Source organism: Parasphingopyxis sp. (genome assembly GCF_052168295.1).
GTDB lineage: Bacteria > Pseudomonadota > Alphaproteobacteria > Sphingomonadales > Sphingomonadaceae > Parasphingopyxis.
In genome coordinates, this window is sequence record NZ_JBQLZN010000080.1 from 55593 (window position 1) to 112255 (window position 56663).

Genomic DNA, 56663 nt, shown 5'->3' on the forward strand with positions numbered 1-56663 from the left:
CCTACAAAAGCTATCGCGGCATGGGCTCGGTAGGCGCAATGGCGCGCGGCTCGGCCGACCGCTATTTCCAGCAGGACGTGACCGAGCAGTTGAAACTCGTACCCGAGGGCATCGAGGGCCAGGTGCCGTTCAAGGGGCCGGCGAAGGACGTCATTCATCAGCTCGTCGGCGGCGTTAAGGCGGCGATGGGCTATACGGGATCGGCGACGATCGAAGCTTTGCAGCGTGCATCCTTCATCCGGATCACCAATGCGGGCCTGCGTGAAAGCCATGTCCATGACGTGTCGATCACGCGCGAAGCTCCCAACTATCCGACGCGCTAAAGCATGACTCCCGCCGCGCGCGTTCAGGCGGCCATCGAGTTGCTCGACCAGATCATCGGTGCGGCGCAGTCGAACGGCCCGGCCGCGGACACGCTGATCAAACGCTATTTCGCTGACCGGCGCTACGCCGGATCGAAGGACAGACGCGCCGTGCGCGAACTGGTTTACACCGCAATCCGGCGATACGGCGCGCCGCCGCATGACGGACGCTCCGCCATGGTTGGCCTTGTGCAGGACGAACCCGAGTTGCGCAGTGCCTTCGATGGATCGCAATACGGACCGGCGCCGATAGCCGAGAACGAGATGGGTGCCCTGCCATTTGGGCTTCCCAATTGGCTGCGCGCGCGATTTGCGGATGTGATGGATAATGCGGATATCGCCAGCCTCTCCGGGCGCGCGCCGCTCGATATCCGCGTATTGCTGGAAAAGACCAGTCGTAAAGCCGTGCTAGACGCTATCGAAGGCGCAGAGGCCGGCAGCTTGAGCCCATCGGCAGTACGGATATCGCAGGGTTTTGCCATCGAGCAGCACGCACTGTGGCGTGACGGATTGGTCGATATTCAGGATGAGGGCAGCCAGTACATCGTCGATTGCTGCGACGCCCGGCCTGGTATGACCGTAATTGACCTGTGCGCGGGCGCAGGGGGCAAAACTCTCGCGCTTCATGATCGGATGGCGGGCGAAGGCCGTCTGATCGCCTGCGACACCGATCGCAAGCGACTGGGGCGTATGGATCCGCGTGCGCGCCGGCTGGGAATCGATGTCATCGAGACGCGGCTGCTCGATCCCGGACGGGAAAGCGACGCGCTGTCCGATCTCGTGGGACAGGCCGATATAGCGCTCGTCGACGCGCCCTGTTCGGGAACCGGCACATGGCGGCGCAATCCGGAGGCGCGCTGGCGGCTGACCGAAAAAGGCATACAGCGTTTCACGGACCTCCAGCGCCACCTGCTCGAAACGGCGGCGCCTCTTGTAAAACCCGGCGGTTTTCTGGTTTATGCCGTCTGTTCGTTGCTGTCTGATGAGGGAGACGGGCAAATCGCTCATTTTCTGCAATCCCGTTCGGATTTCAGCAAGGTGCCGCCTGCTAGTCACAAGGCTGCCGAATCCAAGGCTGGCCTCGTGCTGACACCGGCCCGTCACGGAACGGACGGGTTTTTCTTCGCAAGACTGCAACGGTCATGCTAGAGAACCGCAAGGAAACTGTACCGGAGCTTATCATGCGCTTTTCGCCGCTCGCCATTGCCCTCTCGCTGACTCTCGCAACCGTTTCGAGCACGGTGCACGGGCAACGCAGCGACGACGATATCGACCCGCAGTCGATTGCCTTGGTCGAAGCCGGACGCGCGGCGCTGGCGGAAGGCGATAACGAACGCGCGGCCAATCTCGTCGAAACCGGCCTGGCGGTCGATCCGCGCAATCGCGACGGTTTCATCGCGCTGGCCGAAATCGCCGAAGCGCGCGGTCTGCCTGGCCTCGCCATTCGCTACTATCGCGAGGCGCTGACCATCGATCCGAACGATCTGGCGGCGCTGGAAGGGCAGGGCCAGGTGCTGGTCCGCCGCGGCGCGGTCGAGCGGGCCCAACGTAACCTGACGCGGATCGAGGCGTTGTGCGAAACGCAGTGCGAGGAAGCGACCACGCTTGCCGCAGCAATCGAAGCGGGTCCGCCGGCCGCGCAGATGGCCGCACAGCAAAACAGCGCGCCCGTGCCCGATGCCGAGGAAAACGTTACGCCCCAGTAGCGTCCAGCGCTCGGGCGAGCGCGACATAATCGCCGACCGACAGCGTTTCGGCGCGGCGTTTCGGATCAATTCCCAGTTCCTCAAGCAATTGAACGGCGTTTGACAGGTTTTTGAGACTTTGTCGCAGCATTTTCCGCCGTTGGCCGAAAGCGGCCTGAGTCAGTCGTCCGATCGTATCGGCACTGACGTCCTTCGGTGCTTCGGTTGGCTGGATATGGACGACGGCCGACATCACCTTTGGCGATGGCACGAAGGCGGAGCGATGGACTTTCAGGGCGATCGCCGCCGTCGAGCGCCACTGGGCGAGGACCGACAAGCGGCCATAGGCGCTATCGCCGGGCTGCGCGACGATACGGCGCGCCACTTCCTCTTGGAACATCAGCGTTAGCGACCGCCACCATGGCGGCCAGGACCCGGGCGTCAGCCAGCGGACGAGGAGAGCGGTTCCGATATTGTAGGGCAGGTTGGCGACGATATGCGCGCCGTCCGCGCCGGTTTCGCACTCGTCGATATCCATGGCATCGCCCGAGATTACGGTCAGTCTGTCACCAAAACTGCCAGAGAGTTCGTCGAGCGCCGCAAGACACCGCTCGTCGCGCTCGACGGCGATCACTTCCGCTCCCGCCTCGAGCAACGCGCGCGTCAGGCCGCCGGGCCCTGGTCCCACTTCGTACACGCGCTGTCCGTCTAGATCGCCGGGTATCGCGGCGATCCGCGCCAATAGCTGCGTATCGAGCAGGAAATTCTGCCCCAGAGCCTTGTTCGCTCGAAGCCCGTGCCGGGCGATAACCTCACGCAGCGGCGGTAGCGCCGTCACGCAGCAACGCTGCCTTCGTAAAGAACGCGCTGTTCCGCACAAAAAGCCGCGAGGCCGATCGCGGCAATCGTGGCGCCCGGATTCGCGCGATCCTGGCCGGCGATCTCGAAAGCCGTCCCGTGGTCGGGCGATGTCCGGACGATGGGCAGGCCGAGAGTCAGATTGACGCCTTCGTCGAAATGCAGCGTCTTGAGCGGGATCAGCGCCTGATCGTGATAGAGGCACAAGGCGACATCGTATTTTTCCCGTGCCGCCGCGTGGAACATCGTGTCGGCCGCAAAGGGCCCATGCACGTCGAAACCTTCCTCGCGCAACTGCGCCAGTGCCGGTTCGAGAAAATCGATCTCCTCCCGACCGAGCGCGCCGAACTCCCCGGCATGGGGATTGAGGCCCGCGAAGGCGAGCCGCGGTTTCTCAATACCGAAATTGCGCGTCATGCCCCGCGCAGCCGCCCGCGCCTTGGTGACAATAAGGTCGACGGAGACCACTTCCGGAACGTCGCGCAGCGGAATATGGGTTGTGATCGGCACGACCTTCAGCGTCGGCCCCGCCAGCATCATGGCGGCATTCTCGCGCGACACACCGCAGCGCTCTGCGACAAATTCCGTCTGCCCGGCATGCGAAAAGCCGATATCGTAGAGCTGGCTCTTCGAAACTGGCCCTGTAACGACGGCGCGCGCGGCACCGGAACGGGCGAGACCCACGGCGATTTCGAGCGAATCGAGCGCACAGCGCGCGCTTTCGGCGGTCGCATGGCCGGGCCGGGTGCGTTCGCCATTGTCGACGGCGAGAAGCGGCAGTGCACTTTCGAATACCGGACGCGCCTCGTCAGGCGAACCGATCCGCTTGACCGGCCCGGACCAGACCGCCGCGAGTGCGTTCGGATCGCCGACGGCGAAGAAGGGCGCAAGGCCGTGCTTATCGCGATCGGCCCATGCCTTACCCGTAATCTCCGGACCGATCCCGGCCGGATCGCCGAGCGAGACAGCAATCGGTCTCATGTCGGGGCCCGGCTCAGCGATATTCGATGACCGCGTCGCGACGAAGGTCGCGCAGATAACGGCGCGCCTGCCGGTCGCCACGCTCCTGCTCGAGACGCGCCATCAGCACATCGGCGTCGGGTTCCGCCACTGCGGGGGGGTCGTCGCGGCCGCACAATATGAGCACGCGCACGCCCTCCTGCAGCGAACCGAAAGGATTGGTCGCCTGGCCGACCTGGAGATTGGCCATGCTCTGCTGCAGGACGTCCGGCAGATCGCCCAGGCGGACGCCGTCATTCTGCACGAGCTCACCGCCAAGTTCGGAGGCGATCTCGGGTGCGACACCGCAACCGCCGCCGGCTTGTGTCGCGCGCGCGAGCGCTTCGACCTGCGGCTCGGCGATCTCGCGGGTCGTTCCCGGCGGGAAGGTCAAGGTGATCTGCGAAAGGCTGAGCTGCGCATCGCGCGGATTGCTCATCAGCACCTGGCGCTGATCGATCAGGGCAACGATCGAAAAGCCGCCGGGAATCGGGATTGCCTGGCTGATGCCCCCGACGGGCATCTGGGTGACCACGGCCGCGAGTTCCGGCGGAAGCTGAGCGGGCCGGACCCATCCGAGATCGCCGCCGACCGCTGCCGTCGATGCCTGCGAGAACTGCCGGGCATAGGCCTGGAACGACCCGCCCTGGCCGATCTGCTGGAGGATGCGCTGGGCGCCGGCCAGCACTTCCTGCTCATTGTCGGGACGGGCGGGCAGATAGATTTCGGCGACCCGATATTCGGTCTGGCCGCGATTCTCTTCGAGCGTCTGGATGATCGCCTCGACCTCAGCGTCGCTGACGGCGACAAACGGATTGACGTAGCGCCGCAGCACGCGCCGCCAGGCCAGTTCGCCCTCGATCTGGCGCTTCATCGTCCGGTCCGAGCTGCCTTGGGAGCGCAGGAACGCGGCGAACTCTTCCGGGCTGGCGCCCGAGCGCTGGGCGACCTGTGCGAAAGTCGCATCGATATCTGACTGGGGCACCGTGATGTCGTTGGCGCGCGCTTCCTGGATCTGCAGCGTTTCGTCGATCATGTTGCGCACGATCTGCATGCGCAGCCGCATCCGCTCTTCGTCGCTGATCTGCACCGAGCTGTTTGCCGCGATGAACAGATTGACCCGGTGGTCGACATCCGTGCGCGTGATGATCTCGCCGTTCACGATCGCCGTCGGCGTGCGGATGTTCGGATCGCGCTGGCCGAAAACGGTGAAATTTTCAGGCAATCCCAATTGCTCGGCCGTATTGGCGAGCGGATCAGGCTGTTGCGCGGCTGCCGGCGATGTCATCGCCGCGGCCAAGCCCGCAATGGCCAATAGCTTGATAGTCCGGGCTTTGCGCCCTCGGTTCGGTTTAAGCATAACTGATAAAGAATCCCATCTGTGCCACGATACACGCCCAGCGCGATTGTCGTGTCCATCTACTATGATGTTTCCTGAACGACAGCTTAGCGGCCCAAATTCGTTAAGGCAAAGCGAACGAGGAACGTGTTGCCCCGTCGTGCGTCACCGGTATCGTCGTAATCACGGCGCCAGGTGAAGCCGAATTCGAGCCCCTCATCCTCATAACCGAAGCCGAGACGTGTGCGCACAGGCTCGAAGCCATCCGACTGCGATATCGGGTCTTCCTGGCTGCTTGTGAGATCGACCACAGCGGATCCGAACACGGACCAGTAATTACCGAGCGCCACGCGCGCCGACGTGCGCAGTTCCTCGCGATCGCGCAAATCCTCGACGTTCAGCGTGATATCTCGGTTGAGCCGCAGATAGCCGACCTGCGCATAGGTAGTGCGCGAACCGACCGTGAAGTCGATCTCGTTGCGGCGCAGTTCGAGACTGTCCTTGTCCAGACGGAACCGATGGGTCAGCGCCAGGAACCGCCCATAACGCACCTCTGTACGGCCGACGAAATCGGAAAACCGTTCGGCAAGTCCGGTGCCGTTCGGAAACAGGGTCCGCTCGTTATTTAGCCGATAGCTTTGCGCGAGGCTGCTGCGCAGTGAGAAACGCGGGAGATCAAGCGCATATTCGCCACCATAGGTTACGCGCGCGCCGTCCTCGAAACGGTCATAACCGGGAAAACGGTTGAGCGAAAAGACGTTGGCGACTTCGAGTTCGATCGACCGGGAATCCTCGTTCGGTACTTCGAGATTCGATAGCGGCGGCGTCACCACGAACTGCACGCGCGGCGTGATCCGCTGAACACCGCCAAAAACTTCGCCGACGAATGGCCAGGCTATGTCCGCGGCCAGCGCGCTTATGCCACGGAACTGCCAGCCTTCCTCACCGCGATAGAGACCGGTCAGCGTGTCCGCATTCTCGTCCGAATGATAGACATCGCCACGCACGAGTGCCGTCAGCGTCACCTGCTGCCCCATCGTGGTAATGCGGCTGAGGTTCCATTCGGCGCTCGCAAAGGCGCGCTGCGTATCCTGCCCCTCGGTGCGCACGATCCCCATCGTATTGGCCTGAAGATTGATCGTACCGCCGAGAACATCCTCGTTCATCCGCAGCCGATAATCGATCACGGGAATCGCGAAAGGCTGCTGCCCGGCGTCGGACGTCACGCGCAAATCCTGCACGGCCCATCCCGCGATCGAGAAATAGCTGTCCCGCCCGACCCGTTCGGCAGCGATGGTCGAACGCAGCCGGTCGTCGCGCGAAATGTCGTAGCGCCGGAGAAACGTATCGTCGGTTGTCAGTCGCCCCGAACCGCTGACGCTCCAATAGGGCGTGAACTGGAAGCGGCCATTCGCCTCGATATAGCCGCGAACATCCTCGTCCCCGACCGGGGTTAGCCCGCCACTGGGATTGATGTCGCGCCGCGTGCCGTAGGTAATCATGCCGCCGATCTGGAATGCACCCTCGGCCGCGAGATTGCGATAGTTGGCGGAGATCGAGGGCAGCACCTCGGTATAGACGCGCGGCGTAATCGTTAGGTCGCGGTTCGGTGCGATCTGCAGATAATAAGGAATGCCGATCTCAAGGCCGTTGACCCGGCTCAATCGAAGGTCCGGCACCAGAAAACCGCTCGTGCCGCCCGCCGAGCCATCCGGATGCGAAAAAGCCGGCAGCGCCATGATCGTCACGCCGAACAGCTCGAAACGGGCGTTGCTGTACCGGATACGGTTGGTCTCGGGATCATGGACGATCCGCGCGGCGGTAATCCGCCAGCTCGGATCGCGGGGATTGCCGTCATAATCGACCGCGGGATAGGGCGTGTATGCCGCGCCTTCGAGAGTCGATACATTGTTGACGCGCGCGCCGCGAAGCGCCGCCAGGCGACCGCCATTTTCGAGCACGATGAGCAGGTTATCCACCATGCCGTCGCGCAAAGTGTCGGTCAGGTTGGCGACATCGGCATAGGCTGTCTCGCCCTGCGGCGTGCGGATTGCGACATTGCCGCTTGCCTCCACCGCACCGGTTCGGCGGTTCCACGAGACGCGATCGGCGCGCAGGCGCGCACCGGCGCGCACCATGCGAACATCGCCCATTGCGATGACGATGTCGTTCTCGCCATCATATTCGACCGTCTGAGCGCTGAACGCGATCTCTTCCGGATTTTGCGGAGAGGCGAGCGGCGGAATCTCCGTATCGGTAAGCTCGACACCCGGGATAAGCGTTTCGAACGGCGACGCATCTCCGGTCTGCGCCTGCGCAGGCACGGCCGCGACGATCATGAACATCGGCAGCGCGGTCAGGCTGAAAAGGGGGTTACGCGTCAAAATCCATCACCGGGTACGAATGGCGGCCGTCGGACGCGCCTATCGCACTCCCTAGCCGATGCTGCAATCGCCTTTGCCAGAGCCCAACGGCTCGTCTATCGGGTGCAACAGTCATCACACTGTTCCTAGCGGCAGGAGAATAACAATTTCCATTCCCGTCTCATTCGCATCGTCCGTTCCCGAAGACGTCTCGGCTCTCGTTCTGCCGTTGCGCGAGGGCACGTCGCCCGACACGGCGACACAAGGCTTGCCGAAAGACGCAGCCGCTGCGTTGGAACGCGCGGCCGAAGCGAGCCGTTTCAAGGGCGAGATGGGCAGCTCGGTCGAGATTTTCGCTGAGACCGATGCTGGCACGCGCCGTATTCTGCTGGTCGGCATGGGTAAGAAGAAAAATGCCGATTCGCTCGAGAAAGCCGGCGGCGCGGCAATGGCGAAACTGCAGACGTCGGGCGAAAAGACGATCACTTTCGACGCGGGTTCCGTCGATCTCAAACAGGCCGGGTCGAACATGGCGTTCGGCGCCCTGCAGCGGGGTTGGCGGCTCGATACATACCGCACCAAGCTGCCGAAAAAATCGCGCCCGAGTGTGAAAGAGATTACGGTCGTTGCCAGCGATGACGAAGCCGCCGAATGGGACCGTTTCCAGGCAATCTATGCCGGCATCGCGCTAGCGCGCGAGCTCGTCACCGAGCCGCCGAACATCATCCATCCGCAAGGCTTCGTGGAGCGCTGCCGGCCTCTCGCCGAGCTCGGGGTTGAGATAGAAGTCCTCGACAAGGACGAGATGAGCGAACTCGGCATGGGCGCGCTGCTCGGCGTCGCCCAGGGTTCGGCGGCCGAGCCGAAGCTGCTCGTGATGCGCTGGGACGGTACGGACGGCGCGCAGAAAAAACCCGTCGCATTCGTTGGCAAGGGCGTGACATTCGATACGGGCGGTATCTCGTTGAAGCCGGGTCCGGGCATGGAAGACATGAAGTTCGATATGGGCGGGGCCGCGGCGGTCGCGGGCGCCATGTGCGCGCTGGCGGGCCGCAAGGCGAAAGCGCATGTCGTCGGCGTGTGCGGCCTTGTCGAGAATATGCCGTCGAGCACGGCGCAGCGGCCAAGCGATATCGTGACGACGATGTCCGGGCAGACCGTCGAGGTGCTGAATACCGACGCCGAAGGCAGACTTGTACTGTGCGACGCAATGCACTGGGTGCAGGAGAAATACTCGCCCGACGTGATGGTCGATCTGGCGACGCTGACTGGCGCCATGATCATCGCGCTCGGCCACGAGCATGCCGGTTGCTTTTCGAATGACGACGATCTTGCCGATCAACTGCTCGGCGCCGGGCGCGCCAGCGGGGACGCGCTGTGGCGGATGCCGATCGGCAAGGCCTATGACAAGCTGATCGATTCGCCGATCGCGGACATCAAGAATGTTGGCCCGCGCGAAGCCGGTTCGATCACGGCCGCGCAGTTCCTCCACCGATTCGTGCAGGATGGCGTCAAATGGGCCCATCTCGATATTGCGGGTACGGTCTGGATCAAATCGGCGTCGAATCTCTGGGCCAAGGGCGCGACCGGCTATGGCGTGCGCCTGCTCGACCGCTTCGTCGCCGACAATCACGAAGGATAACGGCCGGGCGTGCAGGTCGATTTCTACCAATTGGCCGGAACGCCCATGGAAGCGGTCGTACCGCAACTGGCCGCCAAGGTGCTGGAAAGCGGCGAGCGGCTGTTGATCGTCGCCGAGGACGAGACACTGCGCGCCTTGCTCGATAACGCGCTGTGGACGCGCGAGCCGGCCTCATTCCTCCCACATGGCGGGGCCGATGACCGGCCGGAGCTTCAGCCGATCCTGCTCGCTGAATCCGTTGAGCCGAAGAATGGCGCGCGGTTTACGATGCTTGCCGACGGCATCTGGCGGGACGCCGCATTGGATGCGGATCGCGTGTTTTATCTCTTCGATACAGATCGGTTAGACGAGGCGCGAACCGCCTGGCGCAGTCTTTCGGCACACGATGACGTCGAGCCGCGATACTGGAAGCAGGATAATGGCCGGTGGCGACAGGGGCCCTGAAATCAGGCGGAGGGGAAGCGCGCCTGCCTCTTGCGCACCGCAGCACATCGCACTAAGCGGGCCGCAAATTTTCCCAAACCTATCGGAGCTCAGCCGTCATGGCCGTCACACGCACCTTTTCCATCATCAAACCCGACGCCACCCGCCGCAACCTGACCGGCGCGGTCACCAAGATGCTTGAAGAAGCGGGTCTGCGGGTCGTTGCCTCCAAGCGTATCCATATGACTCGCGAACAGGCCGAAGGTTTTTATGCCGTGCACGAGGAACGTCCCTTCTTCGGCGAGCTCGTCGAGTTCATGACGTCCGGCCCGGTGGTCGTGCAGGTCCTCGAAGGCGAAGATGCCGTCGCCCGCAATCGCAAGATCATGGGCGCGACGAATCCCGCCGATGCCGATGAAGGCACGATCCGCAAGACCTTCGCCGAATCGATCGAGGCGAACAGCGTCCACGGTTCGGATAGCAACGAGAACGCCGCGATCGAAATCGCCTTTTTCTTCGATGAAGACGAGATCGTCGGCTAAGCGTTCAACCTAGGAATTCCGCCATCGGCTGGAGCTTTTTCGGCGCGACGAAGCTCCAGCTTTTGCGCAACCAGTTCGCGATATGCTCCCAATCGACATTGGGGCGGTCGAGGCGGATCGCGATCCAGCCTGACGGGCCGTAATAGGCGGGTTTGTAATAGATATCGGGTTCCGCCTCGATCAGCGCGGCCTGTTCGTCGGGCCCGCTCGTCTTGACCAGCAGCGAAATCGCATCCTCGCCATGATGGCGGATCGACACATAGGCGAAGAATTTGCCGGACTTCGATGTAGCAATACGCCATCCCGGTGAACCGTGCGATGACTTGGCGGCGACTTCGGGCAGTTCCATCGCGAGTTCGCCGACCTTGGCGACGATCCAGTCCGGATCGCGTTCGCGCGTCACCAGCTCCTCGAGAACGCGCGGATAGAGCTGATGTTCGGCGAGCCGGATCCGCGTCGCGAGTTTCTCCGGCGTATCTCCGGGCAGGATCGCGACCTCGGTCTGGCCGAGGATCGGCCCTTCATCGAGCGCCGGCGTGACAAGATGGACGGTGCACCCGGACACCGTATCGCCAGCGTCGATGGCGCGCCGATGCGTGTCGAGACCCGGATATTTGGGTAGGAGCGACGGGTGAATATTGAGTAGTCGTCCGGCCCACTTTCCTACGAAATCGTCCGACAGGATCCGCATGTAACCGGCGAGAACGACATAATCGGCACCCGCTTTCCGGATCTCGCGATCAAGTATCGCGTCGAATTCCGAACGTTCCATGCCCTTGTGGCTTTGCGCGAAGGTTGGCACGCCCTCGGCGGCGGCAAGTGTGAGCCCGCGCGCTTCGGGGTCATTGGCGGCGACCAGCACGATCTCATAGGGGCAGTCTTCGCGTTTCGCGGCGTAGAGAAGGGCCGCCATATTGGTTCCGCGTCCCGAAATGAGGACGGCAACACGGACGCGATCAGCCATTATGCGTGGCGCTCCATGCAGATGCCGTCGCCCAGCTTTCTGCGGGGCCTGTGACCGTGCACCCACGCCGGCCTGTTTCGACATCGCCGATGCGATGAACCGTCTCACCCGCCTCGGTCAGAGCCGCTGATACCCGGTCAACGGCGTCGGCTGCCACGATCACCGCCATGCCGATCCCGCAATTGAAGGTGCGCGCCATCTCTTCCGGCGCGATATTGCCCTCGCTCTGAAGAAACGCCATCAGCGCCGGTTGTTCCCAAAGCGCCGTATCGACATGCGCGTGCAGGTCGTCGCTCAGTACGCGCGGCAGATTTTCGAGCAGCCCGCCGCCCGTAATATGCGCCATCGCCTTGATATCGCCGCTGCGGACGAGCGGGAGCAGCGATTTCACGTAAATGCGGGTTGGTTCGATCAGCGCATCGACGAGCAGGCGATCCGAGTCGAACGGGGCAGGGGCTTCGAGCGCCCAGTTCTTGTCCGCCGCGAGCCTGCGCACCAGCGAAAAGCCGTTCGAATGCACGCCTGACGAGGCAAGGCCGAGTATGACATCGCCCGCGGCCACATCGTCGCCCGTCAGCGCCTTACCGCGCTCGACGGCCCCGACACAAAATCCGGCAAGGTCGTAGTCGCCATCTGCATACATGCCCGGCATTTCTGCGGTCTCACCGCCGATCAAGGCACATCCGGCCTGCTTGCAGCCCTCGGCGATACCCGCAACGACGCGCTCGGCCACGCCGTTGTCCAATCTTCCGGTGGCGAAATAGTCGAGGAAAAACAGCGGTTCGGCGCCTTGAACGATCAAGTCGTTGACGCACATGGCGACGAGATCGATCCCGATCCGGTCGTGCCGGTCGTAATCGATGGCGAGCTTCACCTTGGTGCCAACGCCGTCGTTTGCCGCGACGAGTAGCGGATCGGCATAGCCCGCCGCCTTGAGATCGAAAAACCCGCCGAAACCGCCGAGATCGGCATCCGCGCCGGGGCGCGCGGTGGCACGCGCCAAAGGCGCGATCGCCTTTACGAGCGCGTTGCCCGCGGCGATCGAAACACCGGCCTTCTCATAGCTGTACGATTCGGTCGATTTTTGCTTGGCGTCCATCTTCATAGCGACTAGCCACATCGGTCTTGGATTTCCACGGCCAAGTCGTCAAAAGGCCCACAATGCAGTTCGTAACCCGTCATCTCAAAGCGCTTTTGGCTCTGCTCTTCGTGAGCGCGGGCGCGGGGGGCATCCTGCTCGCCCAGCAGGCGCAACAGAATTCGCGCGATTTCGGACTGGACAGCGCAGCGAACTACGAAGTGACCGGCATTTTCGTGAACGCGACGGGCGAGAATGCCGAGGAAGCGCGCCGCAATGCCTGGGAACAGGCGCAGCGTGAGGGCTGGCGGATGCTCTATGCCCGGGTCAATGGCGGGTCAGCGGCGCAGGCGCCTAACCTCAGCGATTCCTCGCTCAGCGCCGTGGTGACCGGTATTATCGTCGAGGAAGAGCAGATCGGCCCGACGCGCTATGTCGGTCGGGTCGGCGTCATGTTCGATCGTGCCCGTGTCAGCCGCTATCTCGGCGTATCGGGCGTTATTCGCCGTTCACCGCCAATGCTTGTCCTTCCGGTCCAATGGGTCGGCAGTACGCCGATGAGCTTCGAGGAACGCACGCCCTGGCAGCGCGCCTGGCTGCGTTTCCGGTCCGGCGAGAGCCCAATCGACTATGTGCGCGCCAGCGGCACGGGTCCGACGCCGCTGCTGCTCACGGTCGGCCAGACGGGCCGGCCCGGCCGCGGCTGGTGGCGCTTCCTGCTCGATTCCTATGGCGCGGCGGATGTAGTAATTCCGGTGGTCCATCTGCACTATGCCTATCCCGGCGGCCCGGTCGTCGGCCGTTTCGTTGCCTATCACGGGCCGGACCGGCGCAAGCTCGCGGAGTTTTCCCTGAGAGTGACCAATTCCAACAGCCTGGAGCAGCTGCTCGACGAGGGTGTACGCCGGATCGACGCGGCCTATACGCAGGCGCTGGAAGATGGCCGTTTGCGACCCGATCCGTCGCTGAACTTCGAGTTCGGGCTCGACGAAGACGCGCTCGAAGAAGCGCTCGACGAGCTGGAAGGCAGCGTCGCGGCGGCCGAAACCCGGCGAAGCGCGCCCGAGGTCAATACCGAGCAGGCGACCGCCACGGGCCGCTATACGATCCAGGTCGTCACGCCAGACGCCAACGCCGTTCGATCGAGTGAATCGGCCGTACGCGGCACACCCGGCGTACGAGGGGCGACGACGTCCAGCCTCGCGATCGGCGGGGTGTCGCTGATGGAAGTTGATTATATCGGCGACCTCGACACGCTTGCTTCGGCGCTGGCTTCGCGGGGTTTCCAGGTGGAGCGCGGCGCAGGAACGCTACGCATCAGCAGGGGCGGCGGCTCCAACGGTACGCCGCCCGAAGGCGAATGAGCCAGATCGCGCTGCCGCTCGACTGGCCGGACTCCGGCCGGGACAGCGCGTTTATCGTTGACGAGAGCAATGCCGAAGCGGTCAAGCATCTCGATCACTGGTCGTTATGGCCGGTCCGCACGAGCCTCTTAACCGGTCCGCGCAAGTCAGGCCGCTCGACGCTCGGGCGGATATTCGCGCGCAAGAGCGGCGGCCAGGTCATCGACGATGCGGATCTTTCGGAAGAAGAAACGCTGTTTCATGCCTGGAATGCCGCCCAGGCGGACCAGCGGCCGCTTCTGATCATCGCCGATGAACCGCCGCCGCGCTGGGAGATTGGACTGCCCGACCTCAGAACGCGAATCGCCGCCAGTCCCAAGATTCGGATTGCCGAACCGACCGACGCCCTGATCGCCAACCGGCTGCACCAGCATTTTGCAGAGCGCGGTCTCGCCGTGCCCGAGAACGCGGTGGAGTATCTGCTCAAACGTATGGATCGCAGCCATTATGCGCTGTTGCAGATCATCGAAACGCTCGACCGGAAGGCTTTCGAACGCCGGGGCCGTATCACGCGGGACATGGCGCGCGACGCGATGTGCGAACTGGGTTTCATCGACGCGTAACATTAAAGCCGCTAAAAGCGGTCCATGGACGACTATAACCCGGAACATATTACTGAGGATTTCTCGCGCGAAACCGAGGCCGAACCGGGCACGGAAGACCGCTATTTCAATCGCGAACTAAGCTGGCTCGGCTTCAACGAGCGCGTGCTCGAAGAGGCGCGCAATCCCGCGCACCCACTGCTTGAAAGGCTCCGCTTCCTCTCGATCTCCGGCAATAATCTCGACGAGTTTTTCATGGTCCGCGTGGCGGGGCTCAAAGGCCAGCAACTGCAGGGCGTCGAGATGCGCTCGGACGACGGCATGACCCCTAGCCAACAGCTCGCGGCCGTCGCCGAACGGGCGAACGCCCTAATGGATGAGCAGCAATCTGTTTGGGAGGAGCTCCGCGACGCGCTGGCCGAAGCGGAAATCTTCGTGCTGTCGGACGACGAGATTTCGGGTGATATCGAGGAATGGCTCTCCGAGCATTTCCAGAATCATATCTTTCCGGTGCTGACGCCCCAGGCGCTCGATCCGGCACATCCTTTCCCCTTCATTCCGAACAAGGGTTTCAGCCTGGTTTTCGACCTGACGCGCAAGAGCGACGGCGAGCCGATCCGCGAACTCGTGATGGTGCCGACGACCCTGCCGCGCTTCGTCCGGCTGCCCGGCGAGATGGCCCATTATGTAGCGATAGAAACGATCATCCGGCGCTTCATCGATCTCTTGTTCCCCGGCTATGAGCTTGTCGGGCAGGGCGCATTCCGCATCATCCGGGACAGCGATATCGAGGTCGAGGAAGAGGCCGAAGATCTCGTCCGTTACTTCCGCAGCGCGATCAAGCGGCGACGGCGGGGCAGGGTGATCCGCCTGAAGCTCGAAGCCGATATCCCGGACGATATGGAAGAACTGATCCGCCGCGAGATGGGCGGCGACGACGCCATGGTCGTTGAATCGAGCGGATTTCTGGGCGTCGCCGATCTCGAACAGCTGGTCGACGAGGACCGGCCGGACCTCAAATTTCCGCCGTTCAGCCCACGCTTTCCCGAACGCATCCGCGAACATGGCGGCGACTGCTTCGCGGCGATCAAGACCAAGGATATCGTCGTTCATCACCCCTATGAAACGTTCGATGTGGTTGTCGCGCTGCTCAAACAGGCGGCCGAGGACCCCGACGTCGTCGCGATCAAACAGACGCTCTATCGTGCGGGCAAACAATCCGCCGTCATTCGCGCGCTGATCGATGCGGCCGAAGCGGGGAAATCGGTCACGGCAGTGGTCGAACTGAAGGCGCGCTTCGACGAGGAACAGAATTTGCTCTGGGCGAATGCGCTCGAACGGGCCGGCGTGCAGGTCGTCTACGGCTTCATCGAGTGGAAGACGCATGCCAAGGTGACGATGGTGGTCCGCAAGGAAGAGGATGGCTACCGCACCTACTGCCATTTCGGCACGGGCAATTATCATCCGGTGACAGCGAAAATTTACACCGATCTCAGCTTCTTCACCGCCGATCCGCGCGCCGGGCGCGATGCGGCGCAGCTGTTCAACTACATCACCGGCTATGTGCAGCCCGAAGATCTCGAATTGATCTCCATGTCGCCGCGCGACATGCGCAACGATCTCATGAAGCTGATCGACGCGGAAATCGCGAACGAGCGGGAGGGGAAAGACGGCGCGGTCTGGGCCAAGATGAACTCCCTCGTCGATCCCGCGATCATCGAAAAGCTCTACGAAGCGAGCAATGCCGGGGTCGAGATCGACCTCGTCGTGCGCGGTATATGCTGCTTGAAGCCGGGCGTTCCCGGTATGTCGGAGAATATCCGCGTACGCTCAGTCATCGGGCGGTTCCTCGAGCACAGCCGCATCGCCTGCTTCGGCAATGGCGCGGCGCTGCCCAACAAGAACGCCCATGTGCTGATCAGTTCGGCCGACTGGATGCCGCGCAATTTCGACCGGCGTGTCGAGTACATGATGCCGATCGAAAACCCGACTGTGCATGCGCAGATTCTCGACCAGGTCATGGTCGCGAACCTCATCGACAATGAGCAGAGCTGGCAACTCAACCCGGACGGCAGCTATACACGGATCGAGCCCGAAGGCCGCCCGTTCAACCTCCACCGCTACTTCATGACCAACCCGTCGCTTTCCGGCCGCGGTGCCGCACTGAGCGAACAGGGCTCGATGCCGAAGAAGCTCCACGTCAAGCGGCGTGGATAAACCGGTTTCCAGCGCGAAAGCGCACGCCTAAGGTTCGGGCCGATGTCCGTACTGTCCATGTTGCGAACGGAAGAGGATACGACCGTCGAAAAAGACGGCCGCACAGCGGTCATCGATATCGGCTCCAACTCGATCCGCCTGGTCGTTTTCGACGGTCACGGGCGCCTGCCGGCCTTCCTGTTCAACGAAAAGGTGATGGTCGGTCTGGGCGCGCGGCGCGACGAAAGTGGCGCGCTCGAAGACGACGCAATCGCAGATGCGATGGAAATATTGCGCCGTTTCCGCTCGCTGGCGAACGCGATGAACGTTACGGACATGCGCGCGGTCGCCACAGCGGCCGTGCGCGAGGCCAGCAATGGCGGTGAACTCATCCGGCAACTCGATAAGATCGGCATATCGGTGCGGCTCCTGTCCGGTGAAGACGAAGCGAAGCTCGCGGCAATGGGCGTTCTGTCCGCCATTCCCGGCGCCGAAGGGCTTGTCGGCGATCTGGGCGGCGGCAGCCTCGAGCTTGCGCGCGTCGCCGATGGCGAGGTCAAGGAATGCGCGTCCTTTCCCTTAGGCGTGCTGCGCATCGCGGAATTGCGCGGATCGGGCAAGAAGGGCGCACTCAAGCGGGCGATTGCCAAGGCGCTGAAGTCGGCGGACTGGACCGCGAAATGCGCAGGCCAACCCTTTTATCTGGTCGGCGGTTCGTGGCGGGCGCTGGCCCGGGTCGATATGCAGCGCACCAAATTTCCGCTGCCCATCGTCCATCACTATACGATGCAGCCCGAACGGGCCGCCAAGCTCGTGCGGCTTCTGGCGCGGATCGACAAATTGAAATTGAGTTGCGTACCTTCCATGGCCTCGCAGCGCATTCCGCACCTGCCGGACGGCGCGGCGATCCTTTCACAACTCGTCAAGCAGATCGGACTCGGCGAACTCGTCGTCTCAGCCTATGGGCTGCGCGAGGGCCTGCTCTACGAACGTCTCGATACCGACACTCGAAAAATCGATCCGCTGATCGCAGCAACGCGAGAGGAGGGCGAGCGGCAGGGCCGCTTCCCGGAGCATGGCGATCTGTTGAACCGGTGGATCGCACCGCTTTTCACCGACGAATCCGATACTGACAAGCGTATCCGGCTTGCCGCCTGCCTCCTTGCCGATACCGGGTGGCGCGCGCATCCCGAATTTCGCGCCGAACGCGGCCTCGAAATGGCGCTGCATGGCAATTGGGTCGGGATCGAGAGCAACGGCCGGGGCAAGATGGCGCAGGCGCTCTTCACCAATTTCGGCGGCGGCGTGGGCGTCGTTGAAGAACTCGTCAATCTGTGCAGCACCAAAGAGCTGGAGCAGGCCGCGCGCTGGGGTCTGGCGATGCGGTTCGGACAGCGGTTGAGTGGGGGCGTCGCCGAGCCGCTCGAACTCAGCAATGTCGCGATCGAAGACGGTCGGCTGATTTTGTCGCTCGATAAGGGCGATGCGGAGCTTTACAGCCAGCCGGTCGCCAAGCGTCATCGGCAACTGGCCGACGCGTTCGGCAAGGAACCGGAAATGCGGCTGACCTGACGGGATCAGCCGCAGCTGATTTCGGTGACCAGCGAGTTTTCGTCGTAGGAAATGTTGAGCCGGTCCATGCGGTAATCCATCGTTACCGCGCTGTTCGGCGGAATCCAGCGCAGGATTTCGGCGCCCGAAGCCCGCATTGCGTTTGTCCCAAGCGCCTGCGTCACCGTCTCGCCGACCAGATGCTGCAAAGCCTGCGCATCACACATCCCGCCGCCCGCCATAGGCGGCGCCTCGGACGGAGTCGCACAAGCGGATAGCAGCACGATAGCCGCGAACGTCGTCATGGCCTTACGCATCAGCCGTTTCCTCGTCCTTGGTATGCGTCACCTTCAACTTGCCGTCGCGCACGGCGAATGCCACGCGGCCCTCCACGAGATCGAGCGCATCGCGGCCGAACTCTTCGTAGCGCCAGCCCGTCAGGATCGGCAGGTCCTCGCGCTCGCCCGCGGCCAGCTGTTCGAGTTCGTCGGCCTTGGCGACCAGCCGCGCCGCCACGCCGATCTCGCGCGACCGGATCTTGAGCAACAGCTTCAGCAGGTCTCCGACGAGCGCGCCTTCCTTGCCGAGCCCCGGCTTGCGCTTCTTGCGCGGGGGCATTTCGTCTTCCGGCAATGCGTCCGCATTCTCGACGACATCCATCAGCCGGCCGCCGATATCGTTGCCGGCCCAGCTCGACGGCAAACCGCGTATCTTGGCCAGCGCCTTCTGGTTCTTCGGCGGGTGGAGGGCGATATCGGCGAGCGTTTCGTCGCGCAGCAGGCGACCGCGCGGCAAATTCTTGTCCTGTGCCTCGATCTCCCGCCAGGCCGCGATCGCCTTCAAACGTCCGAGCACCTCGGCCTTGCGGCTCTGGATCCGCACCCGCTTCCAGCTCTCTTCAGGCAGATTGGCATAGTTGGCGGGATCGGCGAGCTTTTCCATCTCCGCATTGATCCACGCGCCACGCCCCGTCTTGCGTAGCCGGTCGAGCATCTTCGGAAAAATCTCGGCCAGATGCGTGACATCGCCAACGGCATAATCGAGCTGACGCTTGTCGAGCGGCCGGCGCGCCCAGTCCGTGAAGCGTGCGCCCTTGTCGAGCGACTTGCCGAGCATCGCATCCACGAGGTTCGCATAGCCGATCTGCTCGCCGAGCCCGAGCGCCATCGCTGCGATCTGGGTATCGAAGATCGGATGTGGCGTCTTGCCGGTCAGATTGTAGACGATCTCCACATCCTGCCCGCCCGCATGAAAGACTTTCAGTACGTCCTCATTATCGACAAGCAGATCAAGCAGCGGCGACAGGTCGACCCCGTTCGCCTTGGGGTCGATCGCGGCGGCTTCGTCCCCGTTGCCGATCTGCACGAGGCAGAGATCGGGCCAATAGGTATTCTCCCGCATGAACTCGGTATCGACGGCGACGAAGTCTGACTTGGCGAGCCGGTCGCAAAATTCGGAAAGAGTATCGCTGTCGTCGATCAGCGGATGGATATTCATGGCGGCGGATTATAGGCGGCGATGACGCATGAACCTAGCGGCGGGCGGACTATCATGTGGAAATTGCCCGCCCGCCGCTGTTCGCGTGCCTGTGCGTTGGTCCGTGTCGTTCGCTAGCCTGACGCGAGTTCGGACTCGCAATTATCAGCATCGCCGGCGACGCGCGCCGTGAACTCCTCCATCGAGCCGTCGTCGGGACCTTGCACGAACGTCCCCTGATGCTCGGTGATTTCGGCTTCGACATCGGCGGAAGTCAGGCCCAGTTCCTCGCCCATGGAAACGGCGGTGGCCATGATCGTGGCAGCCCGCGCCTCGCGATCGTCCTCGTCCGAGCGGATCTCTTCACGCTCCTCGTCCGTTTCGGCAAAGATTCCCTGCGAACCCACGAGATCGGACGATGCCGCCATGGTCGCGCTGCATTCGACCGCCGCGCGATAGGCCATGCCTTCGGGGCTGGCGGGATCGTAGCTTGCAGCCGCCGCTTCCTCGTCACCAGCGTCGTCTGTCTCTTCCGCCGCTTCGCCGTCGTCCGTGGCCGCGTCCTCGCCACCCGCACAGGCCGCGAGCGCCAGTGCAGTGCCCGATATCATTGTTATCGCAAACCGTTTCATCATTGCCTCCCATTTACGAACGGCCGGAATGGCCACCCAAGACGCCTATCGCACAATGGGTCGTCCAACGTCTATGCTGCGAGAGAATAAGCCTTTTATGAGACGTGAAACCTGCACATACCGTTTCGGCCAAAATACGTGACGCAAGAAAACAAGAGCGGGAATCCCGTTCGGCAAACATTATTATGTAGGATATCCGCGATGGGATTGGCTTCTAACAGGAGCCTGACGCGCGCATATCGCGGCTTGCGAGTCCGGCCCTTTCCGCTATGGAGCCGCGCATGACCATGCACACATATCGTACCCATAATTGTTCCGAACTGCGCAGCCACAATGTCGGCGAGGAAGTCCGCCTGTCGGGTTGGGTCCATCGCAAGCGCGATCATGGCGATCTCGTTTTCGTCGACCTGCGTGACAATTTCGGCATCACCCAGATCGTCACCGAGGTCGATGGGCCGGCTTTCGCGACGCTCGAGAGCCTGCGCTCGGAATCGGTGATAACGGTGACCGGGAAAGTTGTCGCGCGTTCGGCCGACCTCATCAATACGAAGCTCGATACCGGCGAAATCGAGGTCCGCGCTCAGGCGGTGGACGTGCAATCGGCGGCCGAGGAGCTGCCGATGCCGGTGGCGGGCGAGGCCGACTATCCGGAAGATATCCGGCTGAAATATCGCTATCTCGACCTGCGCCGCGAGAGCATGCACAAGAATATCCTGCTCCGGTCAGACGTGATCGCCTCGATCCGCAAGCGCATGATCGAGCAGGGCTTTACCGAGTTCCAGACGCCCATCCTGACGGCTTCCTCGCCCGAGGGCGCGCGCGACTATCTGGTCCCGAGCCGTATCCATCCGGGTAAGTTCTACGCGCTGCCCCAGGCGCCGCAGATGTTCAAACAGCTGATCATGGTCGCCGGTTTCGACCGTTACTTTCAGATCGCCCCCTGCTTCCGCGACGAGGACGCACGCGCCGACCGGTCCCCGGGCGAATTCTATCAGCTCGATTTCGAGATGAGCTTCGTCACGCAGGAAGACGTGTTTCGGGCGATCGAGCCCGTGCTGCGCGGCGTGTTCGAGGAATTCGCCGATTGGGACGGGAAAGGCCGGACCGTCGACCCCGATTTCGTCCGTATTCCCTTCGCCGAAGCGATGCTCAAATATGGCTCGGACAAGCCGGACCTGCGCAATCCGCTGGAGATCACGGACGTCTCGAGCCATTTCGAAGGCTCCGATTTCGGCCTCTTCGCCAATATCGTCGGCTCGGGCGGGGTAGTCCGCGCGATTCCCGCGCCGAACACCGGCGACAAGGGCCGCCGCTGGTTCGACAGCATGAACGAATGGGCGCGGGGCGAAGGATTTGCCGGCCTCGGCTACATCAATCGCAAGGAGGGCGCGCCGTCCGGTCCGATCGCTAACAATCACGGCGAGGAAAAGACGGCGAAACTGCTCGAAGAATTGGGCCTTGGCGAAGCGGATAGCGTCTTTTTCGCCGCGGGGAAGGAAGCGGACGCGGTCAGGCTGGCCGGCGGTGCGCGGACGAAGCTTGGCGAAGAGCTCGGCCTGATCGACGAGAGCGTCTTCAAATTCTGCTGGATCGTCGATTTTCCGATGTACGAATTCGACGAGGAACAGCAGAAGGTCGATTTCAGCCACAATCCCTTCTCGATGCCTCAGGGAGAGATGGAGGCGCTGGAAACGCAGGACCCGCTCGATATCCTCGCCTGGCAATATGATATCGTCTGCAACGGTGTTGAGTTGAGTTCGGGCGCGATCCGGAACCACCGGCCGGACATCATGTACAAGGCGTTCGAGATTGCCGGTTACTCCAAGGCCGATGTCGACGAGAATTTCTCGGGCATGATCAATGCCTTCAAATATGGTGCTCCGCCCCATGGCGGGTCCGCGCCGGGCATCGACCGCATCGTGATGCTGCTCGCCGGCGAACCGAACCTGCGCGAAGTCGTGCTGTTCCCGATGAACCAGAAGGCCGAGGATCTGATGATGGGCGCCCCTTCGGACGTTAACCAGCGCCAGCTACGCGAGCTTAACATCAGGATTGTAGAGCCGCCCAAGGAAGGTTAGCGGAGCTGCATGGCGATCGATCTACACGATTACGAAATGGGCGCGGCGTTCGAGGGCGACTATGACGAGGCGCTGATCGAGCTGCAGGAGCGGCTCGCCCATATTCAGGCGGCCTATATCTCCAAAGCGAAACGTGCCGTTATCGCCATCGAGGGCTGGGACGCATCTGGCAAAGGCGGAACCATCCGGCGGTTGACGGGCCGCTGGGATCCGCGTTTCTTCGAAGTCTGGCCGATCGGCGCGCCGACTGCCGAGGCCAAAGCCCGCCATTTCCTCTGGCGATTCTGGAACAAGCTGCCCGGCAGTCGCGAGATCAACATCTTCGACCGCACCTGGTATGGCCGCGTACTCGTCGAGCGGGTCGAAGGCTATTGCTCGGAGAGCGAATGGCGCCGCGGCTATGACGAGATCAACGAGTTCGAGGCGCAGCAGAAGGACAGCGGTACGCCGATCATCAAGCTTTTCATGCATGTGACGCAAGAGGAGCAGGACGAGCGTTTCCGCAAGCGGCTCGAAAATCCGTGGAAACGCTGGAAACTCACCGAAGACGATTTCCGCAACCGCGCCAAGCGCGGCGAGTATCTCGAAGCGATCCAGGACATGTTCGCGCGTACCGATACACGATGGGCGCCATGGACGGCGATCGATGGAAACGACAAGAAAGCCGCGCGGATCGCCGCGTTGCAACATATCGCCGATCGGCTTGAAGAGCAGGTTTCAATGGACCCGCCCGATGTTGATCCCGAAGTCGCTGACCTTGCAGCGTCCCATTTGGGGACAGGCGAGAAGGACTAGTTTAGGGACATTTGCGCGCTCCGCTTTTCCTGTGCGATATTTGCGTAAAGGAGACGCGGCGATGAAGCTATTGCGAATATGGGCTGTAACAATTGGCGCGGCAGCGCTGACGACCGGCTGCGCCCATGACGGTTATTACGACCGTGGCTACGGCTCAGGCTATTATGCGAACGATTATCGCGGCGGCAACGGCTATCACGGCCGGCATCGCTATGCGGACCGTTTGCCCAACCCGTTCCGCGGGCGCGGCGCGGACAAGCTCGATCCGTGGCTGTCCGAAACGCGGGAGGGCCAGCAATTCGTGCTCGATCACTATGCGCTGGGTCCAGACGGCGAAATCAGCGACGCGGAGGCGGACAGCGCCAATGTCTTCTTCCGGCGCTGGGCGGACACGGATCGCGACTATCGCCTGACCGATGCGGAAATCCGCACCGCGCTCGTCCACACCCGCAACCGGTATGGACTGCGCCGCTACTAGGCTTCGGGATAGCGTATTTCGATGATTTCGTAGTCCTTGGGACCTGACGGCAGCCGGACGGTACGACAATCGCCGACCGCCGCGCGCTTCAACGCATTGGCCATCGGTGAAATCCAGCTGATCCGTCCCGCCGATGCCTCGGCTTCGTCTTCCCCGACCAGCGTTACCGTACGCTCGCGATCGTCCTCATCGACCATGGTGACTGTCGCGCCGAAATAAATGCGGTTCTTGTCGGGCTGTTCCGCCGGATCGACGATCTGCGCCGCCTTCATGCGGCGGGAGAGGAAATTCAGCCGCCTATCGATCTCGCGCAGTTTCTTGCGGCCATAGATATAGTCGCCATTCTCGCTGCGATCGCCATTGGCAGCCGCCCAGCTAATCGTCTCGACAAGCGCCGGGCGCTCCTCGCGGAAGAGCTTCTCATATTCCGCCTTGAGTGCGGCATATCCTTGGGGCGTGATGTAATTGACCCGGTCGGCCATCAGCCCGGCGTGGACTTGCCCAGATAGCGCGAAAGCGGTGCGTTCGAACGCGGCATGAAGGCGCGGTCCGGATGCAGGAGATCGTACATGACCGCGTTTTCGAGCACGCGCTGGACGTAATTTTTCGTCTCGAAGATCGGGATTTCCTCGATCCAGCGCACGATATCGACGCTGCCGAGGCGTGGATCGCCGTTGGCGCGAATCCAGCGATTGGCGTTGCCGGGACCGGCATTATAGCTCGCGGCCGCCAGCACATGGTTGCCCCAGCGTTCGAGCAGATGCTCGTAATAGGCCCGGCCCAGCAGGATCGAATATTGCGTATCGCTCGTCAGCGCGGATTGGCTGTAACCACGGCCAATCCAGCGAGAGACTTCACGAGCGGTGCCCGGCATGAACTGCATGAGCCCGCGTGCGCCAGCATGGCTGACCGCGCGGGGATCGAATTGGCTCTCTTGCCGCGCAATTGCATGGACAGGCGTGAAGAACCGCCGGGCACTGGCCGGCATCGGCACCGTCGGATAGCCATAGGCGCTCGCATCGAATCCGTTCACCCGCGCGCTGCGGTGGGTCATCACTGCCAGGTCCTGACGACCGATCTGGCTGGACAGCTGCGCGGCAAAATGATGATCGGCATCGGTTTCGACTTGCTGAGCAAGCTCGCGCAGGAAGCGGCTCTGCGTGTTCCAGGCACCGAGTTCGCCGAGCATGCGGATCGCCGCGACGAGTTCGCTGCCGGCAAAGCGGCTCTCGCGCGCCATGGCGGCGAAATCCTGCCGCGCGGACGTCGGAATGCGCAACTCGCGACCCAGCCGCTCGGTCGAAAGCTGGCCGTAGAAATAGTCGTAATAGACGGCAGCCTCTTCGTAGAAGGCCGTTGCGCGATCGCGCTGGCCCGCCGCTTCGGCGGCACGACCGGCCCAGTACAGGCCTTTCGTGCGGGTCTGCGGCGTACGGGCCGCGCGGCCATAGCGCTCAAACATGCCGATCGCATCGGCCGGCCGGTTCTGCTGCCAGAGCGCCGTGGTCCCGGCGAGCCAGGTCAGGCTCGTATAATCGTCCCGCACGCCCAGCGATTCCCCGCTGATATCCGTGCCCGGCGCGAAAGCGTCGTCCACCTTGCTGGCGATGTCGAAGGCGGTCGACCATTGCCGGTCGTTCGCCGCGGCCCGCGCGTTCAGGAGCAGCACTTCATACCATTCCTCGGCGTCCGTTGGCCGATATTGCAGCGTCGGCCGGTTGGCGAGCAGGCGCCGCGCCTCCAGCGAACGGCCGTTGTTACGCAACCACATAGCCCGTTCGGCGACATAGCCGGCATCGCCCATCGCCGCGCCACCGGCCTCGGCGCCGGCGCCGGTCGCCAGCCGCAAGCGGGCCGAGTTGGCATCGCGCCGCGACGCAGAAGTCAGCGAAAGGACCCGCGCCGCCGCCGACACATCGTCTTGCCAGAGGAGATAGTCGAACCGCATGTCATGATCTTCGGCCGACAGCGCGCCCGCGAAACGCGAAAGAATGACGCCTTCGTCGGCCGAAGCCGAGGCGCTGTTGAACGAACCGAGCCGCCAGGCCCGGCGCGCCTGTGCCGCCGCCTCATCATTGCGCCCGAGCGATGCAAGCGCTTCGGCGTATCGCAAAGCGCCCGACGCCGTCAGCGGTTCGAACCGCTCGAAAAAGGCAACGAGCGACCGCGCCGACGTCCCCGTGACCGGGATCTGGTTCTCCGCAATGCGGCGCAACCGGTCTTCGCCCGGCCATCCCGGATGCGAGACGAGAAAGCTCGCATAGTCGTTGAAGGGCAGGGCGTCGCTCTGCTGCAAGCGGTTCCAGCGCAGGATGGCTTCGCCGAGCGGATGCGCTCGCGGAACCGAACCGACGGAACCGGCGCCCGAAACGCCGAGCCGGCTCGCATACCAGGCGCGCTGTTCGGACGTCAGCGATTGGGCCGACGCGCTGGCGGTTCCGATCAGGGCGGCAGCGCCGAGCGCCATGATTGCAATGGTCTTTTTTATCATGCTGGACATCGTGCGCGCACAATCCTTATCTGGCAATGAATGAGCCCCGGTGATTTGCCGTCGATATGCCGCGCAAACATGTGGAGGTGAAGGAGAAATTTATGTTCAGCGGGTCGATTCCGGCTCTGGTGACACCGTTTCGCGACGGATCGTTCGACGAAGCGGCATATAGAAGCTTCATTGACTGGCAAATCGAGGAAGGCAGCAGCGCGCTCGTGCCCTGCGGCACGACGGGCGAGGCGGCCACGCTGACGTTCGACGAGCATTTCGAGGTCGTGCGCGTCTGCGTCGATCAGGCCGGCGGGCGCGTCCCCGTAATCGCGGGCTGCGGCTCGAACGACACGCAATCGGCCATCAAGAATATCACGAAAGCGCAGGAACTGGGCGCAACGGCCGGGCTGGTCGTGCCGCCCTATTACAACAAGCCCAACCAGGAGGGCATCTACCGGCACTTCGAGGCGATCGTTTCAGCCTGCGACCTGCCGATTGTACTCTATAATGTCCCTGGCCGCACCGTTTCCGATATCGCGGTGGAGACGATGCAGCGGTTGCGCAAATTCCCCTCGATTATCGGCGTCAAGGATGCGACCGCGGACATGGACAGGGTCAGCGCGCAGCGGGCAGCATGTGGCGAAGACTTCTGCCAGCTCTCGGGCAATGACTATCTCACGCTCGGTTATCTCGCCATGGGCGGCGTCGGCTGTATCTCGGTTACCGCCAATGTCGCGCCGCGACTATGTGCAGAGTTTCAGGCGGCCTGGGCGCGCGGCGATACCGAGGAAGCACTGGCGCTCAACGACCGGCTCTACCCGCTGCATGATGCCATGTTCGCGGACGCTTCGCCCGGCCCGGCGAAATATGCGCTGACCAAAGTACGACCCGGATTTCCCGGCGAACTGCGGTTGCCGATGACTTGGCCCTCCGAAGCGGCGCAGGCCAGCGTCGATTCAGCCCTTGCTCATGCAGGTGTGCTAGAGAGCTGAGCCATGGCGCGTCCGCAACCCACCACCTTCGACAAAGTGAAGACCGTCGCCGAGAACCGGCGCGCGCGGTACGACTATGCGATCGACGAGAAGTTCGAGGCGGGAATCGCGCTGACAGGGACAGAGGTGAAGTCGCTGCGCTTCGGCGAGGGCACGATAGCTGAAAGCTATGCCGATGTGCAGGACGGCGAAGTCTGGCTGATCAACGCCAACATCCCCGAGTTCAGCCATGGCAACCGTTTCAACCATGAGGCGCGGCGCCCGCGTAAGCTGCTGCTCCATGCGCGGGAAATCAACAAGATGCGCGGGGCCGTGGAACGCAAGGGCATGACGCTCGTGCCGCTTTCCGTCTACTTCAATTCGCGCGGCAAGGCGAAGGTCGAACTGGCCCTCGCCAAGGGCAAGAAGCAGCATGACAAGCGCGCGAGTGAAAAGGCGCGTGACTGGAAGAGGGAACAGGGTCGCCTGCTGCGTGACCGTGGCTGATTCCCGGCGCGAAGCCGGCCCGATGATGCGGTGGATCCGCAAGCATTCGCCGAGCCGCGAAGAACTCGCGAAGAACCGCTTTATCAAGCCCTTCGCAAGCCGCGTGATGCACAGCTATCTGTGGCGGTTCAATCGCCGCTCCGTTCCGCGCGGCGCCGCGCTCGGCATGGTCGTCGGCATATTGGTCATGATACCCGGCATCCAGATGATCGTCTCGGCTTTGCTGGCCTTGCCGTTTCGGGCGAATATCCCGGTAGCGGCCGCGACGACCTTCACCAGCAATCCGATTACCACCCCGCTAATCCTGATCGGCGGTGTGTTCGTCGGCAACAATGTGTTCGGGCTCGAAGCCGATCCCGCGCATTTCCAGACGCTGATCGACCGGCAAGCGGGTGTGTCCGAGTGGCTGGCATGGTTCGCCACCGATGCGGCGCCGGCGCTTCTCGGCGGACTGTTCGTAATAGCGATCGTAAGTGCGGTACTGGCCTATATGCTGGCCGACTGGTTCTGGCGCTACCGCGTCGCTCGGCGCTGGAAGCGGCGCCACCGGTCACATGAGAGCCCGGAGCAGAGCTGATGGCAAGCCGGGCGTCATCGGGGGGCAAACCGAGTATCGCGACAAATGTTTTCGCCGATCGCGCATTGCTCGTGCTCGTCACATTTGCGGGCATCGGCTCGGCTGCATTGCTGATGTTCATGCTCGAGAGCCCGTTTTTTGCGGCCGGGTTCGCGGCGCTTTTCGTGTCCGCATTGGGCATCGCTCTCATCTTCGCGCGGCGCCGGCCGGTTAAGGTTGCCGCAAAATCGACGGGCCCCGATCGTGCTCTGATACGAGCGGCCATCGAGAGTGCCGCGATGCCCGTTGCCGTGACCGATCGCGACGGCGTGCTGATCGCCGCAAACCACCATTATGAGCGCGAGTTTCGCGATGCGCCGACGCCGCCGGCCCTGCCATTGCCCGATGACGGCGTGAACCGATTGACGAACGCGGGCCGCACGGCCTGGCGCGACGGCCGGGGCAGCGCGGCTTCTCTGGTCACACAATGCGGGCGCTACGACGCGGTCGTGGAGCGCGGCGGCGAGATGGGCGACTTTCTCGTCTGGCGGTTCGCGCCCGCGGCTGCGGCCGATCTGGTCGGCGATGCGCGGCGGCTGCTCGAAAGCGGGGCGGGGAAGGCCCTTGGCGTCGCGGGCGTCATGGGCGTGCTCGTGGACGCCGACGGCAAGATGATCGCGGCCAATCAGGTATTCCGTCATCGTGCGCTCGATACGCCGCAGGAGCGGATTCGCTCCAAGGAATTCACGGCGTTGCTCGAGACCGGCGAAGACGAATTGCTGCGGCTTGCCCGCGAAGGCGAGGACGGTCCTCCATTGCGCCTCGTTCAGGTGCCGATAGCGCCGGATGGCGGCGATGGCCCGCTGCTGATCTTCCTGCTCGACGACATAGTCGGACCGGGGCAGGGGGCGGATCGGCACAATATTCAGGCGTTACTGGGGATGTTGCCGCTGGGCCTGGCGCTTGCCGAGCGGGACGGGCGTTTTCTCTACATGAATAGCGCTTTTCGGCGGGCGGCGGGTCTCGCCGACGACGCGCAGCCCGTATATCCCGGCGATCTGGTCGTCGACGAGGACAAGACGGCGGTCGCCAACGCGGTGCGGCGTTTCGCCAATAGCGCCTCGATATCCGCCGATATTGCACTTCGGCTCAAGCATCAGCCTGACGAAACGGTTGCAATGACCGTCGCCGGGGCACCCGGCCTTGGCGATGCGGCGGTGTTGTTGAGTCTCAAGGACAATAGCGAGGACGAGAAGCTGAAGCGGCAGGTCGCGCAGGCGACGAAGATGCAGGCGGTGGGGCAGCTCGCAGGCGGTGTTGCCCATGACTTCAACAATATCCTGACCGCGATCATCGGCCATTGTGACCTGATGCTGATGCGCCATACGCCCGGCGACAGCGACTATGACGACATCCAGCAGATCAAATCGAACTCGAACCGGGCGGCCGGACTGACGCGGCAGTTGCTTGCCTTTTCGCGGCAGCAGACATTGCGCCCGCAAATCCTGCAGCTTCCCGATGTGGTCTCCGAAGTCTCGAACCTGCTCAAGCGGCTGCTCGGCGAAACCGTTTCGTTGGATATCCGGCACGGCCGCAATCTTGGCCCCGTACGGGCGGACCCCGGCCAGTTGGAGCAGGTGATCGTCAATCTCGCGGTAAATGCGCGCGATGCGATCCAGGCGCGCACGGATAATGAGGGCAGGGGTGTGCTGAAGCTCGAGACTTTCGCCGTGACGCCGCGTGAGGTGGATGCGATGGGGCACGATGTAATGCCGCCCGCCGAATATACGGCATTCCGGCTTACGGATTCAGGGATCGGGATCGCGCCCGAAGCGCTCGGCAAGATATTCGAGCCGTTCTACACCACCAAGGAGGTCGGCAAGGGCACCGGGCTCGGCCTTTCCACCGTCTACGGCATCGTGAAGCAATCCGGCGGCTATATCTTCGCCGATTCGGAAGTCGGCAAGGGAACGTCGTTTACGGTCTATCTGCCGGTGCATGGTGGAGAGGAGGACCTCCGCCCGGACGTGCCGACCGCAGATCGCGAAACCGAACCGGCCGAACAGCAAGAGAGTAAAACGGCGAAAGCGCCGGAAACCGCCAGCGCCGAACCATGGGGCAGCGGCACGATCCTGGTCGTAGAGGACGAGGATATGGTGCGCGCCGTCGCCGAGCGGGCGCTTTCGCGGCAGGGCTATGCGGTCGTCACGGCGCGGGATGGGGAAGATGCGCTGGAGATCATCGCCGAGCGTCAGGATTTCGACCTCATCCTGTCCGATGTGGTCATGCCGGGGATGGACGGCCCGGCCATGGCGCAGGAGCTGCGCGCGACAATGCCGGATGTGCCGATCCTCTTCATGTCGGGCTATGCCGAGGAGCAGTTGCGAAAATCCATCGATATCGAGCAGGTCCATTTCCTTCCGAAGCCGTTTTCGGTGCAAAAACTGGCGGAAGCGGTCCAATCCATATTGGATACGACCGATAGCTGACCGTATACCGGTGCGTGGTATCAGCGCTTTCCCGATTTCGCTTTATCGCAGCGCTGAATGGGAATAGGGCCCGTCCATGTCCGAAACTCGTGTATTGATCGTCGAAGATGAAAGCCTGATCGCCATGATGCTGGAGGATTTCATCGAATCGCTCGGGCATGTGCCCGTGAAGATCGTCGATTCTGTGGAATCCGGGCTCGCCGCGTTGGAAGAGGAGGTGTTCGACGTCGCGATCCTGGACGTCAATCTCAGCAATCGGGAGCCGAGCTGGCCGATCGCCGACGCGCTCGAAGCGAGCGGAAAACCGTTCCTGTTCACCAGCGGCGGCGATATCGAGCCGCCCCCCGAACGGCACCGTGACCGCCTGTTCCTGGAAAAGCCGTTCACGCTGGAAGGCGTGGATGAGGCGATAAAGTCCGTCCTCTCGCCTTAATCTTGTTCCCTACTTGTTCTTTGAGAACAAAGCGTATACAGATGCGTCAGCGTTGAACCAGTGGCGCGGAGCATCTAGGAGGGAAACAGGCAATGGCAGCCCATCTCAAAGTGATCGATTCCAAAGGCGAAAAAGGCGATATGGACAGGCAGAAGGCGCTCGACGCCGCACTCGCACAGATTGACCGGGCCTTCGGGAAGGGCTCCGCGATGAAGCTCGGATCGCGCGAAGCGATCGAGATCGACGCCGTGTCTACGGGCTCGCTCGGTCTCGACATCGCGCTCGGTATCGGCGGCCTGCCGCGCGGGCGCATTATCGAGATTTACGGGCCGGAAAGCTCGGGCAAGACGACGCTGGCCTTGCACACCATTGCCGAAGCGCAGAAGACCGGCGGCACTGCGGCGTTTATTGACGCCGAACATGCGCTCGATCCGGCCTATGCCAAGAAGCTGGGCGTCGATATCGACGAGCTGATTATTTCGCAGCCCGATACCGGCGAACAGGCGCTCGAAATCGCCGATACGCTGGTGCGCTCCAACGCGATCGACATTCTCGTCATCGATTCGGTCGCCGCGCTGGTCCCGCGCGCCGAGATCGAGGGCGAAATGGGCGACAGCCATGTCGGCCTGCAGGCCCGGCTGATGAGCCAGGCGCTGCGCAAGCTGACCGGCTCGATCAACCGTTCGAAATGCATGGTCATCTTCATCAACCAGATCCGGATGAAGATCGGCGTCATGTATGGCAGCCCCGAGACGACCTCGGGCGGCAATGCGCTGAAATTCTATGCGAGCGTCCGGCTCGACATTCGCCGCATCGGCCAGATCAAGGATCGCGACGAAATCGTCGGCAACGCGACCCGGGTCAAAGTCGTCAAGAACAAGGTCGCTCCACCGTTCAAACAGGTCGAGTTTGATATCATGTACGGCCAGGGCATTTCGAAGATGGGCGAGATACTCGATCTCGGCGTGAAGGCCGGGATCGTCGAAAAATCCGGTTCCTGGTTCTCCTACGATTCGACGCGGATCGGACAGGGGCGCGAAAACTCCAAGGCCTTCCTCCTCGAAAATCCCGAGATCTGCACGAAGATTGAAAATGCGATCCGCGGCAAGGAAGACGAGATGGCCGAAGAGATGATGACGGGTCCGGATAGCGACGAGGCATCCGACGAATAGAATTCGGTCCCGATTGCGATTGCTCCCATGGTGAAAGGCCTGCCTATGACGGCAGGCCTTTTGCTTTTTGGCAGCGAATTGCCTAGCGAACAAAGGGTTCGGATCGATCGGGGGCACGGCAGCGCATGACCATTCTCGTCCATCATCTGGAAAATTCGCGATCGCAGCGCATCCTGTGGATGCTTGAAGAGCTGGAGCTCGATTACGAGGTCAAACGCTATGAGCGCGACGCCAAGACGATGCTTGCTCCGCCTGCGCTCAAGGAGGTCCATCCGCTCGGCAAGTCGCCGGTCGTCGAAACGGACGGCCGCACGCTGATCGAAACCGGCGCCATCGTCGAATATCTGGTCGCCAAGGCCGGCGGCACGCTCGGCGCGCCGGCGCATGTCGACGAGGCACTGCGATATCGCCAGTTCATCCATTATGCCGAGGGGTCGATGATGCCGCCGCTGCTGGCGATCCTCGTCGTCGGCCGCCTCGGCCTACTCGGCCGACCCGCGCGCAAACCGTTGCTCGCGATGTTGGCCGGGCATCTCCGCTGGCTCAACGACGAGCTCTTCCAGCGCCCTTGGTTCGCGGGCGACAGCTTCACCGCCGCCGATGTCATGATGAGCTTCCCCTTGGAGGCGGCGCGTGATCGCGCCGGTCTAGACGATCGCTTCCCCAATCTGCTCGCCTGGCTTGAGACGATCCATGCGCGTCCCGCCTATCAGAAGGCGTTGCAGCGCGGCGGCGCGTACGCCTATGCGTGAGGCGCAACGCGCCGGCGATATCGGCGCATAGTCCGCTTGCCCGTACCGTCCGGCTTGCCTACATGCCGCGCATGACATCGACCAACGATATCCGCCGGTCCTTCCTGGAATTCTTTGCGGGCGAGGGGCACGCTCAGGTGCCGTCGGCGCCGCTCGTGCCACACAATGATCCGACGCTCATGTTCGTCAATGCCGGCATGGTGCCGTTCAAGAATGTCTTCACCGGGCTCGAAAGCCGCGACTATGTAACCGCGACCAGCTCGCAGAAATGCGTGCGTGCGGGCGGCAAGCACAACGATCTCGACAATGTCGGCTATACCGCACGGCACCACACTTTCTTCGAAATGCTCGGCAATTTCTCGTTCGGCGATTATTTCAAGGAACGCGCGATCGAGCTCGCGTGGAACCTGATCACGAAAGAATGGGGAATCGATCCCGACCGGCTGACGGCGACCGTCTATCATGATGACGATCAGGCGTTCGACCTGTGGCGCAAGATTTCAGGTCTGCCCGAAAGCAGGATCATCCGCATCGCGACAGCCGACAATTTCTGGTCGATGGGCGATACGGGGCCATGCGGGCCATGCAGCGAAATCTTCTACGATCATGGCGAGCACATTCCCGGTGGGCCGCCCGGCTCGGCGGATGAGGACGGCGACCGGTTCGTCGAAATCTGGAACCTCGTTTTCATGCAGTATGATCAGCGCGAGGAGGGGCGGGTCGACCTGCCAAGTCCGTCGATCGATACCGGCATGGGCCTCGAACGGATCGCCGCCGTTCTCCAGGGTACGCACGACAATTACGAGATCGATCTGTTCAAGGCGCTGATTGCCGAAAGCGCGGAGCTGACCGGCACACCTCCGGACGGCGAAACAGCCGCGTCGCATCGCGTCATCGTCGATCATCTGCGCAGCGCCAGCTTCCTGATTGCCGACGGTGTGCTGCCGGCCAATGAAGGCCGCGGCTATGTCCTGCGGCGGATCATGCGCCGCGCGATGCGCCACGCGCATATTCTCGGCGCGAAAGACCCGTTGATGCATCGGCTCGTCCCGGCGCTCGCAGCTGAGATGGGCGGCGCCTTTCCCGAGCTGCTGCGGGCACAGCCCCTGGTCGAGGAAACGCTGCACCATGAAGAAGTGCGGTTCCGCCGCACCCTCGACAAAGGCCTCAAACTGCTCGACGAGGCCGTGGCCGATATGGGTGAGGGCGACGTGCTGGCGGGCGAAACGGCGTTCAAGCTCTACGATACCTATGGCTTTCCCTACGATCTCACCGAGGACGCGCTGCGCAGCCGCGGGCTGGGCATCGACCGCGATGGCTTCGACGCGGCGATGGCAAAGCAAAAGGCGGCCGCGCGCGCCGCCTGGAAGGGCTCGGGCGAAGCGGCGTCGGACACATTATGGTTCGACATCGCCGAAGAGCATGGCGGCACCGAATTCATCGGCTACACGGCCGACGAAGGCGAGGGGCAGGTCGTCGCCATCGTCAAGGACGGGGCCACCGTGAGCACGGCCGGCGCCGGCGATGAAGCGATCGTCCTCACCAATCAAACCCCGTTTTACGCGGAAAGCGGCGGCCAGATGGGCGACACCGGCACGCTGACGAGCGGCGAGATGGCCGCCACCGTCAGCGATACGAGCAAGCCGCTCGGTCGCCTTCACGCGCATCATGTGACAGTTGAAAACGGGACTATCGAAACCGGGCAGGTCGTCTCTCTGGCCATCGATGTGGATCGCCGGACCCGGCTGCGCGCGAATCACAGCGCCACGCACCTGATGCATGCGGCGCTGCGCAATCGGCTTGGCGAGCATGTGACGCAGAAAGGCAGTCTCGTCGCTGAAGATCGGCTGCGCTTCGACTTCTCGCATCCCAAGGCGGTGACGGCCGAGGAGATCGCCGCGATCGAGGCCGACGTAAACGCGCAGATCCGCGATAATGCCGCGGTCGTCACGCGTCTCATGACGCCGGACGAAGCCGTAGAGGCGGGCGCACTCGCGTTGTTCGGCGAAAAATATGGCGACGAGGTTCGCGTGCTCTCCATGGGCAGAAACGGCGCTGCCGATTATTCCGTCGAACTGTGTGGTGGCACCCATGTCTCGGCGCTTGGCGATATTGGACTGTTCGTGATCGTGTCCGAAAGCGCGGTTTCCGCCGGAGTCCGTCGGATCGAGGCGTTGACGGGAGAGGCAGCACGGCTCTGGTATCGCGACCGCGAGGCCAAGCTGCTGCGCGCAGCCGACGCGTTAAAGACAAGCGCGGACGAGCTTCCCGACCGGGTCGCGGCTTTGACGGAGGACCGCAAGCGGCTCGAAAAAGAACTCGCCGAAGCGAAGAAGGCGCTCGCCATGGGCGGCGGCAGCGCTGCCGGGCCCGAGACCGAAGAAATTTCCGGTACGGCTTTTCTCGGCCAGGTCGCCAACGGCCTCGATCCCAAATCGCTGCGGGGCCTGATCGATGAAGCGAAGTCGAGCCTCGGCTCGGGCATCGCTGCCATAGTGGCGGTAAATGACGGCCGGGCAAGCGTTGCCGTCGGGGTGACCGACGATTTGACCGATGCCCATGATTCCGTCGCGCTCGTCCGCACGGCCGTGGAGGCGCTCGGCGGCAAGGGCGGCGGCGGGCGGCCGGACATGGCGCAGGGCGGCGGACCCGACGGTGACAAGGCCGATGCTGCGCTCGACGCGATCCGATCCGCTATCGGCGGCTAGATCAGTTCGATTTGCGCAGTTTTTCGCGTGGCAGCTGGGGCAGGGATTCCAGCTCGCCCAGTTCCATGATCGCTTCGCGAAGCTGCGCCCGTTTCTCGTGCACCGAAGCGATGACGGGCCCCATCGGTACGCCGATGTCCACAAGCACGGCCTCCGATAGCTGGAGCGAAGATTCGACCGTTTCGGGAACGGCGTCGGTTGCGCCGGCACGATACAGATCGGCCGCGTGATTGGGGTCCCGGGCGCGCGCGACGATGGTGAGATCGGGATAGGCCTCGCGCACGCGTTTGGTCAGCTGAACGATGCTGACCGGATCGTCCATCGTGAGAATGAGCGCTGAAACACGGTCGAGGTCGAGATTTTCGAGCAGCTGCGGCCGGGATACGTCCCCGAAGATCGTCGGAAATCCGTCGCGCCGCCCACGCGCGACTGTATCGATGTTGGAATCGACCGCGACATAGGGTTTGCCGTGCTCGGTCAGCATCTCGGCGATCAGCCGGCCGACGCGGCCGAAACCGACGATGATCGCGCGCTCCTCGTCATCGTCATGCTCGCCGGGGAGTTCGACACTGCTCTCGCGCATCTCGACCCGCCGGGCGGCGACGGCGCCGGCCTTCGCGAGCAGCGGCGTGATGGTGAGGCCGATTGCGGTCACCGTCTGCCAGAATGCGGCGGTGGACGGCTGGATGAGCTGCGCCGACAGCGCAGCAGCGAGCACGATCAACGTAGTTTCGGACGGCGAGGACATCAGCATACCCGCCTCCGCTGCAGTGGCACGCCGCGCGCCCTGAAAGCGCAACAGCAGACCGATGACGATCGTCTTCACGACCACGACACCGACGACGGCCAGCGCCAGCGACGCCCAATTCTGCAGGACGACCGGGATATCGACGCTCATGCCGACGGTAATCAGGAATACGCCGAGCGCGAGGCCCTTGAACGGTTCGACGATGACTTCGACCTCGCGGTGGTACTCGGTCTCCGCGATTACAAGGCCCGCGACAAGCGCGCCGACGATCGGCGAAAGACCGACGGCCGTTGTCGCCAGGCTGGCGAGGATCACGACCAGCAGACAGGCGGCGAGAAACACTTCCGGAGTCTTTGTGCGCGCCGCCTGGGCGAACAGGCGCGGCAACAGCAATCGGCCGCCGACGAGCATCGCGACAACCGTCACCACGCTCAGCAGTAACGTCCACCCCAGCGCCGCAAGACCGGCATCCTGCGACATCGGCCCCATCGCGCCGAGGAAGAAGATGATCGGGACTATGGCGACATCCTGAAACAGCAGGATGCCGAGCGCCGCCTTGCCGACCGGGGTTTTCGTCCCCGACATCGGCAGCACCAGTGCAGTGGAGGACAGGGCGAGCGCTAGGCCAAGGCCGATCGCGCCGATCGGCGATTGCCCCATCGCGTAGAGCGCGCCACCGATCAGCATCCCGCACGCCATCAACTGGCCCGCGCCGACCCCGAACACCGTGCCGCGCATCGCCCAGAGGCGTTTGAACGAGAGTTCCAGGCCGATGGAGAAAAGCAGCAAGATGATACCGAACTCGGCAAATGGCTCGATCGCCTCGCGGTCCGATATGGTCACATGGACGAGCCAGGGCACCCGCTCGGTCAGCGATCCGAGGCCGGACGGACCGACGAGCACGCCCACCATGATGAAACCGATGATCGGCGTGATCCGGAACCGCGCGAACAGCGGGATGACGATGCCCGCCGCGCCCAGAATAACGAGCGCGTTGCCGAATGCTTCCGATTCGATGGCGTGGATCATGCGAAGCTTAGTGGGGCTCCGCTAGCGATTTGTCACCGGATTAACGGCGGAGGGTTATCCTACCACTCGTCCATTGCGGCTTCGAGATTGACGCGGATCGCCTCGAAAAACTGTTCGCTGGTCATCCAGGCCTGATCCGGACCGATCAGGATGGCGAGATCCTTCGTCATCTGGCCGTTCTCGACCGTCTCGACGCAGACGCGCTCGAGGGTCTCGGCGAAGCGCGTAACGTCGGGCGTCTCGTCGAACTTGCCGCGGTAGATGAGGCCGCGTGTCCAGGCGAAGATCGAGGCGATCGGGTTGGTCGAGGTCGCCTTGCCCTGCTGGTGCATCCGGTAATGCCGGGTGACCGTGCCATGCGCCGCTTCCGCTTCCACCGTCTTGCCGTCCGGCGTCATCAGCACCGAGGTCATCAGCCCGAGCGAGCCGAAGCCCTGCGCGACCGTGTCCGACTGCACATCGCCATCGTAATTCTTGCAGGCCCAGACAAACTTGCCGTTCCATTTGAGCGCGCTGGCGACCATATCGTCGATCAGGCGATGCTCATAATCGATACCAAGGGCGTCGAACTGTTCCTTGAATTCATTTTTGAACACTTCCTCGAACAGATCTTTGAAGCGGCCATCATATTTTTTCATGATGGTGTTCTTGGTCGACAGATAGACCGGCCATTCGCGCTGCAGCCCATAATTCATCGAGGCGCGCGCGAAATCGCGGATGCTGTCGTCCAGATTGTACATCGCCATGGCGACGCCGGGGGAGGGGAAATTGAACACCTCCTCGTCCATGACCGTGCCGTCATCGCCCTCGAACACGAGCCGCAGCTTGCCGGGGCCCGGCACGAGCATGTCCGTCGCGCGATACTGATCGCCGAACGCGTGGCGGCCGATGACGATCGGGTCCGTCCATCCGGGCACGAGGCGCGGCACATTCTCGATCACGATCGGTTCACGGAACACGACGCCGCCCAGGATGTTACGGATCGTGCCATTGGGCGATTTCCACATGCGTTTGAGATCGAATTCCTCGACGCGCGCCTCGTCCGGCGTGATCGTCGCGCATTTCACACCGACGCCATGTTCCTTGATCGCATTCGCCGCATCCACCGTGATCCGGTCGTCGGTTTCGTCGCGCTTCTGGATCGACAGATCGTAATAGTGCAGATCGACGTCGAGATAAGGGAGGATCAGCCGCTCGCGGATCCATTCCCAGATAATCCGCGTCATTTCGTCGCCATCGATTTCGATGACGGGATTCTTCACCTTGATCTTGGTCGCCATGTGCCGTGTCGCTTTCCGGATAGGGGAGTTTCGAGATTTGGCGCCGGTCTAGGGTGCAAAACCGGTACGATCAACCGGGTTGGGGCCGAAAAAGGCGGCGATTGTCCTTCGCGGCGGCCGACTGTATCAGGCTCGCATGACAGAGCTTCAGAAACCGCCGGAGGATGATCGCACCGTCCGTTGGCAATGGCCGCCGATCCACCCGGAAGCCTATGTATATCTGGCCGTTTCCGCGGCTGCAGCGATCTTCTTCCTCTGGTTCGGCTGGGACATCATCGCCTGGCCGCTGATCGGGCTGACGATCTGGATCGCCTCCTTCTTCCGCGATCCGCAGCGTGTCACGCCGATGGGCGACGACCTGATCATCGCACCCGCCGACGGCATGGTCACGCTCATCCGGGACGTGCCACCGCCGGCCGAACTGGCCGGCCCGGACGGGCTCGGCGACGAGCTTATGTGCCGGGTATCGATTTTCATGAGCGTGTTCGACGTCCATATCAATCGCGCGCCGATGAGCGGGACGATCAAGGACGTCATCTACATTTCGGGCAAGTTCGTGAACGCCGATCTCGACAAGGCGAGCGAGGATAATGAGCGCCAGCATATCCTGCTGGAAACGCGCGACGGCCAGCGGGTCGGCTTTACACAGATCGCCGGGCTCGTTGCGCGGCGTATCGTGCCGTTCGTCAAGCCGGGCGATATGGTCGTCGCTGGGCAGCGTGTCGGCCTCATCCGCTTTGGCAGCCGCGTCGATGTCTACCTGCCGGCCGGAACCGCGCCGCGCGTCGCGCTGGGCCAGAAGATGATCGCCGGCGAGACGGTTATCGCCAAGATCGGCGAGGACATACGCGCATTCGGCGTCACGCAATGAAAACGGTGCGCGGCATTCCTTTGCGGGCGATCATCCCCAACGGCATTACAGTGCTTGCGCTGTGCATGGGGTTGAGCGCCGTGCGATTCGCTCTCGACGCCAAATGGGAAACGGCGCTGACCTTCATTGTCATCGCCGGCATATTGGATGGCTTCGACGGCCGTGTCGCGCGGCTGCTCAACGGCCAGACGCGCTTCGGCGCCGAACTCGATTCCTTGTCGGATGTCATCGCTTTCGGCGTCGCGCCCGCGCTCATCGTCTATCTCTGGGCGCTGGAGTCCGTGCCGCGTTATGGCTGGATATTCGCGCTCGCCTACGCTGCCTGTTGCGCATTGCGTCTCGCCCGGTTCAACGCGAGCATCGACGTTGAGGAACAACCGCACAAATCGGCTGGCTTCCTGACCGGCGTGCCGGCTCCGACGGGTGCCGGACTATTGATGCTGCCGATATTCCTGACTCTCGTGTTCGAAGAGCCGGTATTTCGCGAATTCTACATAGTTGCGCCTTGGACCGCGCTTATCGCATTTCTGATGGTATCCAATGTCGCGACGTTCAGCTGGTCGTCGATCCGGCTGCGCAGCGGCATGCGCTTTGGCGCGCTCGTCGGTATCGCCGCCCTGATCGTATTGCTCGTCAACCTTCCCTGGGTGACATTCTCGGCGATGGCCATTGCCTATATCGGCAGCATCCCGATCAGCATCTGGAGCTATGCGAAAGTCAGGCGGCGGCGCGCACAGGCTGAAACCGGCGGGATACCGGCCGACTGACGGTACGGCCTGTTTTCCCGATACTGGCGGCCCGAAGTTGACAAACTTGACGCACAGCGACGTCCGGCGCGCGCCCGCCCGATCCTGCCAGCGCAGTTGCGATACGCCGCCCGTTACCGCTTAAGGTCAGCGCGATAACAGCCACGGGCGCGATCAGCGCAAAGGTGAAGAATATCGCGGCCAGTGTCTGAAACATATCGATCTCCATCTTGCGGCTGCCAATGCGATGCCGTTCGAGCTTTCAAGACGCCTTGATGTTCGCCTTGTGTTCTATTCTCTATGTTCTTTTAATGTTCCGGTCAAGCGCGGACTTGCATTTCCTCGCCACAGCGCCTATCTGGCGCGCATTCCACATGGGAAGCGCACATACCGGTGTTGGGGCCGATGCCCTGATTCTTGCTTCCCAGAGGCATAACCGGAAGGAGAAAGACTATGGCGGACATTTCCGTCACAATGCAGCAATTGCTCGAGGTCGGGGCGCATTTCGGCCACCAGACCCATCGTTGGAACCCGAAGATGAAGCCGTATATTTTCGGCGATCGTAACGGGGTTCACATCATCGACCTGTCGCAGACCGTTCCGCTGTTCCAGCGGGCGCTCGACTTTGTCGGCCAGACAGTCGCATCGGGCGGCAAGATCCTCTTCGTCGGCACCAAGCGCCAGGCGCAGCAGCCGATCGCCGAAGCGGCGCAGTCCTGCGGCCAGCATTTCGTCAACCATCGCTGGCTCGGCGGCATGCTGACCAACTGGAAGACGATCTCGAACTCGATCAAGCGCTTCAAGAACCTCGAAGAGCAGCTTTCGGGCGACGCTTCGGGCTTCACCAAAAAGGAAGTTCTGCAGCTGACCCGCGAGCGCGACAAGCTGGAGCTTTCGCTAGGCGGCATCCGCGACATGGGCGGCCTGCCGGACGTGATGTTCGTGATCGACGCCAACAAGGAAGACTTGGCGATCAAGGAAGCCAACACGCTCGGTATCCCGGTCGTCGCCATCCTGGACTCCAATGTGAGCCCGGACGGTATCGCCTTTCCGGTACCGGCGAACGACGACGCGGCGCGCGCTATTCGCCTCTACTGCGAAGCGATCGCCGCTGCCGCTGGCGCGGGTTCGCAGGCCACCGCGGCCGCTGCGGGCGAAGATCTCGGTGCGGCTGTCGAACCGCCCGCTGAACCGGCCGTTGCCGAAGCCCAGTCGTAACAATCGGCGTTTGGACGATCGACCGCCGGGTCCGCAGCCCGGCGGCCGATAATTGTAAAAATTGCAAATAATGAGGACGGACACATGGCCGACTTTTCTGCCAAGGACGTAAAGGAACTGCGCGACCGCACGGGCGCAGGCATGATGGATTCGAAGAAGGCGCTGCAGGAGAATGGCGGCGATATCGAAGCGGCTGTCGACTGGCTGCGCACCAAGGGCCTCGCCGCCGCCGCCAAGAAGGCGGGCCGCACGGCCGCCGAGGGCCTGGTTGGGGTCGCCGTATCCGGCACGACCGGCGCGGCCGTCGAGGTCAATTCGGAAACCGACTTCGTCGCGAAGAACGATCAGTTCCAGGATTTCGTCGCCAAGGTAACGCAGATCGCGCTCGACACGGACGCCGATGTCGATGCGCTGAAGGGCGCCGCCTATCCCGACGGCGGAACCGTCGAGGAGAAGCTCACCGACAATATCTCCACGATCGGCGAGAATCAGAGCCTGCGCCGGGTCGGCAAGATCGGCGTCGATAGCGGCGTCATCGTCCCTTATGTTCACAACGCGGCAGCCGAGGGCATGGGCAAGATCGGCGTGCTCGTCGCGCTCGAAAGCGGCGCGGGTGCGGACGTGCTCGAGCCGCTCGGCAAGCAGCTTGCCATGCACATCGCCGCAGCCTCGCCGTTGGCGCTCACGGGTGACGGTCTCGACCCCGAGATGATCGAGCGCGAACGCGCGATCGCCAAGGAAAAGGCCGCCGAATCCGGCAAGCCCGACAATATCGTCGAGAAGATGGTCGAAGGCTCAATCGCGAAGTACCGCAAGGAAAACGCGCTGATGAGCCAGATTTTCGTCATGGACAACAAGACGAAGATCGAGGACGTCGTCGCCCAGGCGGCAAAGGACGCGGACACCGAAATCACGCTCAAGGATTTCATCCGCTTCCAGCTCGGCGAAGGCATCGAGAAGAAGGAAGAGAATTTCGCCGAGGAAGTCGCCGCAGCGGTCGGCGCCTAGCGCAATTCTCCGATCATGTCCCAATTCACAGGGACATGATCAAATGCTTGGCAGCGGCGCGCACCCCCACTAGGGTGCGCGCCGCATCCATATCACCCTGACGAAAGACCGGCTCGGCGATGTCCCGCCCTCATTACAACCGCATATTGCTCAAGCTCTCCGGCGAAGCCCTGATGGGTGACGGCCAGTTCGGCATCGATCCCGAAACGACGGCGCGCATGGCCGAAGAGATCGCGGCGGCGAAAGAGGCAGGCCACGAGCTCTGCCTTGTCGTCGGCGGCGGCAATATCTTCAGAGGGCTGGCGGCGGCAGCCAAGGGCTTCGACCGGACGAGCGCCGATTATATGGGCATGCTTGCGACGGTGATGAACGCGCTCGCCGTGCAGAATGCGCTTGAGCAGATCGGGCAGGACACGCGCGTCCTTTCAGCCATTCCGATGGACTCGGTCTGCGAGCCCTATATCCGCCGCCGCGCCATGCGCCATATGGAGCGCGGCCGCATCGTCATCTTCGCCGCCGGCACCGGCAATCCCTATTTCACGACCGACACCGCGGCCGCCCTGCGCGCCGCCGAAATGAATTGCGACGCGCTGTTCAAGGGCACCAGCGTCGACGGCGTCTATGACGCCGATCCGAAAAAGGTCGACGGAGCAACGCGCTACGACACGCTCAGCTTCAACCGCGTGCTCACCGACAATCTCAAGGTGATGGATGCGGCCGCGGTCGCGCTGTGCCGCGATAACGATATACCGATCGTCGTGTTCAACATCCGGGAGCGGGGCAATCTCGCCAATGTGCTCGCCGGCGATGGTGTGGCGACGACCGTCCAGCAAGAAGGAGACGCCTGATGGCGGAATATGACAAGAGCGATCTGGAGCGCCGCATGAACGGCGCCATAGAATCGCTGCGCGGCGACCTTGGCGGCCTCAGGACGGGCCGGGCATCGGTTTCGCTGCTCGATCCCGTGCAGGTCGAGGTCTATGGCAGCAATATGCCGCTCAACCAGGTGGCGACGGTGAGCGCGCCCGAACCGCGGATGCTGACCGTGCAGGTGTGGGACGGCTCCAACGTGCAGCCGGTCGAAAAGGCGATCCGCGCGGCCGGGCTCGGCCTCAATCCGCAGCTTGACGGCCAGATGATCCGCCTCCCGATCCCCGACCTTACCGAGGAACGGCGCAAGGAACTCGCCAAGCTTGCCGGGCAATATGCCGAGAAGGCGAAAGTCGCCGTCCGCAATGTCCGCCGCGACGGGATGGATGCGCTGAAGGCCGACGAGAACAAGAAGGAGATCGGCGAGGACGACAAGAAGCGCTCCGAAGCCGAGGTCCAGAAGCTGACCGACGACAAGATCGCCGAGATCGACAAGATTGCGGGCGAGAAAGAAAAGGAAATTCTGGAGCTGTGACCGCCGAACCGGCCCGATCCGTGGACGACGCGGCGGCCGGTACGGGCAGCGGCGCGGGGGTTCCGCGCCATGTCGCGATCATCATGGACGGCAACGGCCGCTGGGCGCAACGACGTGGATTGCCGCGCATCGCCGGGCATCGCAAGGGGATCGAGGCGGCGCGTTCGGTCGTGAAGGCCGCCGGCGCGCTCGGCATCGAAGTGCTGACGCTTTACGCCTTCTCCTCGGAGAATTGGAGCCGCCCGGCCGCCGAGATCGCCGATCTGATGGACCTGCTGCGCCGCTTCATCCGCAAGGAGCTGGAAGCTTTGGCGGGCGAGGGGATCCGCATCCGTGTCATCGGCGATTATCAGGCGTTCGAGCCCGATGTCGTCGAGCTGATCGACGGCGCGATCGCGCGCACGGCCGACAATAGCAAAGCGACGCTCGTGGTGGCGCTGAATTACGGATCGCAGTCGGAGATCACCCAGGCGGTTCGTGCGATTGCCGAAGATGTGGCGGAAGGCCGGATCGACGCGTCCGATATCACCGCATCGACGATCGACGGCCGGTTGAGCACGCATGGGTTGCCCGCGCTCGATCTTTTGATCCGGACGTCGGGCGAGTGCCGGCTGTCCAACTTCCTGCTCTGGCAGGCGGCCTATGCCGAGCTCTACTTCACCGACACGCTCTGGCCGGATTTCGACGAACAGGCACTGCGCGATGCGGTTGGCGATTTCGCGCGCCGCGACCGGCGCTATGGCGGTCTATGACCGAAATCGCCGCGCCCAGCGGCTTTCGCAATCTGTGGAAGCGCGCGATCACCGGATTAATACTCATTGCCGTCGCCCTCGGCGCACTTTGGCTCGGCCAGTGGAGCTTCTGGCTGCTGGTCACCGTGCTCGCGGGCATCATGATGTACGAGTGCGGGGGTTTGCTGAAGCTGCCCGCGCGCAAAACACTCTCGGGCGCGATCGTGATCGTGTGCCTGATGCTCGTTTTCAGCCCCGCCTATGCGCCCGTCGACACGCTCGACCTGATGACGGCCGGCGTTGTCGCAATCGTGCTCGGCTTCGCCTTCTGGAGTGCGCGTCTCGCCGCCGGTTTTGCCTATATCGCGGCCGCCTCGATCGCCATCGTCTTTCTCCGCGAGCAGGGCGGGTTGATAGTTACGCTCTGGACGCTCGCGATGGTCTGGGGCACCGATATCGGCGCCTATTTTTCCGGCAAGACTATCGGCGGCCCCAAGCTTGCGCCGACATTCAGCCCCAACAAGACCTGGGCCGGGCTGATCGGCGGTATGGCGAGCGCCATGCTGGTCAGCGCGATATTCGTCATAACGACCGAGCTGCGCGCGCCGATCATCCCTCTTGCGGCGCTGCTGGCCGTCGTTGCACAACTTGGCGATCTGCTTGAGAGCTGGTTGAAACGAAAGGCGGATGTGAAGGACAGCTCCAACATATTTCCCGGCCATGGCGGGGCGCTCGACCGGCTCGACGGGCTGCTGCCCGTGGCGATATGCGTCGCCGGATTGAGCTTCACCGGGTGGCTCTCATGAGCGGTCGCAAGCGAATCTCGATACTGGGCGCGACCGGATCGGTCGGCCAATCGACGCTCGATCTCGTCGATCGCGATCCCGACGCTTTCGAAGTGATTGCCGTAACGGCCTTCCGCGATGTCGAGGGGCTGGCAGATGTTGCCCGAAAGCATGCCGCGAAGGTTGCCGTTATCGGGGACCAGACGCTTGAGAGCGAACTTGAAAGCGCGCTGGCTGGCAGCGGCATCGCGACTGCGGCGGGCGCGCAAGCCATTTGTGATGCAGCCGCCATGGATGCCGATTTCGTCATGGCAGCGATCGTCGGCGCGGCAGGTGTGCGGCCGGTGATGGCCGCAATCGAAGCGGGAACGACAGTAGGCCTCGCAAACAAGGAATCGCTCGTGTCGGCGGGATCGCTCATGCTCGAAGCCGCCCGCAAGCGCGGCGTCACGATCCTGCCGGTCGATTCCGAGCATAATGCCATCTTCCAATGTTTCGATCATGAACGCCCGGGCGGCATAGCGAGCATCATCCTGACGGCGAGCGGTGGACCGTTTCGCGAGTGGACGCGCGAACAGATGCGCGATGTGACGCCGGAACGTGCCGTGCAACACCCCAATTGGTCGATGGGCGCGAAAATCTCGATCGATTCGGCAACGCTGATGAACAAGGGACTGGAGCTTATCGAGGCGCGCTATCTGTTCGATCTGCCGCCCGACGATTGCCGGATCGTCGTCCATCCGCAATCCGTCATCCATTCGCTCGTCGAGTATCGCGACGGATCGGTGCTGGCCCAACTCGGCGCACCGGACATGCGGATACCGATTGCGCATACGCTCGCCTGGCCCGAGCGCATGGAAACGCCGTGCGAACGGCTGAACCTCGCGGAAATCGCGCGATTGGACTTCGAGGAACCCGATGCCGAACGCTTTCCCGCCATCGCACTCGCCCGGTCGGCGATGGAAGCCGGCGGCGCGCGCCCGGCGATCCTGAACGCCGCGAACGAAGAGGCCGTCGCCGCGTTTCTCGCCAATCGGATCGGGTTTCTCGATATCGCCGAGATTGTCGCGCGCGTGCTGAACGGCTATGCGCCGAACGCGCCGCAAACGCTGGACGATGTGTTCGCCATCGACGCCGAGGCGCGCGCACACGCGCAACAGCAGATGGAATCCCTCGCCGCATGATCGAAAGCCCCGGAATTCTCTATTCTATCGGTGCATTCCTGCTGATCATCGGCCCGCTCGTCTTCGTACACGAAATGGGGCACTATCTGGTCGCCCGCTGGTTCAACACGAAGGTCGAGAAATTCTCGATCGGCTTCGGCCGCGAGATCGCCGGCTGGACGGACAAGAAGGATACGCGCTGGAAGATCGGGTGGTTACCGCTCGGCGGCTATGTGCAGTTTGCCGGCGACCTCAACGCCGCCAGCCAGCCAGATCCCAATTCGAACACACTACCCGATGCCGAAAAGGCCAAGCTTTTCCAGTACAAACCGGTCGGTCAGCGTTTCCTTATCATTCTCGCGGGCCCGATGATCAATTTCCTGTTCGCGATCATTCTGTTCGTCGGAATTTTTGCCGCCTACGGCCAGGCTCAGAACCCTGCGGTCGTCACCGCGCTAGAGGAAGGCTCCCCGGCAGATGTTGCCGGCTTCGAGATCGGCGATCGCATCACCTCGGTTCAGGGCCGGGAGATCGACCGGTTCGAAGATCTGGCGCGCTATGTCAGCCTTCGGCCGGGCGAGGAGATGACCTTCGGCGTCGAACGCGACGACGAGCCGTTGACCATCACGGCGGTAACCGGCGACGTGACCGTCGAGGACCGGTTCGGCAACGCAGCGCGCATAGGCCGGATTGGCGTCTACGGATCGGCGATCGAAATCCAGCAGCTCTCGCTGCTGGAGCTTCCGGGCGCCGCCATCGACCAGACGATTTCGAGTCTCGAGATGATTACGGTCGGCTTATGGCAGATCATCCGTGGACAGCGGTCGATCCAGGAATTGGGCGGCCCATTGAAAATTGGCCAGATTTCGGGTCAGACGGCGTCTCTCGGTATCTATGCCTTCCTGATCTTCATGGCGATGATTTCGATTAATCTCGGATTCATCAACCTGTTGCCAATTCCGATGCTCGACGGGGGTCACCTGGTGTTCTATGCGGCCGAAGCCGTTCGCAGAAGACCGATCAAGCCAGAGGCACAAGAATGGGCTTTTCGTATGGGTCTTGCCGTCTTGTTGGGTTTCATGCTGATGGTGACGGTTATCGATCTGGGATCGTTCGGTGTCTGGGAGCGATTGAGCGGCTTGATCGGCTGACTTCAATCGGGCAGGGCGGTTTCTTCCAACCGGAATAAGATAATAAGGCGGTTTGCGTGCATCTGAGTAACCCACGATTTTCAAAGCGGACATGGCTTTCCGGGCTGATGCTGGGAACGATACTGGGTGGGTTCGCCGCGCCCGCGCACGCCCAGACGTCCGAACAGGATCCGCTGGCCCAATTCAATACCGAGGCCGAGGCGGTCGACCCCGATACGGCGCTCGTTCCGGGCGCTGTAATCCGTTCCGTACAGGTCGAAGGTTCGCAACGCATCGAGCCCGATACGGTCCGCTCCTATATCGAGCTGGCGCCGGGCGCGACATATACGCGCGAGGACCTCGACGAAGCGCTGCGCGACCTTTTCGAAACCGAATTGTTCCGTGACGTCGAGATCCGCGACAATCAGGGCGACATCGTCATCGTCGTCCAGGAAAACCCGGTCATCAATCGCATCCTGCTCGAAGGCAATCGCCGCCTGGACGATGAGGATATCCGTGGCGAAATCCGGCTCGCCCCGCGCCAGATTTTCACGCGTTCGCGTGCCCGCGCGGACGTATCGCGCATCATCGAACTCTATCGCCGCCGCGGCCGGTTCGCCGCATCCATCGAGCCGCAGATGGTCGAGCTCGACCAGAACCGCGTCGATATCGTCTTCGAGATCAGCGAGGGGCCGCGTTCGCGCGTCCAGCAGATCAACGTCATCGGCAACGAGGTCTATTCGGACAGCGACCTGCGCTCGGAAATGGCGACGAAACAGTCGCGCTTCTTCCGTTTCTTCTCGTCGAGCGACACGTTCGATCCCGACCGGTTGGCGTTCGACCAACAGCGTTTGCGGCAATTCTACCTGACCGAAGGCTATGCCGACTTCCGCGTGGTCTCGGCCGTTGCGGAACTGACGCCGGACCGGCGCGACTTCATCATCACCTATGTCGTGGAAGAAGGCGAACGCTATCGCTTTGGCGATTTGGAACTCGATTCCGACCTGCGCGACTTCCGTTCGGAGCAATTCTCCAACTTCATCCCGATGCAGACGGGGGACTGGTACAACGCGCAACAGATCGAAGACACGATCGACCGGCTGAACGAGACGGCTGGTCTCCTGGGTTATGCGTTTGCCGAGGCGCGGCCGGAGTTCAATATCAACCGCGAGGACCGGACGATGGACGTCCGTTTCCGCATCGAGGAAACGCCCCGCGTCTATGTCGAGCGGATCGAGATCAACGGTAACACGTTGACGCGCGACAAGGTGATCCGGCGCGAATTCCGCCTCCAGGAAGGCGATGCCTTCAACAGTTTCCTCGTCCGTCGTTCGCAGGCGCGTATCCAGTCGCTCGGCTTCTTCCAGGAAAATTTCGAGATCGCGCAGTCGCCGGGTTCGGCCCCGGACCGGATCGTGCTAACGGCCAATGTCGAGGAAAACGCAACCGGCGAACTCCAGCTTTCGGCCGGTTTTTCGAGTCTCGAGCGTTTCATTCTCAACTTCTCGGTCCGGCAGCGGAACTTCATGGGCAAGGGGCAGGAGCTGCGAGCGGGCGTCAACTGGTCGAGCTTCTCCAACTCGGTCGAGCTGGGCTTTACCGAGCCCTATCTGTTCGACCGCAACATCGCGGTCGGCGTCGACCTGTTCCGTCGCGATTTCGACTCGTTCAACTTCATCGGTAACGACCGCAACACCACCTATCAGCAGGTTAGCACCGGCTTTCAGATCCGCGCCGGCGTTCCGCTGACCGAGTTCTGGACCTTGGCACTCCGCTACGGGTTGAGCCAGGAAGACGTTACGCTGGATGAAAACACATTCTTCATCAACGACGAATGCAGCCCGCTGCTCGCCGGCCGCTTTCTCTGCGACACGATCGGCAATCGGATAATTTCCAGCGTAGGCTATTCGCTCGTTTACAATAATCTCGACAACAATATCCGCCCGTCCAGCGGCCGGCGCATCATTCTGAGTCAGGACTTTGCCGGCGTTTTCGGCGATGTCCGCTATCTCAGAACGCGCATCGATGCGGACCAGTTTTTCAACCTCGGATCCGGCTTCATCTTCGGCCTCAGCGCGGAGGCTGGCTATACGCTCTCTTTCGAGAATCGCGGGGGCGCGGGTGTCGACGATATCCGGCTAACCGACCGTTTCTTCCTGGGCGAGCCGCAGATTCGCGGCTTCGACATTCGCGGTGTCGGTCCGCGTGTCCAGCGCTTCTCATACACGCCGGGTACGAACGAGTTGATCACCGATCCGCGTTTCGTCGTCGATGACGCGATTGGTGGCCGCGCCTATTATCTGGCGCGGGCCGAGCTCGAGATCCCGCTCGGTTCGGGCGCACGCGAACTTGGTTTCCGGCCGTCGATCTTCGTTGACGCGGGCGCGGTGTTCGGCGTGACGGACCCGGTTCTTCAGACGTTTCCGTGCCTCGATGCCAATGGCGACGAGGTCGGCCGCACGCCGTGTACGGGCGATGCAATTCCGGGCCCAATCGTGACGCGCCTGCTCGACAACAATGGCGCTCCGCTGTTCATCGCGCCGGACGGAACGCTGACCACAGATTCGGTGGACGATATGGGCAATGCGCTCGCCGAGGCCAATCGTACGATCGCGCCGTTCCTCGAACGGTTCGTGGGTGATTCGCCTTCGCCGCGTGTTACCGTCGGCGCCGGTGTATCGTGGAACTCGCCATTCGGGCCGTTCCGCATCGACCTCGCATACGCCCTGCTTCAGGAAGAAGGCGACGAGGACAAAATCTTCTCATTCAACATAGGAACCCAATTCTGATGTTTTCAAAAACCAAAACCTTCTTCGCAGGGTTGTTGCTTGCGCTGCCGATGGTTGCGACGAGCCCAGCCCATGCGCAGGCCCGCGGCGTCGGCGTCGTGAGCGTCGATGCGGCGATCCAACAGACGACTGCTTTCCAGGCGGCCGCGGCGCAGGTGCAGAGCACCTATGCTGCGCAGATTCAACAAGCGCAGACGCGCGAACAGGCGCTGGTCGCCGAACTGCAGCCGCTGCAACAGGCTGCTCAGGCCGCCCAATCGGCTCCCGGCGCCACAGCCGAGAGTGCGCGTCCGGCAATCGAGGCGTTCACCACGCGTCAGCAGGCCGCGCAGCAGGAACTGGCGACGATCCGGCAGCCCATTCTGCTCGCCACGCAATATGTACGCGAGCAGATCGCCGTGCATTTCAACGATGCGCTGACGGCTGCGATGGCGGCATCCAATGTCGATCTGGTCCTCGAGCCGAACGCTGTTGCCTCGCTTGCGCCGAACTCGGCAGCGAACATCACCGCTGCGGTCACGACGCAGCTCAATACCCGCGTTCCGAGCGTGCAGGCGATCCCGCCGGCAGGCTGGAACCCGGGCGACACGTTGCGCGCGGCGCAGCAGGCCCAGCAACCGGCAGCGGCGCAGCCTGAAGGCCGGTGAGCGAGTCCGCATCGTCGGAAACGGCCGCCATCGGCCCGCTTGACATCAAGCGGGTGATGGCGGCCATTCCGCATCGCTATCCTTTCCTGCTCGTCGATCGCGTCGCGGAAATCGTGCCCGGCGAATCGATTACGGCTCTCAAAGCCGTTTCGATGAATGAGGAATATTTCCAGGGTCATTTCCCGGGCCGTCCGATCATGCCGGGCGTACTCATTATCGAAGCCATGGCGCAAGCGGCGGCCATCATGGCCGTCGAGGAACTCGACCTGCTGGAAAGCGGCAAGCTCGTCTATTTCATGGCGATCGACGGCGCGAAATTCCGCGCGCCGGTGGAGCCGGGCTGCCTGCTCACATTGAAAGTCAGCTACGCCAAGAAGCGCTTCCCGGTCTGCAAGTTCGCGGGCAAGGCCTATCTCGACGACAAGGTTGTCGCCGAGGCCGATTTCACGGCGATGATCGCCGATCCGCCAGAGGCGTAGCGCAGACGCGCGTCACGCCGGTTTCCAACGACCGTCCATGCGGACGACACCGAAAATGCGCGCCAGAATGTCGCCGGACAAGGCGATGTCAGGCGGCCCATCTTGCGCGATCCGGCCCTTATCGATTACGATCACACGGTCGCCATAATGGCGGGCAAGCTCAAGATCGTGAATCGATACTATGACCGCAGCGCCAACGGCCGCTTCGGCCCGAAGCCGCTCCAACACCGCTAATTGCCAGCGGGGATCCAGATTCGCGCAGGGCTCGTCCAGCAACAGCAGCTCCGCCCCCGGTGCAAGTGCCCGCGCTATCATCACGCGGGACCGTTCACCGGTCGACAGCCGGTCGAGACGGCGCTGCGCGAGAGTTCCGGCATCGAGCGACTGCAAGACCGTATCGATGCGGTCTGCCGATGCGCCCGGCGGCAAGCCCAGCGCAACGTAATCCCGGGCCAGTAACGGCCAATTGACGGCACGCGATGCACCAAGAAAGGACAGGTAGCGGAGCCGGCGGCCGGGCGAGAGCGTTCTGATATCTTCGCCGCTCACGCGAATCTCGCCAGCGCTCAGGGGCAAAGCCGCCAGAGCATGCAGCAAGCTAGTTTTTCCCGCGCCGTTCGGTCCGACCAGCATCGTCACGGTGCCCGCCTCGAATGCGAGATCGCACGGGTGAAGCCGTCCGGGGATTGCGGCGGCGGTTGCCATCAGCCGGGCCGTCATGGCCGCACGCTCCAGCGCATCCGCGCAACCAGCCACAGGAAGAAAGGCGCGCCGATAAGCGCCGTCAGCACACCGATCGGCACGGAGCGATCGGGGGGCGCGAAACGCACGGCGATATCCGCAGCGAGCAGCAGCGCCGCGCCGATCAGCGCTGCCGGCAGGATCGCACGGCCCGGATGGCCAGTCGTCAGCCGCCGTGCGATGACGGGGCCGACAAGTCCGATAAAACCGACCGCGCCGCACACAGATACCGCTGCGCCGACCCCGATGGCCGTGGCGATCACGATGTTCCTGCGCAGCGCAACGATATCATAGCCCATCGACTCCGCGACATCTTCGCCGAGCGCGAGACGGTCGAGCGCTGGCGCGCAGCGGGCGAAATAGGCGATTGCGGCCAGAGCCGGTATCGCCGCAAAGGCGAGCTGTGGCAGACTCCGATCGACGAGCGAACCCATGAGCCAGGCATAGGCATCGTAAAAGGCAAAGGGGGAGGGGGCGAGCGCCAGCGCCAGAGCCGTTCCCGCGCCGGTGATGGCGCTGATCGCGATGCCTGCGAGCAGCAGGGTCGCGGTTTCGGCACGCGGTCCGGCGAGCAACAATAGCAGCGCCAGCGCGACGCCCGCACCCGCCACACCGCCGATGGCGATGCCGAACGGGCTGGCGAAGCCGATAATGTACGCCGCGAACACTGCGCCGAGCGCTGCGCCGCCAGTCGCGCCGGTGATGTCGGGAGAGGCGAGGGGGTTTGCCAAAAGCGCCTGGATGGCCGCCCCGCTGGCACCGAGCACGGCGCCGTAGACCAACGCAAGCAGGGCGCGGGGCAACCGCAGCTCGGTCACGACGATCCAAGCAAGATCCGGCTCGCTGGCGAACAGTTGCGGCAGTGAATGCAACGGCACGGTCACGGACACGATGATCAAAACCGCGACGAGCACGACGAAAAGCAGATAGAGGACGGCCCTCATCGCGCCAGAACCGCCCGCAACCGACGGATTTCGGGAAGGAGCGAGGGACCCGAACAGGTCCAGCGCCGGCCGTCGGTATAGACGATGCGCGTATCCGGCACGCCCTCGATGAAGCGGAAGCCCGGCCAATACTGACCGCGCGATGTCTGGCCGCGACGATAATCGCTGCGTATCACCGTTTCGGGCGGGTCGAGCAGCAGCGTTTCGGCGGTTACGCGCACGCCCTGGCCATCGGGAACCCGGGCCCCGGCGAGGGTCAGCCATTCCGCACCGAGGCTGCTTTCCGCAAAACTGTAGCCGCTGTCGCTGAGAAAAGTGACTTCGCGGGGATTGTCCGGACGTTCGGCAGTAAAATGGCGGAGCAGCGCGATAATCTGCCGACCGCGCGCCTCTCGCCCCAGGGCTTCGGCGACCGTGCGGACCGAGTTCTCGACATCGCCAAGTGTTTGGGGGAAGGGGATCGCAACGACCTCCGCGCCGATCCGCTCGGCAAGCCGCGCGCGATCGCGGGCGACGCCGCCCATGGTGAGTATGAGGTCGGGCCGGTGTCCGGCGACCGAGACGACGCTGCCGTCATTCGCCGGATAACGACGGCCGGTGCGCCAGAAGGGAAATTCGTGTCGATCCTGCGCAAGATGGGTGACCGAAGTGATCTGCTCTGGGCGGGCGAGCAAGAGGAGTAGCTCGTCGGTGCACATATTGACAGAAACGACACGGCTCGGCGCTGCTTCAACCGACGTGCCGATACCGAGGTATAGCATGACCGCCGCGAGGCAACCTGCCCAAATGCTTCGATATTCGCGGCCTTTCTGCGCCACCTTCGCTCCCTCCACGGCTCTGCCGCCACGAAGGAAGCGCACGGCTTCCCGTCACTCCGGCTGGACCCGGCCGGGCTTGGACGACGCAAAAGGCAGGTCTCCTGGCTTGCGGTTCGAACTCCGTTCCCCGCCTTCCCGGGCAAGCGCCCGGTGGCATCAAGGGGAGGGATCTGCCGCTGACAGTTGCGGGCACAGCGCCGGACTCGCACCGGCTTCCCTTTTCACCGCGCTTTCGCACGGCACCTTTCGCTGAAAACAGCGGCTACGCGCGGCCGCAAGCCCTTGTCAAGCAGCGCTGTAATCGCTAGATGCGCGCCTTCGCTTGAACGGGCTGGTCGGAAACCAGCCATATGGAAAGCAAGAGCAATGAAAAACGATATTCACCCCGATTACCATATGATCACGGTCAAGATGACCGATGGCACCGAGTTCCAGACCCGCTCCACCTGGGGCGCGGAAGGCGACACGCTGAGCCTTGATGTCGATCCGAAGTCGCACCCGGCATGGACGGGCGGCAGCCGCAACCTCGTGGACAGCGGCGGGCGGATCGATCGCTTCAACAAGCGTTTCGGCGGATTGACGCTCAAGAAAAACTAAGCCTTTTGGCTTGACCGATACATCCGGCGTCCCCTTATGCAGGGGGCGAATAATTGCGCACGCGTTCGACAGGAGAGCATCGTGGAAGACTGGGATACAGACGAAGACGGCAATTTCAGAATGCTGGCCTTCCACGGTTACCAATCGGCGACCGCACCCGGCAACGTGCTGTTGCGGATGCTGTATTTCGCCGAAAATTCGGACCTGCCGCCGAATGTCCCGAACGGCCTGCAAGTCGCGATGACACCCGACATGGCGCGCAAGTTCGGCCAGGACATGATTGACAATGCGGACCGGGCGGAGAATGCGAAGGCGGAAGCCGAGTAGCCGGATCGCCAAGACGCACTAGCGAGCGCGGATGAGCGCTCGCCGGCCATATGAACCGCAGGTCGGTTAGGCTGCCCGGCGCGCCGGCTTATCGTGGTCTGCGCTCGACATGGCTTCGAACTCATCGATAGCCATCGGCCGGCCGATGTAAAATCCCTGAGCAATATCGCAGCCCAGCTCTTTCAGGATTTCCAGCACTTCGGTGTTCTCGATCCCTTCAGCGACCACTTTCAGCCCGAGCTCATGCGCCAGTTCGATGGTCGAACGGATGAGAATGCGGTCACTGGCATTGTCTTCGAGGCCTTGAACGAAACTCTTGTCGATCTTGATCTCGTCTGCGGGCAGGCGTTTGAGATAGGACAGCGTGGACTGACCAGTGCCATAATCGTCGACCGACAGGCGGATCCCCCATTTGCGCAGCATGTGCATGGCGGCGATGGCGGATTCGGCGTCGTCCAACGCCGCGGATTCGGTGACTTCCACCGTAAGGCGTGACGGATCTATCCGCGATCTGCCGACGCTGCGGATAAGCTCTTCCATGAATTCGCCGTTATCGAGCAGCTTCGCCGAGACGTTGAAGGACAGGCCTGTGTCCAGCCCTTGCTCTTCCCAACGCATGAGCGCTTCGAGCGTCTTGTCGAGCGTGAAGAGGGTGAGGTCCGCGATCCGGCCCCGTTTTTCCGCGAGCGGAATGAAATTGTCCGGCGAAATCGCGCCGCGCAACGGATGCTGCCAACGGACCAGTGCCTCCGCGCCGGTTACCCGGCCGGATGCGATATCCAGCTTGGGCTGTAGCGCGACCCAGAGATCCCCGTTGGTCATCGCCTCGTCGAGCTCGCCGAGCAGTCCCAACTGCCATTTACCGGCCTCGTCATCGCCTTCCACATAGCGCTGCCAGCGATGTCCCGCATTCGTAGCGCGCTCGGCCGCGGCGGCTGCGCAGGCGATCAGCGATCTGCCATCCTTGCCCCGTCCGGCGGCAACGCCCAGGAACAGGTCAACATCGACGCGCTGCTTGCCGAGCACCAGAGGCGTGCGCATCAGCGTGGCGACCGCATCGAGGTGATCGGCCAATTCCTGGTCGTCCATATTTTCGCACTGCCAGCCGATCATGCTTTCGTCGATCCGGTAGATCGTGCCGTCCGTATTGACGCTGAGCCGATGCGCGAGCTGCGCAAAAAATTCGCCTATTTCGTCGGGCGAAAGCAGGGCGGCGGTTTCGGCGAAATTCTGGATACGGCCAACGATGATGGTCGTGTCCGCGTCACTGCGCACTTCGCGGACCAGAGCCGCGTCATTCTGCAGGCCGGACTGATTATCCTCAAGCGCGGCCTTCCGATATTTGCGCAACGCCAGAACGCCGCCGGCCGCTGCCGCTGCCGCAATGAGCATCGCCAGCGCAGGGATAACCATGGCGGTCGCCTGATACTGGCTTTCGAGGATCAGCGGCAAAGCAAGAACAGCTGCACCCGAAAAGGCGAAGGTGGTCGCGCGCACCCATCGTGTACCGCGGCCGATGAGCATCAGCACGCCGACAAGCGCGATCAGCAACGCGGCTGCCGGGCCATATTCGCTGGGAACGCCGCCGGCGAGCAGCGTTTCGGCCGCAAGCGCCTGAATCACGACGCCGGGGAGGACACCATGCCGGGGCACGGCATACCGATCACCCATCTCGATTGCCGTTGCGCCGATCATGACGGTTTTACCGGCCAGGTCCGCGGTGTCGGCACT

At 62.8% G+C, this 56663-nt stretch carries 53 protein-coding genes and 1 riboswitch (2 of these 54 cut by a window edge); of the genes, 36 read left to right on the forward strand and 17 right to left on the reverse strand.

Features of this window, described 5'->3' with window-relative positions:
- The 3 genes in view from guaB to ACTS1Z_RS12850 are tightly spaced (at most 32 nt apart) and all read left to right on the forward strand, a layout consistent with a single transcriptional unit that may run on beyond the window.
- Positions 1-323: the end of an IMP dehydrogenase gene (gene guaB / locus ACTS1Z_RS12840; RefSeq protein WP_442624861.1), read on the forward strand. It extends 1132 nt beyond the left edge of the window; only the last 323 of its 1455 coding nucleotides appear in the window; its start codon lies off the left edge, out of view; its stop codon occupies positions 321-323.
- Positions 324-326: 3 nt separating this feature from the next.
- A complete protein-coding gene (locus tag ACTS1Z_RS12845) occupies positions 327-1511 on the forward strand; it encodes an RsmB/NOP family class I SAM-dependent RNA methyltransferase (RefSeq protein ID WP_442624862.1) in 1185 nt (394 codons plus the stop codon).
- A 32-nt stretch (positions 1512-1543) separates the two neighbouring features.
- On the forward strand, positions 1544-2068 hold the full coding sequence (locus ACTS1Z_RS12850; protein WP_442624863.1) for a tetratricopeptide repeat protein: 525 nt from the start codon (positions 1544-1546) through the stop codon (positions 2066-2068).
- Here the strand turns inward: ACTS1Z_RS12850 and rsmA are convergent.
- The 4 genes from rsmA to ACTS1Z_RS12870 form a co-directional block, all read right to left on the reverse strand.
- A complete protein-coding gene (gene rsmA / locus ACTS1Z_RS12855) occupies positions 2055-2885 on the reverse strand; it encodes a 16S rRNA (adenine(1518)-N(6)/adenine(1519)-N(6))-dimethyltransferase RsmA (RefSeq protein WP_442624864.1) in 831 nt (276 codons plus the stop codon). The genes ACTS1Z_RS12850 and rsmA overlap by 14 nt on opposite strands.
- Entirely contained in the window at positions 2882-3886 is a 1005-nt protein-coding gene (gene pdxA / locus ACTS1Z_RS12860; RefSeq protein WP_442624865.1) for a 4-hydroxythreonine-4-phosphate dehydrogenase PdxA, read from the reverse strand. The genes rsmA and pdxA overlap by 4 nt, the downstream gene beginning before the upstream one ends.
- A 13-nt stretch (positions 3887-3899) precedes the next feature.
- Positions 3900-5192, reverse strand: coding sequence for a peptidylprolyl isomerase (locus ACTS1Z_RS12865; RefSeq protein ID WP_442624866.1), 1293 nt, complete (start codon positions 5190-5192; stop codon positions 3900-3902).
- 158 nt (positions 5193-5350) lie between these two features.
- Positions 5351-7588, reverse strand: a complete 2238-nt coding sequence (locus ACTS1Z_RS12870) for an LPS-assembly protein LptD (protein ID WP_442624931.1) — start codon at positions 7586-7588, stop codon at positions 5351-5353.
- Between the two features lie 190 nt (positions 7589-7778).
- Here ACTS1Z_RS12870 and ACTS1Z_RS12875 point away from each other — a divergent pair, with 190 nt between their 5' ends.
- The 3 genes from ACTS1Z_RS12875 to ndk all read left to right on the forward strand — a co-directional run bounded on the left by ACTS1Z_RS12875 (position 7779) and on the right by ndk (position 10213).
- On the forward strand, positions 7779-9248 hold the full coding sequence (locus tag ACTS1Z_RS12875; RefSeq protein WP_442624932.1) for a leucyl aminopeptidase: 1470 nt from the start codon (positions 7779-7781) through the stop codon (positions 9246-9248).
- A 9-nt stretch (positions 9249-9257) separates the two neighbouring features.
- Complete coding sequence (locus tag ACTS1Z_RS12880) at positions 9258-9692, forward strand: DNA polymerase III subunit chi (protein WP_442624867.1); 435 nt, start codon at positions 9258-9260, stop codon at positions 9690-9692.
- A 98-nt stretch (positions 9693-9790) separates the two neighbouring features.
- Positions 9791-10213: a nucleoside-diphosphate kinase gene (gene ndk / locus ACTS1Z_RS12885; RefSeq protein ID WP_442624868.1), complete on the forward strand. Its 423-nt coding sequence runs from the start codon at positions 9791-9793 to the stop codon at positions 10211-10213.
- A gap of 4 nt (positions 10214-10217) precedes the next feature.
- Here ndk and purN read toward each other — a convergent pair whose 3' ends face one another.
- Positions 10218-11177 (reverse strand): phosphoribosylglycinamide formyltransferase, encoded by a 960-nt coding sequence (gene purN, locus ACTS1Z_RS12890; protein WP_442624869.1) that lies wholly within the window; start codon positions 11175-11177, stop codon positions 10218-10220.
- Entirely contained in the window at positions 11170-12276 is a 1107-nt protein-coding gene (gene purM / locus ACTS1Z_RS12895) for a phosphoribosylformylglycinamidine cyclo-ligase (protein WP_442624933.1), read from the reverse strand. Before purM ends, purN begins: the two co-directional genes overlap by 8 nt.
- 62 nt (positions 12277-12338) lie before the next feature.
- Here purM and ACTS1Z_RS12900 point away from each other — a divergent pair, with 62 nt between their 5' ends.
- The 4 genes from ACTS1Z_RS12900 to ACTS1Z_RS12915 are packed head-to-tail and all read left to right on the forward strand — an operon-like array spanning position 12339 to position 17968.
- Complete coding sequence (locus ACTS1Z_RS12900) at positions 12339-13619, forward strand: heavy-metal-associated domain-containing protein (protein ID WP_442624870.1); 1281 nt, start codon at positions 12339-12341, stop codon at positions 13617-13619.
- Complete coding sequence (locus ACTS1Z_RS12905) at positions 13616-14221, forward strand: HdaA/DnaA family protein (RefSeq protein WP_442624871.1); 606 nt, start codon at positions 13616-13618, stop codon at positions 14219-14221. Before ACTS1Z_RS12900 ends, ACTS1Z_RS12905 begins: the two co-directional genes overlap by 4 nt.
- A gap of 24 nt (positions 14222-14245) precedes the next feature.
- Positions 14246-16417 carry an RNA degradosome polyphosphate kinase gene (locus tag ACTS1Z_RS12910; protein ID WP_442624872.1) on the forward strand — a complete coding sequence of 724 codons (2172 nt, stop codon included), beginning with the start codon at positions 14246-14248 and terminating at the stop codon, positions 16415-16417.
- A 42-nt stretch (positions 16418-16459) separates the two neighbouring features.
- Positions 16460-17968: a Ppx/GppA phosphatase family protein gene (locus ACTS1Z_RS12915; RefSeq protein ID WP_442624873.1), complete on the forward strand. Its 1509-nt coding sequence runs from the start codon at positions 16460-16462 to the stop codon at positions 17966-17968.
- Between the two features lie 5 nt (positions 17969-17973).
- On the opposite strand, the gene ACTS1Z_RS12920 is transcribed toward ACTS1Z_RS12915, so the two are convergent.
- The 3 genes from ACTS1Z_RS12920 to ACTS1Z_RS12930 form a co-directional block, all read right to left on the reverse strand.
- Positions 17974-18264 (reverse strand): I78 family peptidase inhibitor, encoded by a 291-nt coding sequence (locus ACTS1Z_RS12920; protein WP_442624874.1) that lies wholly within the window; start codon positions 18262-18264, stop codon positions 17974-17976.
- Positions 18257-19444, reverse strand: coding sequence for a ribonuclease D (rnd, locus tag ACTS1Z_RS12925; protein ID WP_442624875.1), 1188 nt, complete (start codon positions 19442-19444; stop codon positions 18257-18259). The genes ACTS1Z_RS12920 and rnd overlap by 8 nt, the downstream gene beginning before the upstream one ends.
- A 113-nt stretch (positions 19445-19557) precedes the next feature.
- Positions 19558-20058, reverse strand: a complete 501-nt coding sequence (locus tag ACTS1Z_RS12930) for a hypothetical protein (protein ID WP_442624876.1) — start codon at positions 20056-20058, stop codon at positions 19558-19560.
- Between the two features lie 284 nt (positions 20059-20342).
- Between ACTS1Z_RS12930 and aspS the strand changes: the two genes are divergently transcribed.
- From aspS to ACTS1Z_RS12945, 3 genes are all read left to right on the forward strand, one after another.
- The gene (gene aspS / locus ACTS1Z_RS12935) at positions 20343-22133 is read left to right on the forward strand and encodes an aspartate--tRNA ligase (protein WP_442624934.1); all 1791 of its coding nucleotides are present in this window, start codon (positions 20343-20345) and stop codon (positions 22131-22133) included.
- Positions 22134-22142: 9 nt separating this feature from the next.
- Positions 22143-22928: a polyphosphate kinase 2 family protein gene (locus tag ACTS1Z_RS12940; protein ID WP_442624877.1), complete on the forward strand. Its 786-nt coding sequence runs from the start codon at positions 22143-22145 to the stop codon at positions 22926-22928.
- 61 nt (positions 22929-22989) lie between these two features.
- Positions 22990-23406, forward strand: a complete 417-nt coding sequence (locus ACTS1Z_RS12945) for a hypothetical protein (protein WP_442624878.1) — start codon at positions 22990-22992, stop codon at positions 23404-23406.
- On the opposite strand, the gene greB is transcribed toward ACTS1Z_RS12945, so the two are convergent.
- Both greB and ACTS1Z_RS12955 read right to left on the reverse strand, forming a co-directional pair.
- Entirely contained in the window at positions 23403-23888 is a 486-nt protein-coding gene (gene greB / locus ACTS1Z_RS12950) for a transcription elongation factor GreB (protein WP_442624879.1), read from the reverse strand. The two genes, ACTS1Z_RS12945 and greB, sit on opposite strands and share 4 nt — an antisense overlap.
- A complete protein-coding gene (locus tag ACTS1Z_RS12955; protein ID WP_442624880.1) occupies positions 23888-25897 on the reverse strand; it encodes a lytic transglycosylase domain-containing protein in 2010 nt (669 codons plus the stop codon). The genes greB and ACTS1Z_RS12955 overlap by 1 nt, the downstream gene beginning before the upstream one ends.
- A 101-nt stretch (positions 25898-25998) precedes the next feature.
- Between ACTS1Z_RS12955 and dapA the strand changes: the two genes are divergently transcribed.
- From dapA to alaS, 8 genes are all read left to right on the forward strand, one after another.
- Positions 25999-26880 carry a 4-hydroxy-tetrahydrodipicolinate synthase gene (gene dapA / locus ACTS1Z_RS12960; protein WP_442624881.1) on the forward strand — a complete coding sequence of 294 codons (882 nt, stop codon included), beginning with the start codon at positions 25999-26001 and terminating at the stop codon, positions 26878-26880.
- Between the two features lie 3 nt (positions 26881-26883).
- Positions 26884-27366: an SsrA-binding protein SmpB gene (gene smpB / locus ACTS1Z_RS12965; protein WP_442624882.1), complete on the forward strand. Its 483-nt coding sequence runs from the start codon at positions 26884-26886 to the stop codon at positions 27364-27366.
- A 22-nt stretch (positions 27367-27388) separates the two neighbouring features.
- Positions 27389-27943 carry a DUF2062 domain-containing protein gene (locus ACTS1Z_RS12970; protein WP_442624883.1) on the forward strand — a complete coding sequence of 185 codons (555 nt, stop codon included), beginning with the start codon at positions 27389-27391 and terminating at the stop codon, positions 27941-27943.
- Positions 27943-30411, forward strand: a complete 2469-nt coding sequence (locus ACTS1Z_RS12975; protein WP_442624884.1) for a response regulator — start codon at positions 27943-27945, stop codon at positions 30409-30411. Before ACTS1Z_RS12970 ends, ACTS1Z_RS12975 begins: the two co-directional genes overlap by 1 nt.
- A gap of 76 nt (positions 30412-30487) precedes the next feature.
- Positions 30488-30844, forward strand: coding sequence for a response regulator (locus tag ACTS1Z_RS12980; RefSeq protein WP_442624885.1), 357 nt, complete (start codon positions 30488-30490; stop codon positions 30842-30844).
- A 92-nt stretch (positions 30845-30936) separates the two neighbouring features.
- Positions 30937-32016: a recombinase RecA gene (recA, locus tag ACTS1Z_RS12985; protein ID WP_442624886.1), complete on the forward strand. Its 1080-nt coding sequence runs from the start codon at positions 30937-30939 to the stop codon at positions 32014-32016.
- Between the two features lie 125 nt (positions 32017-32141).
- Entirely contained in the window at positions 32142-32768 is a 627-nt protein-coding gene (locus ACTS1Z_RS12990; protein WP_442624887.1) for a glutathione S-transferase family protein, read from the forward strand.
- Between the two features lie 71 nt (positions 32769-32839).
- Positions 32840-35476 carry an alanine--tRNA ligase gene (gene alaS, locus ACTS1Z_RS12995; RefSeq protein ID WP_442624935.1) on the forward strand — a complete coding sequence of 879 codons (2637 nt, stop codon included), beginning with the start codon at positions 32840-32842 and terminating at the stop codon, positions 35474-35476.
- Position 35477: 1 nt separating this feature from the next.
- Here the strand turns inward: alaS and ACTS1Z_RS13000 are convergent, their stop codons facing one another.
- A complete protein-coding gene (locus ACTS1Z_RS13000) occupies positions 35478-37253 on the reverse strand; it encodes a cation:proton antiporter domain-containing protein (RefSeq protein ID WP_442624888.1) in 1776 nt (591 codons plus the stop codon).
- A 59-nt stretch (positions 37254-37312) separates the two neighbouring features.
- Complete coding sequence (locus ACTS1Z_RS13005) at positions 37313-38533, reverse strand: NADP-dependent isocitrate dehydrogenase (protein WP_442624889.1); 1221 nt, start codon at positions 38531-38533, stop codon at positions 37313-37315.
- 136 nt (positions 38534-38669) lie between these two features.
- Here ACTS1Z_RS13005 and ACTS1Z_RS13010 point away from each other — a divergent pair, with 136 nt between their 5' ends.
- From ACTS1Z_RS13010 to fabZ, 13 genes are all read left to right on the forward strand, one after another.
- Positions 38670-39404, forward strand: a complete 735-nt coding sequence (locus tag ACTS1Z_RS13010; RefSeq protein WP_442624890.1) for a phosphatidylserine decarboxylase — start codon at positions 38670-38672, stop codon at positions 39402-39404.
- Positions 39401-40171 (forward strand): CDP-diacylglycerol--serine O-phosphatidyltransferase, encoded by a 771-nt coding sequence (gene pssA, locus ACTS1Z_RS13015; protein WP_442624891.1) that lies wholly within the window; start codon positions 39401-39403, stop codon positions 40169-40171. Before ACTS1Z_RS13010 ends, pssA begins: the two co-directional genes overlap by 4 nt.
- A 432-nt stretch (positions 40172-40603) precedes the next feature.
- A complete protein-coding gene (gene rpsB, locus ACTS1Z_RS13020; RefSeq protein WP_442624892.1) occupies positions 40604-41368 on the forward strand; it encodes a 30S ribosomal protein S2 in 765 nt (254 codons plus the stop codon).
- Positions 41369-41452: 84 nt separating this feature from the next.
- Positions 41453-42376 (forward strand): translation elongation factor Ts, encoded by a 924-nt coding sequence (tsf, locus tag ACTS1Z_RS13025; protein WP_442624893.1) that lies wholly within the window; start codon positions 41453-41455, stop codon positions 42374-42376.
- Between the two features lie 119 nt (positions 42377-42495).
- On the forward strand, positions 42496-43224 hold the full coding sequence (pyrH, locus tag ACTS1Z_RS13030; RefSeq protein ID WP_442624894.1) for a UMP kinase: 729 nt from the start codon (positions 42496-42498) through the stop codon (positions 43222-43224).
- Complete coding sequence (gene frr / locus ACTS1Z_RS13035) at positions 43224-43781, forward strand: ribosome recycling factor (protein WP_299327952.1); 558 nt, start codon at positions 43224-43226, stop codon at positions 43779-43781. Before pyrH ends, frr begins: the two co-directional genes overlap by 1 nt.
- The gene (locus ACTS1Z_RS13040; protein ID WP_442624895.1) at positions 43778-44533 is read left to right on the forward strand and encodes an isoprenyl transferase; all 756 of its coding nucleotides are present in this window, start codon (positions 43778-43780) and stop codon (positions 44531-44533) included. The genes frr and ACTS1Z_RS13040 overlap by 4 nt, the downstream gene beginning before the upstream one ends.
- The gene (locus ACTS1Z_RS13045) at positions 44530-45318 is read left to right on the forward strand and encodes a phosphatidate cytidylyltransferase (RefSeq protein ID WP_442624896.1); all 789 of its coding nucleotides are present in this window, start codon (positions 44530-44532) and stop codon (positions 45316-45318) included. The genes ACTS1Z_RS13040 and ACTS1Z_RS13045 overlap by 4 nt, the downstream gene beginning before the upstream one ends.
- The gene (locus tag ACTS1Z_RS13050; RefSeq protein WP_442624897.1) at positions 45315-46481 is read left to right on the forward strand and encodes a 1-deoxy-D-xylulose-5-phosphate reductoisomerase; all 1167 of its coding nucleotides are present in this window, start codon (positions 45315-45317) and stop codon (positions 46479-46481) included. The genes ACTS1Z_RS13045 and ACTS1Z_RS13050 overlap by 4 nt, the downstream gene beginning before the upstream one ends.
- Entirely contained in the window at positions 46478-47611 is a 1134-nt protein-coding gene (gene rseP, locus ACTS1Z_RS13055; RefSeq protein ID WP_442624898.1) for an RIP metalloprotease RseP, read from the forward strand. Before ACTS1Z_RS13050 ends, rseP begins: the two co-directional genes overlap by 4 nt.
- Positions 47612-47718: 107 nt before the next feature.
- Entirely contained in the window at positions 47719-50379 is a 2661-nt protein-coding gene (bamA, locus tag ACTS1Z_RS13060) for an outer membrane protein assembly factor BamA (RefSeq protein ID WP_442624899.1), read from the forward strand.
- A 50-nt stretch (positions 50380-50429) separates the two neighbouring features.
- Entirely contained in the window at positions 50430-51026 is a 597-nt protein-coding gene (locus tag ACTS1Z_RS13065) for an OmpH family outer membrane protein (RefSeq protein ID WP_442624900.1), read from the forward strand.
- Complete coding sequence (gene fabZ, locus ACTS1Z_RS13070; protein WP_442624901.1) at positions 51023-51505, forward strand: 3-hydroxyacyl-ACP dehydratase FabZ; 483 nt, start codon at positions 51023-51025, stop codon at positions 51503-51505. The genes ACTS1Z_RS13065 and fabZ overlap by 4 nt, the downstream gene beginning before the upstream one ends.
- A 12-nt stretch (positions 51506-51517) precedes the next feature.
- On the opposite strand, the gene ACTS1Z_RS13075 is transcribed toward fabZ, so the two are convergent.
- The 3 genes from ACTS1Z_RS13075 to ACTS1Z_RS13085 are packed head-to-tail and all read right to left on the reverse strand — an operon-like array spanning position 51518 to position 53951.
- Positions 51518-52225, reverse strand: coding sequence for an ABC transporter ATP-binding protein (locus ACTS1Z_RS13075; protein ID WP_442624902.1), 708 nt, complete (start codon positions 52223-52225; stop codon positions 51518-51520).
- Positions 52222-53190: a FecCD family ABC transporter permease gene (locus ACTS1Z_RS13080; RefSeq protein WP_442624903.1), complete on the reverse strand. Its 969-nt coding sequence runs from the start codon at positions 53188-53190 to the stop codon at positions 52222-52224. The genes ACTS1Z_RS13075 and ACTS1Z_RS13080 overlap by 4 nt, the downstream gene beginning before the upstream one ends.
- Entirely contained in the window at positions 53187-53951 is a 765-nt protein-coding gene (locus ACTS1Z_RS13085; protein ID WP_442624904.1) for an ABC transporter substrate-binding protein, read from the reverse strand. Before ACTS1Z_RS13085 ends, ACTS1Z_RS13080 begins: the two co-directional genes overlap by 4 nt.
- A gap of 131 nt (positions 53952-54082) precedes the next feature.
- Positions 54083-54270, reverse strand: a riboswitch (cobalamin riboswitch).
- A 104-nt stretch (positions 54271-54374) separates the two neighbouring features.
- Here ACTS1Z_RS13085 and rpmE point away from each other — a divergent pair.
- Positions 54375-54605 carry a 50S ribosomal protein L31 gene (gene rpmE / locus ACTS1Z_RS13090; protein WP_442624905.1) on the forward strand — a complete coding sequence of 77 codons (231 nt, stop codon included), beginning with the start codon at positions 54375-54377 and terminating at the stop codon, positions 54603-54605.
- Positions 54606-54686: 81 nt separating this feature from the next.
- Positions 54687-54932 (forward strand): hypothetical protein, encoded by a 246-nt coding sequence (locus ACTS1Z_RS13095; RefSeq protein WP_442624906.1) that lies wholly within the window; start codon positions 54687-54689, stop codon positions 54930-54932.
- A 66-nt stretch (positions 54933-54998) separates the two neighbouring features.
- Here the strand turns inward: ACTS1Z_RS13095 and ACTS1Z_RS13100 are convergent, their stop codons facing one another.
- A protein-coding gene (locus tag ACTS1Z_RS13100; RefSeq protein WP_442624907.1) for an EAL domain-containing protein crosses the window boundary here: on the reverse strand, positions 54999-56663 show its 3' portion. Its footprint extends 603 nt past the window's final position; only the last 1665 of its 2268 coding nucleotides appear in the window; its start codon lies off the right edge, out of view; the stop codon is at positions 54999-55001.

Excerpts from the sequence above, each read along its gene's own strand:
- purM (WP_442624933.1), bottom strand. The coding sequence starts at position 12,276 with ATGGACGCCAAGCAAAAATCGACCGAATCGTACAGCTATGAGAAGGCC.
- pyrH (WP_442624894.1), top strand. The coding sequence starts at position 42,496 with ATGTCCCGCCCTCATTACAACCGCATATTGCTCAAGCTCTCCGGCGAA.
- ACTS1Z_RS12910 (WP_442624872.1), top strand. The coding sequence starts at position 14,246 with ATGGACGACTATAACCCGGAACATATTACTGAGGATTTCTCGCGCGAA.
- alaS (WP_442624935.1), top strand. The coding sequence starts at position 32,840 with ATGACATCGACCAACGATATCCGCCGGTCCTTCCTGGAATTCTTTGCG.
- ACTS1Z_RS13045 (WP_442624896.1), top strand. The coding sequence starts at position 44,530 with ATGACCGAAATCGCCGCGCCCAGCGGCTTTCGCAATCTGTGGAAGCGC.
- ACTS1Z_RS13065 (WP_442624900.1), top strand. The coding sequence starts at position 50,430 with ATGGTTGCGACGAGCCCAGCCCATGCGCAGGCCCGCGGCGTCGGCGTC.
- aspS (WP_442624934.1), top strand. The coding sequence starts at position 20,343 with ATGCACACATATCGTACCCATAATTGTTCCGAACTGCGCAGCCACAAT.
- ACTS1Z_RS12845 (WP_442624862.1), top strand. The coding sequence starts at position 327 with ATGACTCCCGCCGCGCGCGTTCAGGCGGCCATCGAGTTGCTCGACCAG.
- frr (WP_299327952.1), top strand. The coding sequence starts at position 43,224 with ATGGCGGAATATGACAAGAGCGATCTGGAGCGCCGCATGAACGGCGCC.
- ACTS1Z_RS12865 (WP_442624866.1), bottom strand. The coding sequence starts at position 5,192 with ATGACATCGCCGGCAGCCGCGCAACAGCCTGATCCGCTCGCCAATACG.
- ACTS1Z_RS12870 (WP_442624931.1), bottom strand. The coding sequence starts at position 7,588 with ATGTTCATGATCGTCGCGGCCGTGCCTGCGCAGGCGCAGACCGGAGAT.
- pdxA (WP_442624865.1), bottom strand. The coding sequence starts at position 3,886 with ATGAGACCGATTGCTGTCTCGCTCGGCGATCCGGCCGGGATCGGTCCG.
- ACTS1Z_RS12915 (WP_442624873.1), top strand. The coding sequence starts at position 16,460 with ATGTCCGTACTGTCCATGTTGCGAACGGAAGAGGATACGACCGTCGAA.
- ACTS1Z_RS13000 (WP_442624888.1), bottom strand. The coding sequence starts at position 37,253 with ATGATCCACGCCATCGAATCGGAAGCATTCGGCAACGCGCTCGTTATT.
- rpmE (WP_442624905.1), top strand. The coding sequence starts at position 54,375 with ATGAAAAACGATATTCACCCCGATTACCATATGATCACGGTCAAGATG.
- greB (WP_442624879.1), bottom strand. The coding sequence starts at position 23,888 with ATGGCCGACCGGGTCAATTACATCACGCCCCAAGGATATGCCGCACTC.
- tsf (WP_442624893.1), top strand. The coding sequence starts at position 41,453 with ATGGCCGACTTTTCTGCCAAGGACGTAAAGGAACTGCGCGACCGCACG.
- rpsB (WP_442624892.1), top strand. The coding sequence starts at position 40,604 with ATGGCGGACATTTCCGTCACAATGCAGCAATTGCTCGAGGTCGGGGCG.
- ACTS1Z_RS13085 (WP_442624904.1), bottom strand. The coding sequence starts at position 53,951 with ATGCTATACCTCGGTATCGGCACGTCGGTTGAAGCAGCGCCGAGCCGT.
- recA (WP_442624886.1), top strand. The coding sequence starts at position 30,937 with ATGGCAGCCCATCTCAAAGTGATCGATTCCAAAGGCGAAAAAGGCGAT.
- ACTS1Z_RS12975 (WP_442624884.1), top strand. The coding sequence starts at position 27,943 with ATGGCAAGCCGGGCGTCATCGGGGGGCAAACCGAGTATCGCGACAAAT.
- ACTS1Z_RS12990 (WP_442624887.1), top strand. The coding sequence starts at position 32,142 with ATGACCATTCTCGTCCATCATCTGGAAAATTCGCGATCGCAGCGCATC.
- rnd (WP_442624875.1), bottom strand. The coding sequence starts at position 19,444 with ATGAATATCCATCCGCTGATCGACGACAGCGATACTCTTTCCGAATTT.
- ACTS1Z_RS12970 (WP_442624883.1), top strand. The coding sequence starts at position 27,389 with ATGATGCGGTGGATCCGCAAGCATTCGCCGAGCCGCGAAGAACTCGCG.
- dapA (WP_442624881.1), top strand. The coding sequence starts at position 25,999 with ATGTTCAGCGGGTCGATTCCGGCTCTGGTGACACCGTTTCGCGACGGA.
- ACTS1Z_RS12940 (WP_442624877.1), top strand. The coding sequence starts at position 22,143 with ATGGCGATCGATCTACACGATTACGAAATGGGCGCGGCGTTCGAGGGC.
- ACTS1Z_RS12920 (WP_442624874.1), bottom strand. The coding sequence starts at position 18,264 with ATGCGTAAGGCCATGACGACGTTCGCGGCTATCGTGCTGCTATCCGCT.
- ACTS1Z_RS12850 (WP_442624863.1), top strand. The coding sequence starts at position 1,544 with ATGCGCTTTTCGCCGCTCGCCATTGCCCTCTCGCTGACTCTCGCAACC.
- rseP (WP_442624898.1), top strand. The coding sequence starts at position 46,478 with ATGATCGAAAGCCCCGGAATTCTCTATTCTATCGGTGCATTCCTGCTG.
- bamA (WP_442624899.1), top strand. The coding sequence starts at position 47,719 with ATGCTGGGAACGATACTGGGTGGGTTCGCCGCGCCCGCGCACGCCCAG.
- smpB (WP_442624882.1), top strand. The coding sequence starts at position 26,884 with ATGGCGCGTCCGCAACCCACCACCTTCGACAAAGTGAAGACCGTCGCC.
- ACTS1Z_RS13005 (WP_442624889.1), bottom strand. The coding sequence starts at position 38,533 with ATGGCGACCAAGATCAAGGTGAAGAATCCCGTCATCGAAATCGATGGC.
- purN (WP_442624869.1), bottom strand. The coding sequence starts at position 11,177 with ATGGCTGATCGCGTCCGTGTTGCCGTCCTCATTTCGGGACGCGGAACC.
- ACTS1Z_RS12905 (WP_442624871.1), top strand. The coding sequence starts at position 13,616 with ATGAGCCAGATCGCGCTGCCGCTCGACTGGCCGGACTCCGGCCGGGAC.
- ACTS1Z_RS13080 (WP_442624903.1), bottom strand. The coding sequence starts at position 53,190 with ATGAGGGCCGTCCTCTATCTGCTTTTCGTCGTGCTCGTCGCGGTTTTG.
- ACTS1Z_RS13075 (WP_442624902.1), bottom strand. The coding sequence starts at position 52,225 with ATGACGGCCCGGCTGATGGCAACCGCCGCCGCAATCCCCGGACGGCTT.
- ACTS1Z_RS12980 (WP_442624885.1), top strand. The coding sequence starts at position 30,488 with ATGTCCGAAACTCGTGTATTGATCGTCGAAGATGAAAGCCTGATCGCC.
- ACTS1Z_RS12900 (WP_442624870.1), top strand. The coding sequence starts at position 12,339 with ATGCAGTTCGTAACCCGTCATCTCAAAGCGCTTTTGGCTCTGCTCTTC.
- ACTS1Z_RS13010 (WP_442624890.1), top strand. The coding sequence starts at position 38,670 with ATGACAGAGCTTCAGAAACCGCCGGAGGATGATCGCACCGTCCGTTGG.
- ACTS1Z_RS12955 (WP_442624880.1), bottom strand. The coding sequence starts at position 25,897 with ATGATAAAAAAGACCATTGCAATCATGGCGCTCGGCGCTGCCGCCCTG.
- ACTS1Z_RS12945 (WP_442624878.1), top strand. The coding sequence starts at position 22,990 with ATGAAGCTATTGCGAATATGGGCTGTAACAATTGGCGCGGCAGCGCTG.
- pssA (WP_442624891.1), top strand. The coding sequence starts at position 39,401 with ATGAAAACGGTGCGCGGCATTCCTTTGCGGGCGATCATCCCCAACGGC.
- ACTS1Z_RS13050 (WP_442624897.1), top strand. The coding sequence starts at position 45,315 with ATGAGCGGTCGCAAGCGAATCTCGATACTGGGCGCGACCGGATCGGTC.
- ndk (WP_442624868.1), top strand. The coding sequence starts at position 9,791 with ATGGCCGTCACACGCACCTTTTCCATCATCAAACCCGACGCCACCCGC.
- ACTS1Z_RS12930 (WP_442624876.1), bottom strand. The coding sequence starts at position 20,058 with ATGATGAAACGGTTTGCGATAACAATGATATCGGGCACTGCACTGGCG.